47 protein-coding genes and 1 pseudogene (2 of these 48 running past the window's edge) are annotated in these 57,671 nt (G+C 63.0%); 30 read left to right on the top strand and 18 right to left on the bottom strand.

Annotated features, from left to right (window positions below):
- Positions 1-519, bottom strand: the 5' portion of a protein-coding gene (locus CSQ92_RS11300) for a DUF2760 domain-containing protein (protein WP_099394157.1). It extends 51 nt beyond the left edge of the window; the window shows 519 of its 570 coding nt (coding positions 1-519); the start codon lies at positions 517-519; its stop codon lies beyond the left edge, outside the window.
- 307 nt (positions 520-826) lie between these two features.
- Between CSQ92_RS11300 and CSQ92_RS11295 the strand changes: the two genes are divergently transcribed.
- The 7 genes from CSQ92_RS11295 to urtE all read left to right on the top strand — a co-directional run bounded on the left by CSQ92_RS11295 (position 827) and on the right by urtE (position 7,997).
- Positions 827-1,384, top strand: a complete 558-nt coding sequence (locus tag CSQ92_RS11295) for a transglutaminase-like domain-containing protein (RefSeq protein WP_218964046.1) — start codon at positions 827-829, stop codon at positions 1,382-1,384.
- A 16-nt stretch (positions 1,385-1,400) separates the two neighbouring features.
- Positions 1,401-2,189 (top strand): DUF4349 domain-containing protein, encoded by a 789-nt coding sequence (locus CSQ92_RS11290; RefSeq protein WP_070254544.1) that lies wholly within the window; start codon positions 1,401-1,403, stop codon positions 2,187-2,189.
- A gap of 198 nt (positions 2,190-2,387) precedes the next feature.
- Entirely contained in the window at positions 2,388-3,641 is a 1,254-nt protein-coding gene (gene urtA / locus CSQ92_RS11285; RefSeq protein WP_099394156.1) for an urea ABC transporter substrate-binding protein, read from the top strand.
- Between the two features lie 108 nt (positions 3,642-3,749).
- Entirely contained in the window at positions 3,750-5,351 is a 1,602-nt protein-coding gene (gene urtB / locus CSQ92_RS11280) for an urea ABC transporter permease subunit UrtB (RefSeq protein ID WP_099394155.1), read from the top strand.
- Entirely contained in the window at positions 5,348-6,469 is a 1,122-nt protein-coding gene (gene urtC / locus CSQ92_RS11275; RefSeq protein ID WP_099394154.1) for an urea ABC transporter permease subunit UrtC, read from the top strand. The genes urtB and urtC overlap by 4 nt, the downstream gene beginning before the upstream one ends.
- On the top strand, positions 6,466-7,296 hold the full coding sequence (gene urtD, locus CSQ92_RS11270) for an urea ABC transporter ATP-binding protein UrtD (RefSeq protein ID WP_099394153.1): 831 nt from the start codon (positions 6,466-6,468) through the stop codon (positions 7,294-7,296). The genes urtC and urtD overlap by 4 nt, the downstream gene beginning before the upstream one ends.
- A 2-nt stretch (positions 7,297-7,298) precedes the next feature.
- Positions 7,299-7,997: an urea ABC transporter ATP-binding subunit UrtE gene (gene urtE / locus CSQ92_RS11265; RefSeq protein WP_070280244.1), complete on the top strand. Its 699-nt coding sequence runs from the start codon at positions 7,299-7,301 to the stop codon at positions 7,995-7,997.
- A 2-nt stretch (positions 7,998-7,999) separates the two neighbouring features.
- On the opposite strand, the gene CSQ92_RS11260 is transcribed toward urtE, so the two are convergent.
- Together CSQ92_RS11260 and CSQ92_RS11255 are read right to left on the bottom strand one after the other, a co-directional pair.
- Positions 8,000-8,584 carry a chromate transporter gene (locus CSQ92_RS11260; protein ID WP_034779146.1) on the bottom strand — a complete coding sequence of 195 codons (585 nt, stop codon included), beginning with the start codon at positions 8,582-8,584 and terminating at the stop codon, positions 8,000-8,002.
- A complete protein-coding gene (locus CSQ92_RS11255) occupies positions 8,581-9,168 on the bottom strand; it encodes a chromate transporter (RefSeq protein ID WP_052139945.1) in 588 nt (195 codons plus the stop codon). Before CSQ92_RS11255 ends, CSQ92_RS11260 begins: the two co-directional genes overlap by 4 nt.
- A gap of 246 nt (positions 9,169-9,414) precedes the next feature.
- Here CSQ92_RS11255 and CSQ92_RS11250 point away from each other — a divergent pair, with 246 nt between their 5' ends.
- Entirely contained in the window at positions 9,415-9,609 is a 195-nt protein-coding gene (locus CSQ92_RS11250; protein ID WP_231958039.1) for a hypothetical protein, read from the top strand.
- Positions 9,610-10,026: 417 nt separating this feature from the next.
- On the opposite strand, the gene CSQ92_RS11245 is transcribed toward CSQ92_RS11250, so the two are convergent.
- Together CSQ92_RS11245 and CSQ92_RS11240 are read right to left on the bottom strand one after the other, a co-directional pair.
- A complete protein-coding gene (locus tag CSQ92_RS11245) occupies positions 10,027-10,626 on the bottom strand; it encodes a response regulator (RefSeq protein ID WP_083299743.1) in 600 nt (199 codons plus the stop codon).
- Positions 10,627-10,989: 363 nt separating this feature from the next.
- Complete coding sequence (locus CSQ92_RS11240; RefSeq protein WP_052139943.1) at positions 10,990-11,538, bottom strand: phosphohydrolase; 549 nt, start codon at positions 11,536-11,538, stop codon at positions 10,990-10,992.
- Between the two features lie 210 nt (positions 11,539-11,748).
- Between CSQ92_RS11240 and CSQ92_RS11235 the strand changes: the two genes are divergently transcribed.
- On the top strand, positions 11,749-14,886 hold the full coding sequence (locus CSQ92_RS11235; protein ID WP_257219195.1) for an NAD(P)-binding protein: 3,138 nt from the start codon (positions 11,749-11,751) through the stop codon (positions 14,884-14,886).
- Between the two features lie 46 nt (positions 14,887-14,932).
- Entirely contained in the window at positions 14,933-15,844 is a 912-nt protein-coding gene (locus CSQ92_RS11230; RefSeq protein ID WP_257219194.1) for an alpha/beta hydrolase, read from the top strand.
- Here CSQ92_RS11230 and CSQ92_RS11225 read toward each other — a convergent pair.
- The gene (locus CSQ92_RS11225; protein WP_257219193.1) at positions 15,829-18,879 is read right to left on the bottom strand and encodes a hybrid sensor histidine kinase/response regulator; all 3,051 of its coding nucleotides are present in this window, start codon (positions 18,877-18,879) and stop codon (positions 15,829-15,831) included. The two genes, CSQ92_RS11230 and CSQ92_RS11225, sit on opposite strands and share 16 nt — an antisense overlap.
- Between CSQ92_RS11225 and CSQ92_RS11220 the strand changes: the two genes are divergently transcribed.
- Positions 18,878-19,507 carry a LysE family translocator gene (locus tag CSQ92_RS11220; RefSeq protein WP_034779141.1) on the top strand — a complete coding sequence of 210 codons (630 nt, stop codon included), beginning with the start codon at positions 18,878-18,880 and terminating at the stop codon, positions 19,505-19,507. The two genes, CSQ92_RS11225 and CSQ92_RS11220, sit on opposite strands and share 2 nt — an antisense overlap.
- On the opposite strand, the gene CSQ92_RS11215 is transcribed toward CSQ92_RS11220, so the two are convergent.
- Together CSQ92_RS11215 and CSQ92_RS11210 are read right to left on the bottom strand one after the other, a co-directional pair.
- Entirely contained in the window at positions 19,470-20,204 is a 735-nt protein-coding gene (locus CSQ92_RS11215) for a YceI family protein (protein ID WP_257219192.1), read from the bottom strand. The genes CSQ92_RS11220 and CSQ92_RS11215 overlap by 38 nt on opposite strands.
- Positions 20,205-20,752: 548 nt before the next feature.
- Positions 20,753-23,458: a M1 family metallopeptidase gene (locus tag CSQ92_RS11210; RefSeq protein WP_092605887.1), complete on the bottom strand. Its 2,706-nt coding sequence runs from the start codon at positions 23,456-23,458 to the stop codon at positions 20,753-20,755.
- Between the two features lie 262 nt (positions 23,459-23,720).
- Here CSQ92_RS11210 and CSQ92_RS11205 point away from each other — a divergent pair, with 262 nt between their 5' ends.
- Positions 23,721-24,344 (top strand): glutathione S-transferase family protein, encoded by a 624-nt coding sequence (locus CSQ92_RS11205; RefSeq protein ID WP_034779137.1) that lies wholly within the window; start codon positions 23,721-23,723, stop codon positions 24,342-24,344.
- A gap of 66 nt (positions 24,345-24,410) precedes the next feature.
- Here CSQ92_RS11205 and CSQ92_RS11200 read toward each other — a convergent pair whose 3' ends face one another.
- The 4 genes from CSQ92_RS11200 to CSQ92_RS11185 all read right to left on the bottom strand — a co-directional run bounded on the left by CSQ92_RS11200 (position 24,411) and on the right by CSQ92_RS11185 (position 28,564).
- Positions 24,411-26,516: a prolyl oligopeptidase family serine peptidase gene (locus CSQ92_RS11200; RefSeq protein WP_180276992.1), complete on the bottom strand. Its 2,106-nt coding sequence runs from the start codon at positions 26,514-26,516 to the stop codon at positions 24,411-24,413.
- 182 nt (positions 26,517-26,698) lie between these two features.
- On the bottom strand, positions 26,699-27,358 hold the full coding sequence (locus CSQ92_RS11195; RefSeq protein ID WP_143450349.1) for a hypothetical protein: 660 nt from the start codon (positions 27,356-27,358) through the stop codon (positions 26,699-26,701).
- A gap of 3 nt (positions 27,359-27,361) precedes the next feature.
- The gene (locus tag CSQ92_RS11190; RefSeq protein ID WP_099394149.1) at positions 27,362-28,006 is read right to left on the bottom strand and encodes a DUF4304 domain-containing protein; all 645 of its coding nucleotides are present in this window, start codon (positions 28,004-28,006) and stop codon (positions 27,362-27,364) included.
- 129 nt (positions 28,007-28,135) lie between these two features.
- Positions 28,136-28,564, bottom strand: coding sequence for a RidA family protein (locus CSQ92_RS11185; RefSeq protein WP_099394675.1), 429 nt, complete (start codon positions 28,562-28,564; stop codon positions 28,136-28,138).
- A 128-nt stretch (positions 28,565-28,692) separates the two neighbouring features.
- Between CSQ92_RS11185 and CSQ92_RS11180 the strand changes: the two genes are divergently transcribed.
- Positions 28,693-29,631, top strand: a complete 939-nt coding sequence (locus tag CSQ92_RS11180) for a LysR family transcriptional regulator (protein WP_099394148.1) — start codon at positions 28,693-28,695, stop codon at positions 29,629-29,631.
- Here CSQ92_RS11180 and CSQ92_RS11175 read toward each other — a convergent pair.
- The gene (locus tag CSQ92_RS11175) at positions 29,615-30,829 is read right to left on the bottom strand and encodes a CehA/McbA family metallohydrolase (protein WP_257219191.1); all 1,215 of its coding nucleotides are present in this window, start codon (positions 30,827-30,829) and stop codon (positions 29,615-29,617) included. The genes CSQ92_RS11180 and CSQ92_RS11175 overlap by 17 nt on opposite strands.
- Positions 30,830-31,628: 799 nt before the next feature.
- Here CSQ92_RS11175 and CSQ92_RS11170 point away from each other — a divergent pair.
- The 7 genes and pseudogenes from CSQ92_RS11170 to CSQ92_RS11140 all read left to right on the top strand — a co-directional run bounded on the left by CSQ92_RS11170 (position 31,629) and on the right by CSQ92_RS11140 (position 42,382).
- Positions 31,629-32,924, top strand: a complete 1,296-nt coding sequence (locus tag CSQ92_RS11170) for an MFS transporter (RefSeq protein WP_099394147.1) — start codon at positions 31,629-31,631, stop codon at positions 32,922-32,924.
- 10 nt (positions 32,925-32,934) lie between these two features.
- Positions 32,935-35,487: a nitrite reductase large subunit NirB gene (gene nirB, locus CSQ92_RS11165; RefSeq protein ID WP_099394146.1), complete on the top strand. Its 2,553-nt coding sequence runs from the start codon at positions 32,935-32,937 to the stop codon at positions 35,485-35,487.
- A gap of 12 nt (positions 35,488-35,499) precedes the next feature.
- Entirely contained in the window at positions 35,500-35,853 is a 354-nt protein-coding gene (gene nirD, locus CSQ92_RS11160; RefSeq protein ID WP_070256593.1) for a nitrite reductase small subunit NirD, read from the top strand.
- Positions 35,850-37,076 carry an NAD(P)/FAD-dependent oxidoreductase gene (locus CSQ92_RS11155; RefSeq protein ID WP_099394145.1) on the top strand — a complete coding sequence of 409 codons (1,227 nt, stop codon included), beginning with the start codon at positions 35,850-35,852 and terminating at the stop codon, positions 37,074-37,076. Before nirD ends, CSQ92_RS11155 begins: the two co-directional genes overlap by 4 nt.
- Before the next feature lie 22 nt (positions 37,077-37,098).
- Entirely contained in the window at positions 37,099-39,768 is a 2,670-nt protein-coding gene (locus CSQ92_RS11150) for a nitrate reductase (protein WP_099394144.1), read from the top strand.
- Positions 39,769-39,852: 84 nt separating this feature from the next.
- A pseudogene (gene cysC / locus CSQ92_RS11145) lies at positions 39,853-40,362 on the top strand (adenylyl-sulfate kinase); the annotation flags it as partial.
- Between the two features lie 4 nt (positions 40,363-40,366).
- Positions 40,367-42,382: a diguanylate cyclase domain-containing protein gene (locus CSQ92_RS11140; RefSeq protein WP_099394143.1), complete on the top strand. Its 2,016-nt coding sequence runs from the start codon at positions 40,367-40,369 to the stop codon at positions 42,380-42,382.
- A 3-nt stretch (positions 42,383-42,385) separates the two neighbouring features.
- Here the strand turns inward: CSQ92_RS11140 and CSQ92_RS11135 are convergent, their stop codons facing one another.
- Positions 42,386-43,303, bottom strand: coding sequence for a pyridoxal-phosphate dependent enzyme (locus tag CSQ92_RS11135; RefSeq protein WP_099394142.1), 918 nt, complete (start codon positions 43,301-43,303; stop codon positions 42,386-42,388).
- A 159-nt stretch (positions 43,304-43,462) separates the two neighbouring features.
- On the opposite strand from CSQ92_RS11135, the gene CSQ92_RS11130 reads away from it, so the two are divergent.
- Both CSQ92_RS11130 and CSQ92_RS28725 read left to right on the top strand, forming a co-directional pair.
- A complete protein-coding gene (locus tag CSQ92_RS11130) occupies positions 43,463-44,638 on the top strand; it encodes a DUF262 domain-containing protein (protein ID WP_099394141.1) in 1,176 nt (391 codons plus the stop codon).
- 30 nt (positions 44,639-44,668) lie between these two features.
- Complete coding sequence (locus tag CSQ92_RS28725) at positions 44,669-45,406, top strand: HEPN domain-containing protein (RefSeq protein ID WP_143450347.1); 738 nt, start codon at positions 44,669-44,671, stop codon at positions 45,404-45,406.
- Positions 45,407-45,665: 259 nt separating this feature from the next.
- Here the strand turns inward: CSQ92_RS28725 and CSQ92_RS11125 are convergent, their stop codons facing one another.
- Both CSQ92_RS11125 and CSQ92_RS11120 read right to left on the bottom strand, forming a co-directional pair.
- Entirely contained in the window at positions 45,666-46,169 is a 504-nt protein-coding gene (locus CSQ92_RS11125) for a MarR family winged helix-turn-helix transcriptional regulator (protein WP_052139937.1), read from the bottom strand.
- A 356-nt stretch (positions 46,170-46,525) separates the two neighbouring features.
- On the bottom strand, positions 46,526-47,284 hold the full coding sequence (locus CSQ92_RS11120; RefSeq protein WP_170846299.1) for a DeoR/GlpR family DNA-binding transcription regulator: 759 nt from the start codon (positions 47,282-47,284) through the stop codon (positions 46,526-46,528).
- Positions 47,285-47,476: 192 nt separating this feature from the next.
- Here CSQ92_RS11120 and glpD point away from each other — a divergent pair, with 192 nt between their 5' ends.
- From glpD to glpK, 8 genes are all read left to right on the top strand, one after another.
- The gene (gene glpD, locus CSQ92_RS11115; protein ID WP_257219190.1) at positions 47,477-49,048 is read left to right on the top strand and encodes a glycerol-3-phosphate dehydrogenase; all 1,572 of its coding nucleotides are present in this window, start codon (positions 47,477-47,479) and stop codon (positions 49,046-49,048) included.
- 74 nt (positions 49,049-49,122) lie between these two features.
- Positions 49,123-50,211 carry an ABC transporter ATP-binding protein gene (locus tag CSQ92_RS11110; protein ID WP_099394139.1) on the top strand — a complete coding sequence of 363 codons (1,089 nt, stop codon included), beginning with the start codon at positions 49,123-49,125 and terminating at the stop codon, positions 50,209-50,211.
- Position 50,212: 1 nt separating this feature from the next.
- Positions 50,213-51,304, top strand: a complete 1,092-nt coding sequence (locus CSQ92_RS11105) for an ABC transporter ATP-binding protein (protein WP_099394138.1) — start codon at positions 50,213-50,215, stop codon at positions 51,302-51,304.
- A complete protein-coding gene (locus tag CSQ92_RS11100; protein ID WP_034754965.1) occupies positions 51,304-52,188 on the top strand; it encodes a carbohydrate ABC transporter permease in 885 nt (294 codons plus the stop codon). The genes CSQ92_RS11105 and CSQ92_RS11100 overlap by 1 nt, the downstream gene beginning before the upstream one ends.
- Positions 52,185-52,991 carry a carbohydrate ABC transporter permease gene (locus CSQ92_RS11095; protein ID WP_034779108.1) on the top strand — a complete coding sequence of 269 codons (807 nt, stop codon included), beginning with the start codon at positions 52,185-52,187 and terminating at the stop codon, positions 52,989-52,991. Before CSQ92_RS11100 ends, CSQ92_RS11095 begins: the two co-directional genes overlap by 4 nt.
- Before the next feature lie 28 nt (positions 52,992-53,019).
- Positions 53,020-53,295: a DUF2160 domain-containing protein gene (locus tag CSQ92_RS11090; protein ID WP_034779613.1), complete on the top strand. Its 276-nt coding sequence runs from the start codon at positions 53,020-53,022 to the stop codon at positions 53,293-53,295.
- 72 nt (positions 53,296-53,367) lie between these two features.
- A complete protein-coding gene (locus tag CSQ92_RS11085; protein ID WP_034779106.1) occupies positions 53,368-55,095 on the top strand; it encodes an ABC transporter substrate-binding protein in 1,728 nt (575 codons plus the stop codon).
- A gap of 77 nt (positions 55,096-55,172) precedes the next feature.
- Positions 55,173-56,666: a glycerol kinase GlpK gene (glpK, locus tag CSQ92_RS11080; protein WP_099394137.1), complete on the top strand. Its 1,494-nt coding sequence runs from the start codon at positions 55,173-55,175 to the stop codon at positions 56,664-56,666.
- A gap of 10 nt (positions 56,667-56,676) precedes the next feature.
- On the opposite strand, the gene CSQ92_RS11075 is transcribed toward glpK, so the two are convergent.
- The gene (locus tag CSQ92_RS11075) at positions 56,677-57,237 is read right to left on the bottom strand and encodes a YdcF family protein (RefSeq protein WP_099394136.1); all 561 of its coding nucleotides are present in this window, start codon (positions 57,235-57,237) and stop codon (positions 56,677-56,679) included.
- 54 nt (positions 57,238-57,291) lie between these two features.
- A protein-coding gene (locus CSQ92_RS11070; protein WP_099394135.1) for a cysteine hydrolase family protein crosses the window boundary here: on the bottom strand, positions 57,292-57,671 show its 3' portion. 265 nt of this gene lie beyond the right edge of the window; the window shows 380 of its 645 coding nt (coding positions 266-645); its start codon lies off the right edge, out of view — the gene reads right to left on this strand; the stop codon is at positions 57,292-57,294.

The raw sequence follows: 57,671 nt of genomic DNA, 5'->3' as shown, positions 1-57,671 counted from the left end.
CAGTTTCGGCAGGCGCACGCTGGAGGCGCGCCAGCCGCGGTGGCTGAGGGTACCCGTGAACGGCGCGGAGCCGACCACATTGCCCGTCAGGCGTACCTGGGCGGAGTCAAAACCTTCCTGCAGGACGATGCGGCTGCCCTCGGCTTCCTGGCGCACGGCCTCGATGGTGAAATACTCGCGCATGACCTTGGCGCAGCCTTCATGCACCACGCGGGCGGCCGCGCCGATATCGGCATCGGCATGGCTGCCCAGGTTTTCCTGGGTGAAGTCGATCAATCGCGCTTCGCGTTGCAGCAGGGCCAGCAATTGCAGGGCCGCGTCCGGCGTCGCTTCCTTCAAAATGACGGGCGCGGCGGCTGGCGCCGGAGTTGGGGCCACTGGCGCCACCGGGGCGGCTTCGGGCAGGGACAGCTTTTCCACGCGGGCCGCATAGGCGGCGTCCGACAGGGTGCTGAAGAAGGCGCCGAAAGCCAGCGGGACACGGCGCCAGAACGATGGGTGCGACGATGATGTGCTCATAGGGAACTCGTTTCTCTGATCTGTAGGGAGGCGTCGGCGGCGCGCCGGAGGGCAGGTCCGCTTCGCAGGGTAGTGCATGTGCCGCGCCAATATGGCCGGCTGCGTTTGCCCGCATGATACCAGCTACCGGGCCGCCGCCAAAGTCGCCACCCCCCGCGCAGTAAGCCTGAGGCGTGGTTTTTCTTTGTTCCTGCGCAAGGAAACGCTCGATTTCGTGCCGTTTCGACTAGAATCGCGCATTATCTTTTTGCCTGACCTTGACGCCATGTCTACCGACTTTTCCCCGTATCTAGCCAGCAGCACTTACATGGACAGCGACCATCCTGCCGTGCGCACCAAGGCGGCTGCACTGGCGGCAGGCGCGGTGGGCGACGCCGCCATCGCGGCCCGCTGCTTTGCCTTCGTGCGCGACGAGATCGCCCATAGCTGGGACTACCAGCGCAATCCCGTCACCTGCCGTGCTTCCGACGTTTTGCAGCACGGCACGGGCTATTGCTATGCGAAGAGCCATCTGCTGGCGGCGCTGCTGCGCGCCAACGGCATTCCTGCCGGCCTGTGCTACCAGCGCCTGGCCGTGGGCGAGGTGGGGCCGCCGTTCTGCCTGCATGGCTTGAATGCCGTGCATCTGCAGGAGTTCGGCTGGTACCGCATCGATGCGCGCGGCAACAAGCCCGGCGTCGCTGCCGCCTTCACGCCGCCACGGGAACAGCTGGCCTTTCCCGTGCTGGCGACCGAAGAGCGCGACTTGCCGGAAATCTGGCCGGAACCGTTGCCGCAGGTGGTGGCGTCCTTGACCTGCCATGCGACCGTGCAGGATGTGGCGGCGCACTTGCCCGATATCGAATTGTTGCCGCTGCAAAAATAATCCAAAGAAAGAAATCATGAAAAAAATATCCATATGCCTGTTTGGACTGTTGCTGCTGGCCGGCTGCGGCAGCAAGGGCGAGAGCGGCGGGCAGTCGAGCGCCGCGCGTCTCGAAGGCAAGGAAAAGGGCAGCGAGTTCCTTGCCTATGAACATAATGTCAGCGTCGATACGCGCGAGGCGCAAGTGCGGCCCCTGTATGAAAAAGTGGTCGCCGCCTGCAAGGCCGATACGGAAAACGGCTGCCTGCTGCTCGATTCCAGCGTCGACAGCGGCCGCTACGTGCATGCGCGCATCAGCATGCGCGCCAAGCCGGCCGGCATCAAGAAGCTCGTCGCGCTGGTCGCGGCCGAAGGCGACGTCACCAGCCAGGGTACCAAGGTGGAAGACCTGGGCCGTCCCGTGCTCGACAGCAAGAAACGCCTGGAAATGCTCAAGCAATACCAGGCGCAATTGCAAGACCTGGAAAAACGCTCGGGCACCAACGTCGATGCCCTCATCAAGGTGACCAAGGAACTGGCCACCGTGCAAGTGGAACTGGAGCAGGCGACGGCCGCCAATGCGCTATTGATGCAGCGTATCGATACGGACTTGTTGAACGTGGCCATCAGCGCCGAAGGCAGGCAATCGTTCTGGCGGCCCGTCAAGCGCGCGCTGGGCAATTTCACGGAAAACCTGTCGGAAGGCGTGGCCAACGCCATCACTGCCATGGCCTACATTCTGCCGTGGCTGATCGCTTTCGTGCTGCTGTTCCCGCTGGGCCGCAAGGGCTGGCGCCGTCTGCGTGGAGCTCCGCGCAAGGATTGATGCCGGGATTGCTGCGTCCTGCGCACCGTTTTACGGCAATTTGAAACCTGGCTGCACAGTCCTTGTGCAGCCAGGTTTTTTTTCGTGCGGCGAGCGCCGCTTGCACCATGGCGGACGCCTGCCGGTGCTGGCATGCATTCTGCTTTAACAACATAGCAGACCCAGCTCGACCCCCACGAACCCATCACAGGAGTCCCCATGACACGACGCATCATCCTGAAAGCGGCCGCCGCCGGCGCACTGGCCCTGGCCATGTCCACCACCATGCAGGCAGCCTTGGCCGCCGACACCATCAAGGTGGGCATCTTGCACTCTCTGTCGGGCACCATGGCCATTTCCGAAACGTCGCTCAAGGATGTGGCGCTGATGACGATCGCCGAGATCAATGCCGAGGGCGGCGTGCTGGGCAAGAAGCTGGAAGCCGTCGTCGTCGATCCCGCGTCGAACTGGCCCTTGTTCGCGGAAAAAGCGCGCCAGCTGGTGGCGCAGGATAAAGTGGCTGTCGTGTTCGGCTGCTGGACATCCGTGTCCCGCAAATCCGTCTTGCCGGTGTTCAAGGAACTCAACAGCCTGCTGTTTTACCCGGTGCAATACGAGGGCGAGGAGCTGGAAAAGAATGTGTTTTATACGGGCGCCGCGCCGAACCAGCAGGCGATTCCTGCCGTGGAATACCTGATGAGCAAGGATGGAGGCGGCGCCAAACGCTTCGTGCTGCTGGGCACGGATTATGTGTATCCGCGCACCACCAACAAGATCCTGCGCGCTTTCCTGAAAAGCAAAGGCGTCAAGGATAGCGATATCAGCGAGGTCTACACGCCGTTCGGCCATGCCGACTATCAAACCATCGTCGCCAACATCAAGAAATTTTCCACGGGCGGCAAGACGGCCGTCATTTCCACCATCAATGGCGATTCCAACGTGCCGTTCTACAAGGAACTGGGCAATGCGGGCTTGAAAGCCACGGACGTGCCCGTCGTCGCGTTTTCCGTGGGCGAGGAAGAATTGCGCGGCATCGATACCAAGCCCCTGCTGGGGCACTTGGCGGCGTGGAATTACTTTGAATCCGTCAAGAACCCCGTGAATACGGCCTTCATCAAGCAGTGGAAAGCGTATGCCGTGGCGCAAAAGCTGCCGAACGCGGGTTCTGTCGTGACGAACGACCCGATGGAAGCGACCTATGTGGGCATCCACATGTGGGCGCAAGCCGTGGAAAAAGCGAAATCGACGGACACGGACAAGGTGATCGCCGCCATGGCCGGCCAGAGCGTCAAGTCGCCGTCCGGTTTTACCCTGACCATGGACCCGACCAACCACCACTTGCACAAGCCCGTGATGATCGGCGAGATCAAGGCCGACGGGCAATTCAATGTCGTGTGGAAAACCAAGGAACCGATACGCGCCCAGCCGTGGAGCCCGTTTATCAAGGGGAATGAGGGCAAGCAGAAGTTGTAGGCGCTATTACCCACCAGCAAATGCCGGGGTCGGACCCTCAGGGTCCGACCCCAGTCCTCGCCTTTGGGGTAAGCGCACGCCCCGTGCAGTTTTTCCATGGAACTTACAATGAGGTTCATCCCCAAACTGCTGGTCCTCGCCTGCCTGTTGCTATCCTCGTTCGCGCAGGCTGCCATCCCTCCCGATCTGCTCAAAGCGCTATCCGGCGACGATCCCGACACCAGGATCGCGGCCGTCGCCCAGATCGCCACCCTGGCCACGCCCGAGGCCGCCCGTGTACTGCAAGCCTTGCAGGACGATCAGTTATATGCGGCCCCCGACGGCAAGGTGTATATCGTCGACGGTGAACAGGCATATGAGCCGGCAAGCGGCCAGAGCGTGCCGCTGCCCGATGGCATCGATGGCGTGATGGTCAACAACCGCTTGCGCGCGGCCGTGGCGGGCGCCTTGTCGGGGTTGAAACTGCTGGCGCCCGAGCGGGCCACGCGCCTGGCCGCCGCGCAGGCGCTGCAGCAATCCGTCGATCCCGCGCAGGTCCCCCTGATCCGCACTGCGCTGGCGCAGGAAAACGATGCTGACATCAAACAGATATTGCAGGTGCTGATCGCCAGCGCCAACCTGCATGCGCCCGACGCCGCCACGCGCAAGGCCGCCGTGCAGGCGCTGGCGGGCAGCAGCGATGCGCGCCTGTTGCCCGCGCTGCAAGCCATGCTGGAGAAAGGACCAGATGGCAAGGCCGGCGAGCCGGACGAGGCCGTGCAGCTGGCCGCCATCGAGACCATGCGCCAGATCAAGGGACGGGTGGCGCGCATGGACTTCGCCGGCAATGTGTTCTACGGCATTTCGCTGGGCAGCGTGCTGCTGCTGGCCGCGCTGGGGCTGGCCATCACGTTTGGCTTGATGGGCATCATCAACATGGCGCATGGCGAATTGCTGATGATAGGCGCTTACACGACCTACCTGTGCCAGCTGTTCTTCCGCAGCTACCTGCCTGGCTTGCAGGATGCGTATCTGCTGGCCGCCTTGCCGGCCGCCTTTTTTGTCGCGGGACTGGTGGGCGTGATGCTGGAGCGCACGGTGATCCGCTGGCTGTATGGCCGGCCGCTGGAAACCCTGCTGGCCACCTGGGGCATCAGCCTGATCCTCATGCAGGCCGTGCGCACGGTCTTCGGCGCGCAAAACGTGGAAGTGGCCAATCCCGCCTGGATGTCGGGCGGCGTCACCGTGCTGGGCGGCCTCGTGCTGCCGTACAACCGCCTGGCCATCATCGGCTTTGCCATCGTCGTCGTGGCGGCCGTGTGGCTGATCCTGAACAAGACGCGCCTGGGCCTGTTCGTGCGGGCCGTGACGCAAAACCGTCGCATGGCCGATTGCGTGGGCGTGGCCACGGGCAAGGTCGACATGCTGACCTTCGGTCTCGGTTCCGGCATCGCGGGGCTCGGTGGCGTGGCCCTGTCGCAGCTGGGCAATGTGGGGCCGGATCTGGGCCAAAGCTACATCGTCGATTCCTTCATGGTGGTGGTGCTTGGCGGCGTGGGCCAGCTGGCCGGCACCGTGATCGCAGCACTGGGCCTGGGTGAAGTCAATAAATTCCTCGAACCGGTGGCGGGCGCCGTGCTGGCGAAGATCGCCATTCTGGTGTTCATCATCATTTTCATCCAGCGCCGGCCGCAGGGCCTGTTTGCCATGAAGGGACGCAGCGTCGAATGACTACCTCCTATCAAATCAAGCCTGGCCTGTTCACGCGGCCCGTCTGGCTGGCCATCGCCGGATGCACGGTGCTGGCGGCACTGTTGCCGGTTTTTAACCTGGCGTTTGCCGAAGGGCATGCGTTGCACGTGTCCGCCTATACGGTGGCGCTGGTGGGCAAGTTCATGTGCTACGCGCTGGCCGCACTGGCGCTGGACCTCGTCTGGGGCTACACGGGCATTTTGTCCTTGGGTCACGGCGTGTTCTTTGCCCTGGGGGCGTATGCGCACGGCATGTATCTGATGCGCGCCATCGGCGACCAGGGCCAGTACCACAGCAGCCTGCCCGACTTCATGGTCTTTCTCGACTGGAAAACCTACCCCTGGTACTGGGCGTTTACGGAACATTTCTGGTACTGCATGGCGCTCGTCGTGCTGGTGCCGGGCGTGCTCGCCTTTGTGTTTGGCTACTTTGCCTTTCGCTCGCGCATCAAGGGCGTGTATTTTTCCATCATCACGCAGGCGATGACATATGCCTTCATGCTGCTGTTCTTCCGCAATGACACTGGCTTTGGCGGCAACAACGGTTTCACGGATTTCAAGACGATATTGGGCCACAGCATCACGGCGCCCGCCACGCGGGCCGTGCTGTTCCTGCTGACTTTGGCCTTCCTGCTGGCGGCCTTGATAGGTGCGCGTGCCATCGTCCGCTCGAAACTGGGCCGGGTGCTGCAGGGCGTGCGCGACAGCGAGGCGCGCTTGATGTTCCTCGGCTACAACCCGCTGTGGTTCAAGCTGTTTGTGTGGACCTTGTCGGCCGTGCTGTGCGGCATCGCCGGCGCCCTGTACGTGCCGCAGGTGGGCATCATCAACCCGTCCGAAATGTCGCCGGCGAACTCCATCGAGATGGTCGTGTGGGTGGCCGTGGGCGGACGTGGCACGCTGATCGGTCCCATCCTGGGCGCCTTCACCGTCAACGGCTTGAAAAGCTGGTTCACGGCTGCCTTGCCGGAACTGTGGCTGTTCGCGCTGGGCCTGTTGTTCATCGGCGTCACGCTGTTCATGCAGCAGGGCATGCTGGGCGTGCTGAACAAGCTCAAACGTAAAAAACCCGCCGCCATGGCAGAGGAGGCCGCATGAGTATCCGCATGTTGCCCGGCATGGCCAGCGCGGAAGCGGGGCCGACGTACTCGCGCGTGAAAGGCGAGGGCGTCGATACGACGCATGGCGCCATTTTGTACCTGGAAGACATCAGCGTGTCCTTCGACGGCTTCAAGGCCATCAACAAGCTCAGCCTCGATATTTCCGTGGGCGAATTGCGCTGCATCATCGGCCCGAACGGGGCGGGCAAGACGACGATGATGGATGTGATCACGGGCAAGACGCGGCCCACGTCCGGCACGGCCTGGTTTGGCCAGACCATGAACCTGGCCACCATGACGGAAGCGCAGATCGCCCACGCGGGCATCGGCCGCAAGTTCCAGCGCCCCACCGTGTTCGAGCAGCACACGGTGTTCGACAACCTGGAACTGGCGATGAAGATGGACAAGCGCGTGGCGCCCACCCTGTTTGCGCGCCTCACGTCCGAGCAGGAAGGCAAGATCGACGCGATATTGCGCCTGATCCGCCTCAACGGCCAGGAGGCGCGGCCGGCGGGTTTGCTGTCGCACGGGCAAAAGCAGTGGCTGGAAATCGGCATGCTGCTGATGCAGGAGCCGCAGCTGATTTTGCTGGACGAACCCGTGGCCGGCATGTCGGATGCGGAAACGGCGCGCACGGCCGAGTTGCTCAATGAATTGCGCGGCAAGCATTCGATCATGGTGGTCGAACACGACATGGGTTTTGTGACGGAGATTGCCCGGCAAGGCATCGTCACCGTGCTGCATGAAGGCGCCGTGCTGGCGCAGGGCCGCATGGACGAGGTGCAAGCGGACGAGCGGGTCATCGAAGTCTATCTGGGAAGGTAAGCATGCTGGAAGTCGAACAATTGAATCAATACTATGGCTCTTCGCACACCTTGCGCGGCATCAACCTGTCGGCGCGCAAGGGCGAATGCCTGGCCTTGCTGGGCAGGAATGGCGTGGGCAAGACGACCTTGCTGAAATGCCTGATGGGCGTGCTGCCCGTGGCGCAGGGCAAGGTGGTGTTCCATGGACGCGACATCACCAGGCTGGCGCCCCATGCCCGGGCAAAGCTGGGCATCGCTTACGTGCCGCAGGGCCGCGACATCTTTGCGCGCCTGACGGTCGAGGAAAACTTGCTGATGGGTATGGCGAGCAAGGGCGGCCGGCAAGCTGCGCGCATCGATCCCCACGTATATGAACTGTTTCCGGTGCTCAAGGAGATGCTGCAGCGGCGCGGCGGAGATTTATCGGGCGGGCAACAGCAGCAACTGGCCATCGCCCGCGCCCTGCTGGCCGAGCCGCAGCTGATCATCTTCGACGAGCCGACGGAAGGCATCCAGCCCTCCGTCATCAAGGATATCGGCCGCGTGATCAGCCTGTTGAAACAGCGGGGCGACATGGCCATCGTGCTGTGCGAACAGTATTTTGATTTTGCCCGCGAACTGGCCGACGAATTCATCGTCCTGTCGCGCGGCAGTGTCGTCGCCAGCGGCAAGGCGGAACAGATGGATGGCGAGGACGTGAAGCGGCACCTGGCCGTGTAAGGTCAGACGAGCTGGAACCAGCCCAGCACGGCGCCGGCCGCCAGCAGCCACAATAAATGGATCTTCGTGCGCCAGATGATCAGGCCAGCCACGATGGACAGGCTCCACAGGGGCCAGTCCGTGCGGATGTCATGGTTGGCGCCGCCCAGTATCATGCCCGTGGAAATCAGCAGGGCGACGACGATGGGCGCCATGCCTTGCTTGAAGGCGCGCACGGGGCGCAGGTCGCGGTTGCGGTAGCCCCACTGGGCCGCCACGTAGGTGAGGGTGGTGCTGGGCAGCATGATGCCCACCATGGTCACCAGCACGCCGAGGTAGGCCGCCGCGTAGCTGCCCGCGTTCATGCCCACGTTCCAGCCCATCAGGGCGACGAACAGCACGTTGGGGCCGGGCGCGGCCTGGGCGATGGCGATCGATTCGTTGAATTGCGCCTGTGTCAGCCAGCCATGCTGTTCGACGAGGAAGCGGTGCATTTCGGACGTGGTGGAAATGGCGCCGCCGATCGACATCAGCGACAGCATCAGGTAGTGGCCGAACAGGTTCAGCCAGTCGCCCGCGCTCAACACCAGTTGCAAGGGCGGATTCATGCGGACAGCTTTCGGTAGGTCAGCAGGCAGCCGATGCCGCCCAGGCCCAGCAGGATGTACAGCAGGGGCCAGCGGAAGATCGCCACCATCAGCACGCCGAGCACGGTGATGGACAAGGTCAGCCACAAGGGCAGCGGATGCTTGCCCAGCGCGGCAGCCAGTTTCACGCCCGTGGCGGCGATCATGCCGGCCGAGACGGCCGCCATGCCGCGCAAGGCGCCCGCCATCTGCGCATTGTCGCCAAAGCGCGTGTACAGCACGCCCAGCACGAGCACGATGAGGAGGGGCACGGCCAGCATGCCGGCCAGCGCCGTTAGCGCGCCTTTCAAACCGAAATAGCGCCCGCCCACCATCAGCGACAGGTTGACGACATTTGGCCCGGGCATGATTTGCGCCACGGCCCAGTCTTCCAGAAATTCTTCCTGCGTCAGCCAGCGCTTGCGCTCGACCATCTCGCGCTGGATCACGGCCAGCACGCCGCCGAATCCCTGCAGGGCCAGCCAGGTGAACGAGAAGAACAGGTCGGCAAGCGAGGCGGGCTGCGGGCGGGGCAGGTCGGGCTGGATGGAGGAGGGGGAGGGCATGGCTGATTATCGCCGTGGCCGATCGCGCTTGTCCATCGCTTTCGGCTGCGCTTGTGCCTGCAAGAAAAAAACCGTGGCTCATGTTTCCCTGCCATTGACATCGAGAGTTTATCGGCAATACTTTTATCGGCAACATGACCGCTGTCCCTGTCCGGGCTGTCGCGGGTCGCACCGCTACGCCGTCTCCTCCCTCCGTCCCCTTCGCAGGAGTTGTTCATCATGCCTCATTCCACAGAAACGCTGCATATGCCCGTCAAAACCGCGGTGCTGCATGCCCGGGTCGACCAGAAGATGTGCGATATCGTCAATCTGGGCATCGCCGTGCAGGCGGCCTTCAGTACCTTGTGCGCACTGGAATACCTGAAGTCATACAATGTCGCCCCGGAACTGATCGAGCGCGTGCTGCTGCATCCCGAGCAGCGCCGCCAGACCGTGCATTGAGTATCCCCACGGCAACTGTGTTGCCGGAGGCCGCGATCCGCTGTTGTCGGATTGATCATTACGGCTCAGTTATGCACAAATGATGAGTTAACGAAATTGGCGAAATAATTTTCTTGTGATTATGTGTGAGTTTCTAAGTACTTGATTTTAATGTGTTTTATTTTTGCTGTTTGATTGAGCAGTTTATTGAAAGCCGCACGGGCTGTGGCTTTGAGGCCTGTCAATAGGCCCTTATCCACAAAGATATCCACAGTCCGTGTGGATATCTGAAAAAGCGCTTAACAATCCGCCACTTAGGAAATGGGAGCCGCCCAACCCATGCAATCGGCGGGCAAGATGGGCCAAAATGGGGCATTTCACAAGCCTGTATGCCTATCCAGTGTTCTTGTTTTTATGACTGAAAGTAGCGGCCGATGGTCAGGGCGTGCCGCTGGCCGGCGCCGCCGGCGTGTCGCCGCACTGGGCCAGGGCGGCAGCGAGTTCGGTAACCTGCTGCTGCGCTTCGCGCAAGGTGGCATAGGTGCGCAGCGAGGCGATCACGGTGGTAAACAACTTGCGCGTGGTGAGGTCGGTCTTGCACCAGAAATCGTTGATGTCGTAATCGATGATGATGCGGTGTTCCAGGGCCTGGCCTGGCTGGCCCGTGCGCAGGATGATGCGCACGGCGCTGTTGTGCAGTTCTTCGCGGACCTGGCGCGCCACTTGCAGCCCGGCATCCTGGGTTTCCATGATGACATCGAGCAGCACCACGGCGATATCAGGCGTGCTGCGCAGCAAGGCCAGCGCCTCGGCGCCCGAATACGCGTGCAAAAAGCTCAGCCTGCGTCCCTGGAAGCTGGCCTGGCTGAGGGCGAACTTGGTCACCACATGCACGTCGACATCGTCATCGACAATCAGCACGCGCCAAGGCGCCGCGGTGGACGGTTCTGCCGCCGCGTCTGTCCGTCCCAGCGGTTCGTCGACCAGCCAGTCGGGTTCGTCCGCCTCCTTGGCGGCGCTATCGCTATCTATATTCATGCGTTTATCCACCGTTGATCGTACTCGCTACTCCACACTATGCCAGTCTGCGGGGTTTGTCAAAACAATGCTGTTCAAGCAAGACGGCCTCGCGCCACATCGGCTTATGCACAGCAAAAATATATTTTCATGGTGGCAGATTAAGTTTGCGCTAGCGCAAATTCATGATTGCAAGTCATTGATTTCATTGGGGTAAAAAATTGCCTGTGAAATCAGCAAATTATTGAAACCCGCATCAATACTGGCGTTGCGGCTTGTCAAGAGGGGCTTATCAACAACTTTATCCACAGTTGCTGTGGATATCTAAAAGAGCCGTGAAAAAACCGGGGCTTAGCGCCGATTCGTACGGCGGGGTGGAAGCATTCATGCGGCCAGCCCAAGCCCGCCCAGTTGGGCAAAGGCATGCAGGAAGCGCTGCTTGGCTTCGGCCGGACCCATGGCCTCGATTATACCGGGCAAGGGGGCGATGCCGTCAAGGTAAGCCCAGCGTTCGGCCGAGTGCGGCATCAGGTCGCGCTTTTCCGTGGCCAGCGCGATCAGGTCGGCCCGCTTGATGGGCGCGTAATCGGAAAAATCCAGCCCATACGTGGCGGCGATGATGGCGCTGACCTTGTCTTCCAGTACGGCAAATTCCGGCAGCAACACTTTCAAGGGTTTCACCATGTCGCCCAGGTAGGCTTCGGCCGCGTCGTGCAGCAGGGCGGCCAGGCGCAAATGGGGTGGCACCAGTCCGGCGACGATCAGGCTGTGCTGGGCGACCGAGTAAAACACCTGCGTCTGCCCATTGAAGCGGCACTGGTAGGCGAGGCCGTGGGCGATGTCCTCGATGGCTACCTTGTCGATATGCGGGCGCAAGGGATAAAAACGGTTGCCTGAATAGGTGGAAACGTAGTCGGTGGTAATCATTGCCATGGCATGGTGCTCGGAATGCTCAAGATGCTTCATCGTACACCCGATGGCATGGGCTTGCCCCGGCTGCCGTGCGCAAGCGGCTTTCTGCCGGGATCGCCTCCAAGCCTATGCATCTTGGCAAATCCTTTAATTTATTTCATATCATTCATTGATATTTCTCAAATACACTGTAGAAATCTTGTTTGACTGAAACTTAAAGGGGACAGGGCAATGACGGCGACACCTTCGGCAAGACCTTCGTATATCTATCAGGGCGGTTCGGTGATGATGCACTCGCCGCTGCAATTGAAACAGTCGGAAATGTACGGTTATTTCGTCAGGGGCGAGCTGGCGAAACTGCAAGCGACCGTGAATACCACCCTGAACCAGGTGGCGGGCAGCAAGATGACCCTGAAAGCCCTGTCGCCGTATGTCATGCTGACGTTTACGCGCGTCAACCATGCGGACTCCGCCAACCCCGTCGACCAGGCCAAGGGCTGGATCACGGAAGTCGACATCGTCACCTGGATCATGGTGGGCCAGATGGATGTCCAGGGCAAGCTTGCGCATATCTATTGGTATCCGTGCCATATCTTCGTCGATGACGCGATGGCCCTGATCAACGGGCGCGAGCTGTTCGGCTATCCGAAATACCTGTGCGACTACGAGATTCCCGCCGCCGGCAGCGAGCCGCTGCGCTGTTCCGTGGCTGCCAAGGGCTTCCAGCATTTTTCGCCGGAAACGAAACTGGCCCTGCATCCGTTGCTGGAAGTCAACGCCACCGTGCAGACAGGGCAGCACAAGAGCGTCAACAGTTTCCTGGAACTCATCGAGCAGGCGTTCCAGATTTTCCTCTCCATCCCCGATTTCTTCGACATGGACCAGGCCGGCTGGGCCGATATCTTGTCCTTGCTGCGCAACCCCCGCATCGACCAGATTTTCCTCAAGCAATTCCCCGACAGCGCCGGCGTGAAAGCCGTGTACCAGGCCCTGGTGGCCGCGCCCGCCGAGATCAACCGCCTGCACAGCGCGCGCCTGCTCGGCTACGAGTATGAATGCACGCTGCACGCGTTCGACAGCTTCCCGCTGGACCAGACCCTGGGTCTCAAACTGGGGCCGCAGGCGGCGATATTGCCGTTCCAGGTGAATTTCGATTTCACGGCCATGCCGGGCGAGGAGCTGGTCGACAATTCCCGCATCGCGCCGGAAAAGATCGCCATCCTCGGTGGCGGCGTGGCGGCCATGACCACGGCGTATTATCTGACGAACCAGCCGGGCTGGCAAAACCGGCATGCCATCACCGTCTACCAGCTGGGCTGGCGCCTGGGCGGCAAGGGGGCCAGCGGGCGCAATGCACAGGTGGGCCAGCGCATCGAGGAACACGGCCTGCACATCTGGTTCGGCTTCTACGCGAACGCCTTCAAGATGATCAAGGAAGCGTACGCGAGCCTGGAGCGTCCGCCCGGCGCACCGCTGGCCACCTGGCGCGACGCTTTCAAACAGCACGATTACGTGGCCTTGTCGGAAGACGTCAAGGGCAAGTGGCGCAACTGGTCCATCGTCTTTCCCACCTTGCCGGGCGAACCGGGCGAGGGCGGCGAAGACATCACCCTGTGGCAGATGGCCATCGCCATGGTGGGCTGGATCGAGCAGTGGATCCGCCAGATCCGGCAAGTGGCGGACGCCGACGCGCGCATCGTGCGCGCCAGCGCGTCGCAAGGCGAAGGCGTGTGGCCGGGCTGGCTGCGCCGGCTGGCCGACGAAGTGGTGGGGCAGGCCGATGAACTGGGCCTGGACGTGGGCCTGTCCGTGGGCGCGCTGGTGGCGCTGGTAGCCGACCTGGCGCCCGATTCCACGCGCCACGACCAGGGGCGCCACCAACTGCTGGCCAGTACCCTGAACGGCATCCGCGCGTGGCTGCGCCTGCGCTACCGCGCCCTGATCGACGGCGACGATGAATTGCGTCGCCTGTTCATTTGCCTGGACCTGGGCATCACGGTCATGAAGGGCATGTTCGAGGATGGCGTGTTCAAGAACGGCTTCGACGTCATCAACGATATCGACTTCCGCGCCTGGCTGAAAAAACATGGCGGCGACGAGCAGTTCAGCGTCAATTCGGCGCCCGTGCGCGGCTTCTATGACCTGGTGTTCGCCTACGAGGGCGGCGATTTTGCGAAGCCGAACATCGAGGCGGGAACGCTCTTGCGGGCGATGGCGCGCATCGGCCTGGCCTACAAGGGCGGCATCATGTTCAAGATGCAGGCCGGCATGGGCGACACGATTTTCACGCCGCTGTATGAAGTGCTGCGCAAGCGCGGCGTGGAGTTCAAATTCTTCCAGCGCGTGGAAGAGCTGGTGCCGGGCGCGGGCGACATCGACAGCATCCGCATCACGCAGCAGGTGCAATTGAAGGACCCCGCCGCCGGCTACGCGCCGCTGGTGGACGTCAAGGGACTGGCTTGCTGGCCCAGCGCGCCCGATTATGCGCAGCTTGATCCAGCGCAAGCGGCCCTGCTGCAAGCGCAGGAAGTCAACCTGGAGTCGTACTGGAGCGACTGGCCGCAGCAGTACCAGCAAGCGTTCGGCCGGCAACTGCCCGCCACGGTATTGAAGAAGGGCGTCGACTTCGACAAGGTGGTGTTCGGCATTTCCATCGGTTCGCTGCAGGCCCTGTGCCCGCAACTGCTGGCGCAAAGCCCGGCCCTGCAGCTGGCGGCCGACAAGGTGCAAACCGTGGCCACGCAAGCCTACCAGGTGTGGCTCAACAAGGATTTGCGTCAGATGGGCTGGACCACGCAACCGAAAGGCCAGCAGCCGGTGCTGTCGGCCTTCACGGAGCCGTACGACACATGGGCGCCGATGGACCAATTGTTGGCGCACGAAGACTGGCCGGTGGGGCATGAACCGAAAAATGTCTCGTATTTTTGCAGCGCCTTCCCCGTCGACAGCTACCCGCCCGTCACCGACACGGATTTTCCGGCCCGCTGCGCGGCCAGGGCGAAGCAGGGCGCGCTGCATCAGCTGGAGCGCGAGATCGGCGCGCTGTGGCCCGAGGCGGGCGGGCCGGGCGCGTTTCCGTGGCAATGGCTGGTCGATGCGAAGGAGGGGGCGGGGCCGGCGCGCTTCGACAGCCAGTACTGGCGCGCGAATGTCGACCCGTCCGAGCGCTACGTGATGTCGGTGGTGGGCAGCACGCAGTACCGGCTGGCCACCGACCAGTCGGGTTTCAGCAACCTGTTCCTCACGGGCGACTGGATCAAGACGGGCATCAATGCGGGCTGCGTGGAGGCGGCCGTGATGGCCGGCATGCAGACCTCGCGTGCCATGACGGGCTATCCGGCCGTGATCCAGGGGGAGACGGATTTTTAGGTATTTCGCTATGATGGCGTTTCATTGTTCCCTGCGCGAGCGAGCCATGCAACGCCTGATGCTGTTGAGTCTTTTCCTTGTCCACCTGCACGCGGGCGCCGCGCCGGCCGGCGCGATTGTGCTGTGGCCCGGTGCGCCGCCCGATGGCGCGGCGCCTGGGCCGCAGCGCGACAGCGCCAAGGGCTCCATCACGCAGGTCGAACAACCGTATCTGATCGCGCACCGCCCGGCGCAGCCGAACGGCATGGCCATCCTGCTTGCCAGCGGCGGCGGCTATGCGCATATCGAGGCAGGCAAGGAGAGCGGCCCGGCCGCCAACTGGCTGCAGGCGCAGGGCATCACGGCGTTTGAGCTTGTGTACCGCTTGCCACGCGAAGGCGGCGGGGTGGCCGCGCCATTCCAGGATGGCCAGCGCGCCATGCGCGTGATCCGCGCGCGGGCGGCCGAGTGGGGCATCGATCCGGCGCGCATCGGCATGCTCGGTTTTTCCGCCGGCGCGCACCTGGCCGGCATGACGGCCGTGCAGCCTGACGCTTCCCGCTACGCGCCCGTCGACGCCATGGATGGCGTCTCCGCGCGGCCCGACTTTGCCGTGTTGCTGTACCCCGTGCTGACCATGCAAGCGCCATTCGACACGACGCACGCGAAGAAGCAGTTGCTGGGCGCCCATCCCACGCAGGCGGCGCGCGACGCCTTGTCGGTGGAGCTGCATGTCGATGCGCGCACGCCGCCCGCTTTCATCGCGCAGGCGCTGGACGATCCCATTTCCCCGCCCGAGAACAGCCGGCTGATGGCAGCAGCCCTGCGCCGCGCAGGCGTGCCCGTCGAGCTGCATTTGTTCCAGCACGGCGGCCATGGCTGGGGCCTGGGCAAGCCGGGCAGCGAGCCGGCCGCCTGGCCGCAGCTGCTGCTGGCGTGGCTGCGGGCGCATGGCTGGATGGCTCAGCCGGCAGGCTGAGCTTCCAGGTCGCGCCGTGCCGCATCCAGCGCCGCCTGGAGCTGCGGCAGGAACTGCTCCACGTTATCGAGCTGGCCGTTCGATGCCAGGGTTTCCATCTGGTGGCACAGGCCGTGCAGGGTAGGGCGGCTCAGATAGCCGGCGCTGCCCTTCAAGGCGTGGAAGGCGGCAGCGGCAGCGCTGGCGTTGCCGTCGCGCACGGCGTGGCAGGCCAGGTCCAGGCGCCGCGGCGCTTCCGTCAGGAACGCTTGCGCGATGCGCTGCAAGTGCTGCGGCGACAGGCCTGCCAGCGGCAGGATGTGCACGGGCGCCGTCATGGGATCGGCCGGCGCGGGTGGCTCGTCGGCGGCGCCTTCCAGACCGAACTGGCGCGCCAGGGCGTCGTCTTCGGTGGGCGTGGCAGGCGGCAGCGCGTGGCCGCGCGCCAGCAGCAGGTCGATGATGGCGTCGATTTTCTCGAACAGCAGCGCTTCGTCGACCGGCTTGCTGAGGAAGTCGTCCATGCCGGCGGCCAGGTAGCGTTGCCGGTCATGTTCGCTGGCGTTGGCCGTCAGCGCGAGGATGGGGATGTGCGCGTCGGGAATGGGGAATTGGGCGTTGCCGCCGTCGCGGATCAGGCGCGCGGCCTGTTCGCCATCCATCAGCGGCATGCGGCCATCCATCAGCACGCAATCGTAGGCGCCGGATCCCAGCGCGCGCAGCGCCTGTTCGCCGTTTTCCACGATGGTTACGTCATGCCCCATGCCTTCCAGAAGGGTGCCGATGATGATCTGGTTGGTGCGCACGTCTTCGGCGCACAGGATGCGCAGGCGGCAGGCGTGGCGCGCGTGGCGTGCGGGCCGGCGCGCGTCGGCCGCCGGCGCGCTGCCGTCTTGCAGCGGCAAGGTGAAATGGAAGCGCGAGCCGATGCCGACGCGGCTTTCCACGCCGATCGTGCCACCCATCAGTTCGACCAGTTCCTTGCAGATGGCCAGGCCCAGGCCCGTGCCGCCGTAGCGGCGCGTGGTGGAATGGTCGGCCTGCTCGAATTTCTGGAACAAGCGCGGCAAGGTGTCCGCGTCGATGCCGGGGCCCGTATCGCTGATGATGAATTCGATGGCGCTGCGGCCATCGTGGCGCGGCGGCGTGCGGGCGCGTCGCACTTCCAGCAGCACTTCGCCATTGGCCGTGAATTTCAGCGCATTCCCCAGCAGGTTGATGAGGATTTGCCGCAGGCGCGTGGGGTCCGCGCGCACGTAGCGCGGCAGGTCCAGCGCCAGTTCGCGGCGCAGCAGCAGGCTTTTCGCATCGGCCTGGCCCTGCACGATGCCGGCCGCGTCGCCGATCAGCGCCAGCAGGTCGAAGTCCACGGTTTCCAGGGTCAGCTTGCCCGCGTCGATCTTCGAGAAATCGAGGATGTCGTTGAGGATGGTCAAGAGCGACACGCCATTGTGCAGGCCGATGCGCAGGTATTCCTGCGTACGGCCGCGTACAGACTGGTCGCGCAGGGCGAATTTCAGCATGCCGATGACCCCGGCCAGCGGCGTGCGGATGTCGTGGCTCATGGCGGACAGAAAATCGATGCGGTGGCGGCTGACCACTTCCGCGTGCTCCTTGGCCTTCAGCAGCGCGTCGTTGCTGAGGGTGAGCGCCAAAGTCCGTTCTTGCACGCGCTGTTCCAGGTTGTTGCGCAGCAGGCGGATCTGGTCGGCCAGGGCAAACGCCAGCAGCAAGCCGTCGAAGGTGCCGCCGAGCAGTGTCACCAGCTGGGCGTTGGCCACCATGGCGGGCATCAGGCCCAGGTTGGCCGGCAGGATCAGAAAGCCGGGCAGCATCAGGGCGACGAAGGCCAGCACGAAGAAGCGCGCCGGCTGGTAGCCGCGGCACCAGACGACGATGCCGCAGATGAGCGCCAGCAGCATCCAGATGCTGATGGCGATGGTGGCCAGGGTGTGGGCATACGACAGGGCGAAGAAGCAGCTGGGCAGGAACAGCAAGGGCAACACCAGGTTGACCTTGCTGATCCGGTACAGCAGGGGCGAGTAGTCGCGCAGGCGCAGGAAATGCGTGTAGAACAGGGTGCTGAAGACGGGCAGCAGGAAAAACGGCACGTAATGCAGCTGCAGCATGTGCCAGTCGAACAGGTCGGCAAAGACGTGGAAGGTCATGGCCCAGGCCAGGCCATAGGTCAGCACATATAGCGCGTAATAGGCCGAGGCTTTTTCCAGGGTGATGGAAAAGATGAAGAAATTGAACAGGCCCAGCGCCAGCAGGGCGCCGATGGATGCCACCATCAGGAAGTTTTCCTTGCCTACCAGCTTGCGGTAATCCTGCTGCGTCTTCACGCCGAACATGGGCGCGCGTGCATAGTAGGGGCTGGAAAAGCGGATCAGGATGTCATATGTGGCGCCCGGTGCCAGCTGCACGTTCCTGCCGTAGTGCAGTAGATATTCGTGCGGACGCTGGTAGCCCGTCAGCAGGGTCTGCGGCGCCGTCTGTGGCCCGGGGCCATACACGTGCAGATCGACCAGGTCGATCAGGGTATCGTTCGGGTCGATGACCCAGGCCGCTACGCTGCTGTCGTTGCGCACTTGCGCATGCAGCCAGTAGGCGCCGCCGAACAGGTCGACCTGTTCGGCCGGGCGCTGGCGCGCCAGCCAGGCGGGCAGGGCGGCCGCATCGGCAGGTGCGGCCTCACTTCCGGCGAGAAACAGTTGCCCACCGTTGCCCAGGTGCTGGATGCCTTGTTTGTTCAGGGGCAAGGGTGTCGCCTGCGCCGCACCCGCCAGGCCCAGCAGGCTGATCAGCAAGCTGAACAGAAGCGGCCAGCCGCATAGCCAGGCGCTGACGCGGGAGCTGGAAGCGCGGTGGCTGGATGGGGGCGGGTGGGCTGGCATCGATGGGTTTGGTGATGGTCGCGCGGGAAATGGCGGCAACGCCGTTTGCTGTGGAGTAGCCATTTTAATCGACTCTCGGTGGCACACGGGCAATTTCATGTCCTGCCGGCATGGCGAGCGCTCCGGTATCATGGCGCCTTTTGCTTGCGAGATATTCATGCTCAGTCCTGACCAGTTCCTGGCCTTCCTGGCCGCCGCCGTCGTCATTACCGCCAGTCCCGGCCCCGACAACCTGATGGTGCTGGGCGTCGGCATGTCGCGCGGGCGCCGCCAGGGCATGGCGTTCGGCCTCGGTTGCGCCCTCGGCTGCCTTACGCACACCGTGCTGGCGACCATCGGCGTGTCGGCCCTGCTGGCCGCCTCGCCCACCGCATTTACCCTGCTGAAAGTGGCTGGCGGCCTGTACCTCGTGTGGCTGGGCATCGGCGCCTTGCGCAGCCGTGGCGGCGCCAGGGTCGATGGTGCGGCGGCCTTGCCCGACGAGTCCTTGCTGCGCCTGTTCGGCAAGGGCTTGTTTGCCAACAGTATCAATCCGAAAGTCGTGCTGTTTTTCCTCTCGTTCCTGCCGCAGTTCATCGTTGCTGGCCAGGGCAATGCCAGCTGGCAGACGGCGCAGCTGGGCCTGGTCTTCACGGCGCAGGCTTGCGTGCTGTTCGGCCTGCTCGGCTATTTTTCCGGCGCCGTCGGCAAGTGGCTCAACCGCCGCCCGCGCGCCGGCCTGTGGCTGGACCGCGTGGCCGGCACCATCTTCATCGGCCTGGGCTTGCGCCTGATCCTGGCGCGCTGACGTCTTGCCGGGCGGTGATGCGAAACGCCAGTTCCATCTGATCCTGCACGGCCATGGCGCCGCCCAGGACGGCGAAGGGCACGATGCCGAAGTCGCTCTGTTTCAGCAGCAGGCTGCCGCTGGCTTGCAGGCGGCGTCCATCGGCCGCTTGTTCGATCCGCACCGGCAGCTGCACCGTGCGCGTCACGCCATGCAGGGTGATGTCGGCCTCGAGCACTTCCTTGTTGCCCGTGCGCCGGGCGTCGATGCGCACCCACGGATAGCGTTCCGCCTCGAGCACGCGCACCAGCATGTTGTGGCGCGTGCCGGCGATGGCGTCGGCCGACGGCGTCGTCGTCAAGCCGGCCGCCTGGCGCAGGCTTTCTTCATCCACACTCATCTCGTCCAGCCGGAACTGAAAGGCGGCGCGACCCGGCGCAGGCGCCACCACGCCCTGCAGGCTGCGGCTGGCGATCACGTGGTCATGTCCGAGCCGCGCCAGCGCGCCGCCGCGGCGCACGGTGATGGTCAGCAGGGATTCTTGCGGGACGATGTGCAGCACCTGCACGCCCTGCTGTTGCCACGCTGGCGCTTGCATGGCGGCAGGGGCGGCCGGTGCAGGGGCCGGCGGCAAGGGCGTGCAGGACGCCAGCACGGCGCAGGTAAGCAGGAAAGTGGTGCGGATGGTTGACTTCAGGCGGTGGTTCTGGCTGGGCATGGGCGTACGAGGCAAGGGCGATGGGGGAATAGTACGCGATCCGCGCGGCGGCGCGCGTGCATTGTTAGAGCTACGTCATAAGGCGGTCATATGGCGCTGTTATGATGCTTTTGTTGGCACACAGCATGCAATGCGCAAATCACTACGCTCCGGGAGCGATAGGATGCAGGCATGACTCAACAGCTTAGCCGGTGAGCTCAACCATCGGCACCAGATATGTAAAACTTGTTTTATAGTAATGATTGCAGGGTGGGACAGGGGAAATGCGGGGATCGGGCGGGGATTTAATGAAGTCCTAAGCCTGTTTCCGGCAAGGGCTGGCATAGTGGATACATGGCGCACGGAAACCCCGGGCGCAAGGTTGCCGGACACCTCAATGACCGGCACGATTTCCACTTTTTCATGTGTTTTCCTGCTTTATCCCTGCGCTCTGAAACAGCGTTTCAACCGGCTACCGCACTTTGCGAAGCCGGTTTTTTTTGCCCGGATTTTCGTACAGGGCTGGAAAATGCCCGGCGCTGCCGTACTGCGGCGCCGGGCGCGGGAGCTTAGCCCGTTTGCTTGGCCAGCCACGCATCGACGGCCGGCAGGCGCTCGGCACGCACCTTGATGCGGTACTTGATGCCGGCCACGGAACTGTCGGCGTCGCCGCGCGCGCTGGCCGGCAGGTTGGCCTGCGCATACGCTTCCAGCTTGGCGATCATTTCCGGCTGCGCCGAACCGGCCGCCAGGCGCGGGAAGTAGCGGCTGCGCGAACTGGCGTCGATGCGCGCATTGACTTGCTCCAGGTGCGCCAGCGCGAAGTCGAAGGCCAGTTCAGGATGCCTGCGCGAAACGCGCGAGATCATGGCCGGGCTGTTGGTCACGCCAGGTTCATCCGTCAGCGCCAGCGCCAGCGCCCGCTGCGCCAGGGCCGCATCGTCGGTCGAGGCCAGCAAGTCGTACAGCTGGTTCTTGACCAGCGGCGTCTTTTCCTGCTGCGCCTTGGCGTGCAGCTGCTCCCAGGTGGCGGCGTCCGCATGCTGCGCCACCACGCCCAGGATGGTGCGGCGCAGCGGCGCAGGCATGGCGGCCGGATCCTGTTCGCTGGCCGCGTAGCGGCGGCGCGCTTCGGCGATCACCCCCGGCTCGCCCATGTCGCCGAGGATGGAAATCAGGCGTCCGCGCAGGGTCGCCACGCTCGACGCTTCGCCCGCGCGCGCTTCCCAGCCCGTCTGCGCCATCATCGGCGCCAGGCGCGCCATGGCGAAGCGGCCGAAAGCCTGCTGGCGCGCCTTGCTTTCCGCGCTATCGCCCGCATACTGCTCATACAGGCCGTTCAGCGAGCCGGCCACGCGGCCCAGCACTTGCGGATCGGCCGACAGCGGCGTGGCCTTCACCAGTTCCAGGAAAGCCGCCGGGTCTTGCAAGCCCGCCATGCCCAGCGACTGGCTGTCCGCCAGCAAGCCCAATTGATCGATCGGCGCCAGGCGTGCGAAGCTGCCCGCCAGCGCGTGCGTGCCGGCTGGCGCGTACAGGGTGCGGTAGTAGCCGCTCTGGCCCGCGTTTACCAGCAAGGCGCCGCAACCGGGCACGTTCAGGGTCGCCTTGCCATTCTTGATCACTACCTTGGCCAGCTTGCCGTTGCCGACCGTCGAAGCGATCACCGGCACTTTCCACGACAGCGGCTTCTTGTCCGGCTGATCCTTGGAAAATTCCGTCTGCGTCAGGGTCACGCGCGTACTGCCCTTCCTGCACACGGCTGCGCCGACGGTGATCATCGGCACGCCCGGTTGCAGGGTGAAGTCATGGGCGATGGCGCTGACGGGCTTGCCCGCGGCCGCATCGACTTCGCGCCACAGGTCGTCCGACACCGTATTGCCATACGCATGCTTGCGCATGTAGCTGCGCACGGCCGTGCGCCACGTGTCGGCGCCCACGTACGCTTCGAGCATGCGGATCACCGCTTCGCCCTTCTGGTAGGTGATGCCGTCGAAGGCCTGGCTGGCCTGTTCCACGGTGGCGATGCGCTGCACCACCGGGTGCGTGGTGCGCAGCGCATCCTGGCTCATCGCCGATTCGCGTCCGCCCACGTTGGACAGGGCCGTGTTCCATTCCGGGTGCAGACGCTCCGTGGTGCGGCTTTCCATCCACGACGCAAAACCTTCGTTGAGCCACAGGTCGTCCCACCAGCGCATGGTGACTAGGTCGCCGAACCACTGGTGCGCCATTTCATGCGACAGGGTGGTGTAGATGTTTTCCTTGTCGGTCTGCGTCGAGATGGTCGGGTCGAGCAGCAGGCCGTATTCGAAGGTGAAGACGGCGCCCCAGTTTTCCATGGCGCCGAAGAACTGGCTGCGGCCCGGCGCGGCGATGTTGTCGAGCTTGGGCAGCGGATAGCGCACGCCGAAATAATCGTTGTATTCGCGCAGCAGGGCGGCCGATTCGTCGAGCGCGAAGCGGCTTTGCGCCAGCGCGCCCTTCTTCGTGATGACGCCTATCTCCGTGCCGTCGCTCATGGCCGTGGCGCGCTCGAAGTCGCCCAGGCCGAAGAACAGCAGATAGGTCGACATGCGCGGCGTGGTGGCGAAATACACGTGCTTCTTGCCATTGCCCAGCTCTTCGCTGCGGGCGATCGGCATGTTGCCGACGGCCATCTGGTTGCTCGGCACGACCACGTCCAGCGCGAAGGTGGCCTTGTAGTCCGGTTCATCCCACGATGGCAGCATGCTGCGCGCATCCGAATTCTCGAACTGCGTGTACAGGGCGCGCTGGCGTCCTTGCGGCGTATCGTAGTCGAGCGAGAACAGGCCCGTCGCCTGCGTGCCGATCTTGCCGGTGTAGTCGATGCGCAACAGGTACTCGCCCTTGGCCAGCGGCTCGGCAAAATGCACGGTGGCCGTCTGCTTGTCCGCATCGATATCGATCTTGCGCGTCACCTGCTTGCTGCCGCCCGCGCCTTCGATGGCGGCGGCGGCAAACGCCAGGTTCAAGGCATTGAAGGTGATGCTGGCCGTTGGCGTGTCGACGGCCACCTTGATGGCGGCTTCGCCCTTGAAGGTCGAGGCGGCGGCATCCGGCGTGATCGACAGGATGTAGTGCAAAGGCGTGACGCCGCGCGGCAGCTGCGTGGTGGTGCCAAGGGCGTGGCTGGCCGACGCGTATTTGGCGGCGGGCGCAGCGTGGCCCGGGGTGAAGCCGGTGACGGCGGTCAGCGCCAGGACGGCGGCGGCCAGATGGCTGCGGCGGAAACGCGGAGTCGGTGTGCGATGCATGGTATGCCCTTCGTTCATGGGTAAAACGCCCGCCGGCCGGGTAGGCTGCGAGCGTTGATGGCGGTTGGGGGACATCGCTGGAACTGGAAGCCAGCGTTCCCGTACAGCAATCTAAGTGGAAATGGGGGCAAAGTCAACGCGCCAGGAGCGCCGCACCACGACGGTGCGCTGGTATGATGGGCGCCTGACTGCATTGCCACAGGCTGGTGCCGCACCTGATTGTCAACCACCATCCACCACGACAACGAGACGAGACCTGCACATGAAACTGACTATCAGCCCCCGCACGCCCAATCCACGCCGCGTCACCATGTTCATCGCCGAGAAGGGCATCACCGGCATCGAGGAAGTGGCGCTCGATCTGATGGCGGGGCAGCACCGTGATCCCGCCTTCCTGGCGAAAAACCCGCTGGGCCGCGTGCCCGTGCTGGAATTGGCGGACGGGCGCGTGCTGACCGAGACGCGCGCCATCTGCACCTACCTTGAAGGCTTGCAGCCGCAGCCGAACCTGATGGGCGAAGGCTTCGAGGAACGCGCCTTCATCGAAATGGCCGACCGCCGCGTGGAACTGCATTTGTTCAGCGCCACCGCCAACTGGGTGCGCCACGGCCATCCGGCCCTGGTGGCGCTGGAAAACCCGCAGTTTCCCGATTTCGCCGCGGCGCAGGCGGGCAAGCTGCGCGAAACGGCGCAATGGCTGGACCAGGTGCTGGGCAGCCAGCCGTACATCGCCGGCGAACGGTTCACGATTGCCGACATCACGGCGTTTTGTGCGCTGGAATTTGCGCGCGGCCTGATGAAGTACCGTCCCGGTGCGGAAGGCTTGTCCAACCTGCAGGCTTACCGCGACCGCATCGCCGAACGCCCCAGCGCGCAGGCGAAGTAGGCAATCCTGCAGCCTGGCAGGCCGGGTAGGTCGGATTGGCGGGAGACGTAATCCGACACCACCCCATTACTTCAGCTGCTCCAGCAGGAAGGTGTAGGTCAGAGCCCACATCAGCGCCTGCTGGTCGTTGTTGGCGGCGCCCGCGTGGCCGCCTTCCGTATTTTCCCAGTACAGCACGTCGTGGCCTTGCTCTTCCATCTTCGCCACCATCTTGCGCGCATGGCCAGGGTGGACCCGGTCGTCGCGCGTCGAAGTGGTAAACAGCACGCGCGGATATTTCTTGTCCTTGAAGACGTTCTGGTAAGGCGAGTACTTGCTGATGTAAGCCCATTGTTCCGGCACGTCCGGGTCGCCGTACTCTCCCATCCACGAGGCGCCCGCCAGCATCTTGTTATAGCGGCGCATGTCGAGCAGCGGCACCTGGCTGACGACGGCGTTGAACAGGTCGGGACGCTGCACCAGTACGGCGCCCGTCAGCAGGCCGCCATTGCTGCCGCCCATGATGCCCAGGTGGCGCGGGCTGGTGACCTTGCGCTTGATCAGATCTTGCGCCACCGAGATGAAGTCGTCATACGCGCGCTGGCGGTTTTCCTTCAATGCCGCCTGATGCCAGCGGGGGCCGAATTCGCCGCCGCCGCGGATATTCGCCAGCACGTACACGCCGCCTTTTTCCAGCCACGCCACGCCCGTGGTGCCGCTGTAGCTGGGTTTCAGCGACACTTCGAAGCCGCCATAGCCATACAGCACGGTGGGGTTGCTGCCGTCGAACTTCGTCTTCTTGGACATGATGGCGAAATACGGCACCCTGGTGCCATCCTTCGATGTCGATTCGAACTGCTCCACCTTGTATGGCGCCGCGTCGTAGTAGGCGGGCAGCGACTTGATTTTCGTGCGCTTGTCGCTCTGCGCCGTGGCCAGGTACAGGGTGGTCGGATTGAGGAAGTCGGTCACCGTCAGGAAGTATTGGTCCGAATCGACGGGATCGAGCGCGCTGACGGCCAGGGTGCCCAGTTTCGGCGCATCGACGGCGCGGCGCTGCCACTTGCCGTTCACGTGGCGCAGTTCCGTCAGGCGGTTCTTGACCTTGTCCAGGGTCGTCACGAGGATGGCCGATTTCGTCGCCGTGACATTGTCCAGCGAAGACGTGGCCGTGGTCGCGTACAGCACTTCCAGTTCCTGCTTGCCCTGCATGAAGGCCTTGAAATCCGTCGCCAGCAGCGAACCTTGCGCATAGGTCTTGCCGTTCACTTTCCAGTCCGAGCGCAGGGTGATGACCAGCTGGTCGCGCACGGTGAATGCCGTCGCGTCGTCCGGTTTCGGCACTTTCTTCAACTCGGCGCCGTCGCGCAGGAACATTTCACCGCTGTAGAAATCGATTTGCCGCTCGATGAACTGGTGTTCGTGGCCGGGCGTGAAATCCTTGTAGGCGCCCGCACTCAGGTCGTCGGGCTTGGCTTCGTACAGCGTTTGCGCCTGCGCCAGCGGCGTGCCGCGCTGCCACTGCTTGATGATGCGCGGGTAGCCGGAGCTGGTCATTGAACCGGGGCCGAAATCCGTGGAGACGAACAGGGTATCCTGGTCGATCCAGCTGGCGCTGCCCTTTGCTTCGGGCAGGGTAAAGCCGCCGTCGACAAAGGCGCGCTTGGCCACGTCGTATTCGCGCACCACCTTGGCGTCGCCGCCGCCGCGCGACAGGGAAATGAGGCAGCGTTCGCCCTTCGGATACAGGCAGGTGGCGCCGCCCCAGACCCAGTTTTCACTCTCGCCGGCGGCCAGCTGGTCGAGGTCGATCACGGTTTCCCAATTTGGCTCGGCCAGCTGGTATTGCGCCAGGGTGGTGCGGCGCCAGATGCCGCGCACGTGCTGGGCGTCGCGCCAGAAGTTGTAGTAGTACTCGCCTTCCTTGCTGACGTAGGGAATGCGTTCCTTGGAATTGAGGATGGTTTTCAGGCGCGCCTGCAGGGCGGCGAAACCGGGCTGGCTTTCCAGTTCCTTGGTGCTCACGGCATTGTGCTGCTTGACCCAGGCCAGCGGCTTGTCGCCGAGGACTTCTTCCAGCCAAAGGTGGGGATCGGTAGGGGTGGAGGCGGGCGCCGGGGCTTGGGCATGGGCGACGCCCGCTGTGGCCAGGCCCAGCAGCATGCTGCCGGCAAACTTGCGATAAAAAGACATGGACAGGGTTCCTTGACGATGGTCGGTTGTGCCGTGTTGCTGTCAAAACGGCGCACCCATGGTGCCATGGATTGCTGCGGGGAACCAGTGTCTATAAACGACTATTTAAGAATTAACATGCTTTTCCAATATTGTTTGCTGGAACGGAAGCAGGCCGCAGAATCTGCGGCGTGATGCGCCCTTCAGGGGGCGCCAGGCCGAATCAGGGAGGTCACGGTGAGCCGTGTCTTGTCGACATCGCCGCCGTCGGGGTGATAAATCCACAATGCCTCGTTGTCGCGGCTGTCGATGAACAGGATGCGCGTATTTTCCTCGCCGATGGCCAGGCAAGCCGCCAGCTCGGCAGGGCTGAACGGTGCTGCCTGCTTCGAGCCTGTTCCCGCCGCTTGCGCCAGGGCCTGGGCAAAGCCTGCCAGTTGCCTGACTGCCAGATAGCTTGTTCCATCCACATCGACCTCTTTGCACAGCTCGTCCAGGCTGTACAGCGTGAACGGATCTTCATCGCTGCAAATCGCCACCTCGCGACGCGACTTTCCGCTGCGGAGGTGATCGAGATAGGCCGGGGGCAGGGCCACTTTTTCCCTGGCCAGCAATTTGTCCAGCTGCTTGCCGCTTTTCTTCGCTACCCTGGCAGCCTTGGGCGCGGCGGCTTCGCAAGCCTGCGCTGTCCAGGCGACCGGATTGAACTGGAACATCCTTGTACATGCGGGGCAGTGCAGGAACATGAACGTCATCTTTTTGGCGCTGGCCGTCGTTAAGAACGCGCCATCCGACGCTGCCATTGCGCTGGGGGCGAATGAGTGCCCGCAGTCGCCATCGTAGGGGCAAGTGATCTCTGTCATGGTTCAGATTGGTGTCGCATTGAAGTAGTGTTCCATACGCAAAGCGATCTCCTCTTTTTCTTGCGGATAAGATGCCTTGGGGTTTCTTTCCCAGTAGGCAATGCCTTCGTGCAAGGCCCACAAGGCTTTTTCCTGCTTGCCGGCCATCAGATAAAAATCGCAGGCTCTGGCATGCGAGCCTTGCGCTTCGACCAGGGCCAGGGCCGCATTTTCCCAGTTGGACCGTTGGTCGAGCCAGGGAATGGCCAACTCCAGCAGATTGTCCCGCAGGCAGGCCATGACTGTTGTCCGATGGGACGGATCGACGAGCTGGTGTTCCTTGTCCTCCTTGCCATCGATGACAGGAAATTGCCAGTTTCTGATATTCCAGTCGGCCACATCGCCAACGATATTGTTGGCAGGTTCGTGGCCGTAACGCGCCTTGTGCCACGATGTATAGGATCTGGACGAAATCTGATAGTGGCTCCAGAATGCCACGCAGACATGCTCTTCGTTATGGCGGTTGGCCTGGAAATGGATGGCCTGGACGAATTCGTTCTGCGTGCGCTTGAAGGTCAGCTGGCTTGGCGAGAACTTGAAGCCTGCTGCGCTCAGCGGCTCCAGCAAGAACGCTTCAATATGGGCGACGATCAGCGCTTTTGGTTTCATTGGGTTTCCTGGCATGGGTTGCTTGCGCCGCCTTGCTGTCAACATGCTGTCCAAACGGCGCTGCCATGTTGCCACAGATCAGTGCCAGCGCACCTAGCGGCGGGCAATCGTGCGAGGGACAGCCTGCCGCTATTTTTCCTGCACGCTTCCAGGGTCTGCGTGGTGGCCAGGCAGCCTGGCCACCACCTTGATCTCGAACTGGAAACCATACAGCCACGTCACGCCCACGGCCGTCACCGTCGGGTGCGGCGCCTGGCCCCAGTACCCGGCCTGCACGATATCCCAGATGCGCTGGAAGTTGGCCTGCGGGTCGACGATAAAGATGGTCACATCCTGCACATCGTCGAAGGTACAGCCGGCCGCTTGCAAGATGGCGTTCAGGTTGTCGAACGCACGCCGGACCTGGGCGTCGAGCCCGGGTTCGGGCGTGCCGTCTTCGCGGCTGCCGACCTGGCCGGAGACGAACAGCAGGCCGTTGGCGCGCACGGCCGGGGAATAGCGGTTCTGTTCATACAGGGCTTGGCGGCCCGGAGGGAATACCACGTCGCGTTTCATCAGCTTTCCTTTGTTGATGCAGCGAAGTTGCTGCCTGGAGAACACTTTATCTGTTGCCAGCCAGCTGATAAAGCGTCCAGAATCGCCTGCACTGTTTGTATAATCCAAACAATCGAATGGCGGAGGTGTAGATGGACAGGTTTGATGCGATGAAGGCTTTCGTGCGGGTGGTCGAGACGGGCAGTTTTACGCGGGCGGCCGCGACCTTGCACATGAGCCGCACCACGGTGACGCAGCTGGTGCAGCAGCTCGAGGCGCGGCTGCGCCTGAAGCTGCTGAACCGCACCACGCGCAAGGTCAATGTAACGGCCGATGGCGCCGCCTACTACGAGCGCATCGTGCAGGTGCTCGACACCCTGGAAGAAATCGAAACGAGCTTGCCGCACGCCGCCGCCTTGCCGCGGGGCCAGTTGCGCGTGGACGTGCCCAGTCCGCTCGCCGCTTTGCTGCTGGTGCCGGCGCTGCCCGGGTTCCATGCGCGGTATCCCGATATCGTGCTCGACATGGGCGCCAGCGACCGCATGGTCGACGTGATCGGCGAGAATGTCGATTGCGTGATACGCGGCGGTGACATTACCGACCAGTCGCTGATGGCGCGCAAGCTCGCCGACTTGCCGCTGGGCGTGTATGCGGCGCCGGCCTATCTGCAGCGGGTGGGCACGCCCTTGCATCCGCTGGACTTGCAGGACAGCGCGCACCGCATCGTGCGCTTTCGCTGGGCTAGCAGCGGCAACGGCTTTCCGTACGTGATGCACCGCGAGGGCCAGAGCGTGAAGATCCATGGCCAGTACGTGCTGTCGATCGACGATGGCAACGCCTACCTGGCGGCCGGGGTGGCGGGGCTGGGCGTGCTGTGGCTGCCCGACTACATGGCGCGGCCGCACGTGGCCAGGGGCGAGCTGCTGCCGCTGTTCCCCGCATGGACGGTCGATGCCATGCCGCTCTATCTTGCCTATCCACCGAACCGCCATGTCAGCAAGAAACTGCGCGTCTTCATCGACTGGGTGGTCGAACTGATGGCCCGGTATTCCGTCCCCGCTGTCACTGTCGCCGTCACGGCAGCTGATTGACCCACACGGGCGCCGACCAGACGATATTGCCATCGCCCTGCACCAGCCGCGCGTAATAGAAATGGGGGCCGGGCGCGGGCGTGACGGTGAGCTCGGCCTGGTCCGATACCTGTGTGACGGAGCCATTGCTTCCCGGCACGCCGTGGAAGATGGCAATGGCGGCCGCTTGCCGCCCCGCGCTGTTGCTGAAATGGGTGGCCAGGTGCAAGGGGCCATGGTTGTCGAAACGCTCGCCCATCAGCTTGCCGTTGGCCGTGAACAGCAGCTGCGCATGCTTGTCCATGGTGGCAAACACGCGGCGCGCGCGCAGCGCGTCGAGGAAGCTGTCGCGTGAGACGGGCATGCCGGCGGCCGGGCTGGCCACCAGCACGGCCGTGCGGTTGCCGTACGACGCGCCCCAGTTGGCGCAGTGGTTGTCCTGGTTGCTGCTGAAGGCCAGGTGGTAGCCGGCCGACAGGGCGCGGTTGCAGGCTGCCTCGTAATTGCTGCGCCGCGTCTCCGTTTCCTGGTCGTTGGTGGAAAACGCGGACGTGTTCATGACTTCGCACAGCACCATGGCCGCGTCGCCATCCGGCGTGTAGCCCAGCGGCTGGCCATTGACGAGAAACTGGCCCGTTTGGGCCGGGTGGTTGAACTGGCCGACCCAGCCCCGTTCGCGCATCAGCGCGTACAGGCCCGCGTAATCGCCCTTCGGCGTTTCCACGTCGGCCAGCAGCTCGCCCAGGGCATTCCGTTCCCAGCCCAGCAGCTGCTCGCTATTGAGGATATTCACATGGCCGCCCTTGTTGATGACGCCCCATTCCATGCCGTACAGGGCCAGGAAACCGGGGTGGGCGGCCGAATACGCGGCCGCTTCGGCCAGCCCCGTCTGGTACAGGGCTGTCGCTTCGGCAGCGGTGGCGGCTGGGTTGGTGCCGTCGGAACCGTCATACATATGGTTGTGCTCGGATGTCAGCAGGGCGTCGAGCCCATGTTGCTGCGCATACTTGTAGGCATCGATGGGGCCGAAGGGCGCCGTTTGCGGATCCTGCGCGCCGTGGCAGGCGTCGAGCGCCGCGCCGCCGTCGCTGTGGCGCGTCTGGCTGTGCAGGTTGGCGTAGACGATGCGGTAGCCGGGCTGGCCTTCCAGGCTGGGCAGTTGTTGCAAGCCGGCCTGGAAGGCGGGCACCGTGGGGGCCGTGCCGCTGCGCCGCCGCACCTGGATTGGCCATTGCTGCTCCCACCTGCGTTTCCTGTGGCGTGCCCGCATCGGCCACGGCCAGCAGGCGCAGTTCATATAAACCGTCCGGGACCGGTATGCGCCGTTCGCGCGCTTCGGCGTCGGCGCGGCCATCCCAGGGCAAGGTGACACTCTTGCCGCCGGCCCCTACCTGTTGCGTGCCCGACCAGCGCCGCAGCACGGCGCCTTGCGGCCCCGGGCCGGACAAGGTCAATGTCCAGCGCACCGCATGGGTGCGGCCTTCGCCCGGATAGGCGAGGCGCACGACAAATGCACGCGCCTGCGTTGCCCGCTCGCCGCGCGCGGCGTGGAAGGGCGCGGCGACGGTGGCATCGAGTTCGCTGTGTTCCTTCGGCTCTTGCGCGGCGGCAGTGTTACTCCACGTAATGAGCAGCAGCCCCGCACACACGCCAGCCAGCCATGGCGGCCGTAGCCAACGCAATGTCTTGACCATTGTGGCCTCCCGTACTGCTTCAGATGGCAGTTAGACAAGATATGCCACGTGCTGGTTCCCGCATGCACCAGCAAGTGGCATGCTTGCACCGTGATTGGCCATGATCTGGCGCAAAGCCGTTGTGAATGATGCCGCGTGCCCGTCAGGCAAGCTGGCACGGCACTTGCTAAACAGAAGGTACGGATCAACGGCGATCCCCTGAATAAACGCACAACGGTCCAACGACGGACCACATGGACAACGGCGTCCGCCCAGGCTGATTTTTCTCATCGGCGGGGGCGGGCGCCGTTTTGTTTTATCAACGGGATATTTCGGGAACCTATCATGGCCAGCCAAAAAGCAACGAGCATCGCGCTCTTCTCCCTCGCCACGCCACCCATGCGCGCATTCCACCTGACGTGGATGGCATTTTTCGTGTGTTTCTTCGCCTGGTTCGCCTGCGCCCCCTTGATGCCGGTCATCAAGGGCGAGTTCGGCCTTTCCTTGGCGCAAGTGGCAAATATCAATATCGCGGCCGTCGCCATCACCATCCTCGTGCGCCTGATCGTGGGGCCATTGTGCGACCGCTACGGCCCGCGCAAGACGTACACGGGCTTGCTGCTGCTGGGCGCCATTCCCGTGCTGGGCGTGGCCGCTTCGCAAAGCTATGAAAGCTTTCTGTTCTTCCGCCTGGGCATCGGTGCCGTCGGCGCCAGCTTTGTCATCACGCAATATCACACCTCGGTGATGTTCGCGCCCCGCGTGGTCGGCACGGCGAATGCGGCCGCCGCCGGCTGGGGCAATGCGGGCGGCGGCGCGGCGCAGGCGCTGATGCCGCTGCTGCTCGGTGCCGTGCTGATGCTGGGCGTGTCCGAATCGCTGGGCTGGCGCGTGGCCCTGCTGGTGCCGGGCGTGCTGATGCTGGTGATGGCGGCCCTGTACTGGCGCTATACGCAGGATTGCCCGGAAGGCAATTACTCGGACTTGCGCGCGGCCGGCGTGCCTATCGAGGGTGGCAAGAAGGGGGGTTGGGACAGCTTCAAGGCCGCCAGCAGCAATTATCGCGTGTGGCTGCTGTTCGTCACCTATGGCGCCTGCTTCGGCATCGAAATCTTCATCCACAACATCGCCGCCGTGTACTACGTCGACCATTTCGGCCTGTCCTTGAAATCGGCCGGCCTGGCCGCCGGCAGCTTCGGCTTGCTGGCCCTGTTTGCCCGCGCCCTCGGTGGCTGGATGTCGGATAAATTGGCCCTGCGCGGCAACCTGAACAGCCGCGTGACCCTGCTGTTCATGCTGATGATCGGCGAAGGCGTGGGCTTGCTGTGGTTTGCCAAGGTCGACAGCGTCACGTACGCCGTCATCGCCATGCTGGTCTTCGGCCTGTTCACCCACATGGCGTGCGGCGCGACCTACGCGCTGGTGCCTTTCATCGACAGCCGTGCTCTGGGTGGTGTGGCCGGCATCATCGGCGCCGGCGGCAACGTGGGCGCCGTGGCGGCCGGCTTCCTGATGAAAGGCACGGGCGACATCCGCCAGACCCTGATCATCCTCAGCGCGCTGGTGGTGATCTCGGCCCTGTGCGCCATCGCCGTGCGCTTTACCCGCGAAGCGGCAGAACCAAACATGGCCGCGGCCTGAGGAGAAAACAATGAACCACCCCCTGAGCATCGTCGTCCTTGGCCATGGCATGGTCGGACACAAATTCCTCGAACGCCTGGCGCTGGAGAACAACACGCGCCTGTCCGTGACGGTCTTGTGCGAAGAGCCGCGCCCCGCCTACGACAGGGTGCACCTGTCCGAATTTTTCAGCGGCAAATCGGCCGAGGACCTGTCGCTGGTGGCGCCCGGCTTCTTCGACAAGGGCAACGTCGTCCTGAAGCTCAATGCGCGCGCCGTGTCCATCGACCGCGCGGCGAAAACCGTCACCGCCAGCACGGGTGAAGTGCTGGGCTACGACAAGCTGGTGTTCGCCACCGGCTCCACGCCGTTCGTGCCGCCGCTGCCGGGCAAGGAGCGCGATGGCTGCTTCGTCTACCGCACCATCGAAGACCTGGAAGCCATGCTGGCCTGGGGCGGAAAGTCAAAAACGGGCGTGGTGATCGGCGGCGGATTGCTGGGTCTCGAATGCGCGAAGGCCTTGAGGGATTTGAAGCTGGACACCCACGTGGTGGAATTCGCGCCGCGCCTGATGGCCGTGCAGGTCGATGAAGGCGGCGCGCGCGTTCTGCGCCGCAAGATCGAGGAACTGGGCGTGACCGTGCACACGCAAAAGAACACCCTGGCCATCGTCGACGGCGAAGCGGCCACGCACCGCATGCAGTTCGCCGACGGCAGCCACCTGGAAGCGGACATGATCGTCTTCTCGGCCGGCATCCGCCCGCGCGACGAACTGGCGCGCGCCTGCGGCCTGGACGTGGGACCACGCGGCGGCATCGCCATCGACGACAGCTGCGTCACATCCGACCCGGACATCTACGCGATCGGCGAATGCGCGCTGTGGGGCGGCCTGGTGTTTGGCCTGGTGGCGCCCGGCTATGAAATGGCGCGCATCGCGGCGCGCCACGTGCTGCAGGAAGAGGGCGAAGCATCGTTCAAGGGCGCCGACATGAGCACCAAGCTCAAACTGATGGGCGTGGACGTGGCCAGCCTGGGCGACCCGCACGGCAATGCGCCGGGCAGCCGCTCCTACCAGTTCATGGATGAACGCAAGCAGATCTACAAGAAGATCGTCGTTTCCGATTGCGGCAAATACCTGCTGGGCGGCGTGATGGTGGGCGACGCCAGCGAGTACGGCACCTTGCTGCAGATGATGCTCAATAAAATCGAGCTGCCGGCATCGCCCGAATTCCTGATCCTGCCCCAGGCCGACGGCCAGCAAAAGGCGGGCCTGGGCGTGGATGCCTTGCCCGAGTCGGCGCAAATCTGCTCGTGCAATGACGTGTCCAAAGGCGCGCTGTGCGCGGCCGTCGCCGATGGCGCCACCACCATCGGCGCATTAAAATCCTGCACGAAAGCGGGCACCGCGTGCGGCGGCTGCGTGCCGCTGGTGACGCAGATCATGAAGGCGGAAATGCAGAAGCAGGGCCTGGCCGTCAACAACCACGTGTGCGAACACTTTGCGTACTCGCGCCAGGAATTGCACCACCTGGTCCGCGTGGGAAAAATCCGCAGCTTCGGCGCGCTGCTGTCCGCGCATGGCCAGGGTTTGGGTTGCGACGTGTGCAAGCCCGTGGCGGCGAATATCCTGGCATCGTGCTGGAACGATTTCGTCCTGTCTCCCGTGCACGCCAGCCTGCAGGACAGCAACGATTATTTTCTCGGCAATATCCAGAAGGATGGCACGTATTCCGTCGTGCCGCGCATGCCGGGCGGCGAAGTGACGGCCGACGGCCTGATCGCCGTGGGCATGGTGGCGAAAAAATACGGTCTCTACACGAAAATCACGGGCGGCCAGCGGGTCGACCTGTTCGGCGCGCGCGTCGACCAGTTGCCGGCCATCTGGGAAGAACTGATCGCGGCCGGCTTCGAGTCGGGCCACGCCTACGGCAAGTCGCTGCGCACGGTGAAATCGTGCGTCGGCTCCACCTGGTGCCGCTATGGCGTGGCCGACAGCGTGGGGTTTGCGATCCAGCTGGAAAACCGCTACAAGGGCTTGCGCACGCCGCACAAGATCAAGTTCGGCGTCTCCGGCTGCACGCGCGAATGCGCCGAGGCGCAGGGCAAGGACATCGGCCTGATCGCCACGGAAAAGGGCTGGAACCTGTACGTGTGCGGCAATGGCGGCATGAAGCCGCGCCATGCGGAGTTGCTGGCGTCCGACCTCGATGAAGCCACCCTGGTGCGCTATGTCGACCGCTTCCTGATGTTCTACGTGCGCACGGCCGACCGCCTGCAGCGCACCAGCGTCTGGCGCGACAACCTCGAAGGGGGGCTCGATTACCTGAAAGCCGTCGTCGTGGCCGACCGCCTGGGCATCGCCCACGAGCTGGAAGCGGACATGCAGCACGTGGTCGACACGTATGCCTGCGAGTGGAAGGAAGCCGTTTCCAACCCCGCCGTGCGCCAGCGCTTCCGCCATTTTGTCAACAGCGACAAAGGCGATGAAAACGTGGTGTTCGTCGAAGAGCGGGGCCAGATCCGGCCCGCCACCGAGATGGAACGCCGCAGCACCGTGATCCCCATCCTTGCCGTGGAGGCTTGAGCCATGAACGCGATGAATGAACTTTCCGGCGCCACCGCCGACAACTGGGTAGCCATCTGCCCCTTGACCGACATCGTGCCCGACACGGGCGTGTGCGCGCTGCTCGGTGGCCGCCACGTGGCCGTGTTCCGCGTCGGCGATGCCGCGCCGCGCGTGTACGCCATCGACAATGTCGACCCGAATGCGGGCGCTTCCGTGCTGTCGCGGGGCCTGGTGGGCAGCATCGGCGAGCGCGTCGTGGTGGCGTCGCCCATCTACAAGCAGCACTTCGACCTGGCCAGCGGCGAGTGCATCGAAGCGCCCGAGCATTCGGTGGCCACCTGGCCGGCGCGTGTGTTCGCGGACATGGTGTGGGTGGCCCTGTGAACCCGCCCCGGCGTCCCGCGCTCGTGGTGGTCGGCAACGGCATGGCCGGCATGCGCACGGTAGAGGAACTGTTGAAACTCGCGCCGGACCTGTACGACATCACCGTGTTCGGCGCCGAGCCGCACGGCAATTACAACCGCATCCTGCTGTCTCCCGTGCTGGCCGGCGAAAAGTCGGTGGACGACATCATGCTGCACACGCGCGACTGGTATGCGCACAACGGCATCACCCTGCACGCGGGCGACCCCGTCGTGCGCATCGACCGCAAGGCGCGCACCGTGCAGTCGCTGTCCGGCATCACGGTTGCCTATGACCGCCTGCTGCTGGCCACCGGTTCCACTCCCTTCATCGTGCCCGTGCCGGGCCATGCGCTGCCGGGCGTGATCGGCTTTCGCGACATCAGCGACGTCGACACCATGCTGCAGGCGGCGCGCACGCACCGCCACGCGGTGGTCATCGGCGGCGGCTTGCTGGGGCTGGAGGCGGCCAACGGCTTGCAGCGCCAGGGGATGGACGTCACGGTGGTGCACATGAGCGGCAGCCTGATGAACCAGCAGCTCGATGCGCCCGCATCGATGCTGCTGAAATCGGCGCTGGAAGCGCGCGGCCTGCGTTTTCTGATGCACGCGCAAACGTCCGCCATCATGGGCAGCGCCCGCGTGGAAGGCGTGCAGTTTGCGGACGGCAGCAGCATCCCCGCCGACCTGGTGGTGATGACGGCCGGCGTGCGCCCCAACATCGCCCTGGCGCAGGCGGCCGGCCTGCACTGCGAACGGGCCATCGTCGTCGACGACTGCCTGCAAAGCTACGACCCGCGCGTGTATGCTGTGGGCGAATGCGTGCAGCACCGGCGCGCCACCTTCGGCCTGGTCGCGCCCATCTGGGAACAGGCGCGCGTGTGCGGCGCGCACCTGGCCGGCGCGGGACACCGCCGCTACGTGCAGCAGGCCAGTGCCACCAAACTGAAAGTGACGGGCATCGACCTGTACTCGGCCGGCGACATCATCGGCGGCGAGGGCAGCGAAGACCTGGTGCTGCGCGACCCGCGCCGCGGCGTCTACAAGCGGCTGGTGGTGCAGGGCAGCCGCCTGGCCGGCGCCGTGCTGTATGGCGACGTGCAGGACGGTCCCTGGTATTTCGACCTGATCCAGCAGCGCCGCGACATCAGCAAACTGCGCACCCATTTATTGTTTGGCCAGGCGCTGTGCGCCCAGGCCGCCTGACAGCGATCAACAGGATACTTTCATGACTAGCTGCATGCCCGTGAAAACCACTTGCCCGTACTGCGGCGTCGGCTGCGGCGTGGAAGCGACACGCCTTCCCGACGGCGCCATCCGCATCGCCGGCGATAGCGGCCACCCGGCCAATCTGGGCAAGCTGTGCGTGAAAGGCTCGGCCCTGGGCGACACCCTGGACCTCGACAAGCGCCTGCTGTATCCGCAGGTGCGTGTCGATGGCGTGCTGCAGCGCGCTTCCTGGGATGCCGCGCTGGACCAGGTGGCCGGCGGCTTGCGCGCCATCATCGCCGAGCACGGCCCGGACGCCGTCGCCCTGTATGTCTCGGGCCAGTTGCTGACGGAAGACTATTACATCGCCAACAAATTCATGAAGGGCTATGTGGGCAGCGCGAATATCGACACCAATTCGCGCCTGTGCATGTCGTCGGCCGTGGCGGGCCACAAGCGCGCGTTCGGCGAGGATATCGTGCCGGGCTGCTATGAAGACCTGGAACTGGCCGACATGGTGGTGCTGGTGGGCTCGAACACGGCCTGGTGCCACCCGATCCTGTTCCAGCGCATCACACGTATCAAGGAAAGCCGGCCGCACATGAAACTGGTGGTGATCGACCCGCGCCGCACGGCCACCTGCGAGCTGGCCGACCTGCATCTGCCCGTGAAACCGGGCACCGACGTGTGGCTGTTCAACGGCTTGCTGTGTTATCTGGCGAAGGAAGGCGCGATCGATGACGCTTTCGTCACGCGGCACAGTGCGGGACTGGACGAAGCGCTGGCGGCCGCCCACGTGGATTGCGGCGACCCCTTGCAGGTGGCGGCCATCTGCAAGGTCGACCCGCACGCCTTGCTGGCGTTTTACCAGGCGTTTGCCGCCACGCGCAAGGTCGTCACGGCGTTTTCGCAGGGCGTGAACCAGTCGTCCTCCGGCACGGACAAGGTCAACAGCATCATCAACTGCCATCTGGCGACGGGGCGCATCGGCCAGCCCGGCATGGGGCCGTTCTCCCTTACGGGCCAGCCAAACGCCATGGGCGGGCGCGAAGTGGGCGGCCTGGCCAACATGCTGGCGGCGCACCTGGAGCTGGACAAGCCGCTGCACCGCGAAGCCGTGCAAACCTTCTGGGGCTCTCCGCGCATGGCAAGCAAGCCTGGCCTGAAGGCGGTGGACCTGTTCCAGGCCATCGAGGCGGGCAAGGTGAAAGCCGTGTGGGTCATCGCCACCAATCCGCTGGTCAGCATGCCGGACGCCGACCAGGTGCGCCGCGCGCTGGCCAAGTGCGAACTGGTGGTGGTGTCGGACATCAGCGCCGGGTCGGACACGAATGCCCATGCCGACGTGCTGCTGCCGGCCCTGGGCTGGGGAGAGAAGGATGGCACGGTGACCAATTCCGAGCGCCGCATCTCGCGCCAGCGGGCGTTTTTGCCGGCGCCCGGCGAGGCGCGCGCCGACTGGGACGTGCTGTGCGACGTGGCACGGCGCATGGGCCATGCCGGCTTCGATTTCACGTCGCCGCAGGCCATCTTCGACGAACATGCGCGCCTGTCCGCCTTCCGCAACGCGGGAGACACGGCGCGCCTGTTCAACCTGGGCCACCTGGCCGGCCTGGATGCGGCGCGCTATGACGCCCTGGCGCCGCAGCAGTGGCCGCAGGGCCAGGCGAGGTTGTTCGGCGACGGCCGTTTCGCGCATGCGGACGGGCGCGCGCGCTTCATTCCCACGGCGCCGTGCGCGCCGCGCAACATGCCCGACGAGGACTATCCGCTGATCCTCAACACGGGCCGGGTGCGCGACCAGTGGCACACGATGACGCGCACGGGCAAGGCGGCGAAACTGTCGGGCCACATCGCCGAAGCCTTCATCGACATCCACCCGCAGGATGCGCTGCTGTACAGCGTGCGCGAAGGCGAGCTGGCGCGCATTTCCAGCGCCTGGGGCGCGATGGTGGCGCGCGTCGTGCATGGCGGCGGCATCGCGCGCGGCCAGGTCTTCGTGCCGATACACTGGAGCGACGCCAATGCATCCGATGCGCGCGTGGGCGCCGTCGTCAATCCCGTCGTCGATCCTGTCTCGGGCGAGCCGGAATTCAAGCACACGCCCGTGCGCATCGAGCAGTTCCGCGTGCACTGGCATGCGTTTGTCCTGAGCCGCACGCCCTTGAAACTCGACGGCGTGGCGCACTGGACGCGCATCCAGGGCGAGCAGTTCCTGCGCTACGAACTGGCCGGCCGCCAGCGCATCGAGGACCTGGGCGCCTGGGCGCGCGCGCTGCTGGGCGTCACGGACGACAATGCCGACTGGCTCGATTATGCGGACGCCAGTGCCGGCGTGTACCGCGCCGTGCACCTGGACGAGGGGCGCATCGCGCAATGCGTGTATGTCTCGCCGCGTCCCGACCTGCCGTCGCGCAGCTGGCTGGCGGGCCTGTTTGTGCACGCGCAAATGGATGCGGCCGACCGCGCCGGCGTGCTGCTGGGGCAGCCCATCGGCAAGGGCGTGGACGCGGGGCCCACCGTGTGTTCGTGCTTTGGCGTGGGACGCAACACCATTTGCGCGGCCATCGTGGAACAGCAGTTGACGACGACGGCGCAGGTGACGGCCTGCGTCAAGGCGGGCGGCAATTGCGGCTCCTGCGTGCCGGAGATACGACAATTGCTGCTTGAGGCGCGCAGCGCTGCCTGATAATCTGTCCTTTCCTGCGCGGCTTTGTTATATTGCCAGCTCTACAAGAGGAGAGGCAGTGTGATGACAGCAGGACAACACGACACGGTCTGGCTGACGGGCTTGAGCGGCGCCGGCAAGTCCAGCATCGCCGATGCGCTGGCGCGCCGGCTCAAGGCGCAGGGCCGCGCCGTGGCGCTGCTCGACGGCGACCAGCTGCGCCATGGCTTGAACCGCGACCTGGGTTTTACGCCCGAAGACCGGCATGAAAACATCCGCCGCACGGCCGAAGTGGCGCGCCTGATGAACGGAGGGGGGCTGACCGTCATCGCCGCCCTCATTTCGCCGTATCGCGCCGACCGGGCCATGGCCGCCGCCATCATCGGCACGGCGCATTTCATCGAAGTCCACGTCAGCACGCCGCTGGCCGTGTGCGAGGCGCGCGATCCGAAAGGCCTGTATGAAAAGGCGCGCGCGGGGCAGTTGGTGCAATTCACGGGCATTTCCGCCCCTTACGAAGCGCCGCTGGCGGCCGCGCTGACCCTGGATACGGGCACCCTGGCGCTGGACGAGTCGGTCGAGCGCCTGTACCGGTATTTGCAGCGGCGGACGTGACGGCATGACGGCGACAAGAGGGACATTGCGCAAATGGCTGCGCCGGCGCCTGCCCGCCAGCCTGAAGGCGCGCATGAGCGTGGTCGTCTTCCTGCTCGTGCTGGGCGCGGTGGCTTCGCTGGCGCTGGCCACCCTGGCCGTGGCCGAACGCGGCATGCGCGACGTGATGGGGCGCCAGCAGTACGTATCGCTGGCCAGCGCCGCCGTCTTCATCGACGAGGAGCTCGACGCGAAGCGCAATGTGCTGCGCGCGATGGCAGACAGCCTGGCGGCCAGCGGCGCGCAAGACGGCGCCAGCCTGCAGCGTTTCCTGGCCGCGCAAACGGTGCTGGGGATGGAGTTCTATTCGGCCGGCGTGGTCGGCATCGACGGCGACGTCCTGGCCAGCGTGAGTCCCTTCAAGCCGCAGGCGGGGCTGAACGTGAAGGGCCGTCCGTACTTTGAACAGACGCTGGCGACCCGGCGCTCGGTGATTTCCGCGCCGCTCAACGGCAGTATTTCCGGCATGCCCATCGTGGTGGTGACGCAGCCCGTGTTCGACGCGCAGGGCGGCGTGCGCTATGTGCTGGCGGCCAGCGTCAACCTGCGCCAGCCCGATTTCCTGGGCCGTCTGGGCGCCCTCAAGCCGGGGCCGGGCGGCTATCTGTACATCATGACCAGCGAAGGCGTCATCGTCGAGCATCCCGACAAGTCGCGCATCATGCAGCATATCGAAGCCCATGGCCCCGTCAGCGTGCCCACGCGGCGCGCCATGCAGGGTTACGAGGGCTGGTTGACCGGCACCACCACGCAAGGCGTCGATGCCCTGTTCGCCTACCACCGCATCGCCTCGACGGGCTGGATACTGGCGTCCGTGTATCCCATGAGCGAGGCCTTCGCGCCGCTGCACGCCATCCGCAGCAAGATCCTGCTGGCCGCCGTGCTGCTGGCGGCGCTGGCGGGCCTGGCCGGCTGGCGCGTGGTGCTGCGCCTGCTGCTGCCGCTTGAGCGCTTGCGCCGCCAGGTGCACCAGATCCGCCGCCAGCGCCTGGGCATCGAGGCGCTGCAAATCGAGCGGCGCGACGAGATCGGCGACTTGAGCCGCGACTTTTACTCGCTGGTGGCCGAGCGCGAAATCGCCGAGGCGCAGACGCGCGACAGCGAGCGGCGCCTGAAGCTGCTGACGGACCACGTGCCCGTGGTGATCGTCTATATCGACCGCGAGCACCGCTACCAGTTCATCAACGCGACGTTTGAAAAATGGTTCGGCAGGTCGCAGCAGGAAAGCCTGATGCAGTCGATCCGCGACGTGCTGGGCGAGGAAGCGTACCAGCTGCGCGAGCAATACCTGCGGCGCGCCTTCGCGGGCGAGGAGGTCGAATATGAATTCACCATCGGCGGCGAGGGGGATGCCGGCCGGCGCGCCTTCCAGACCAGCTACGTGCCCGACGTGGGCGAGAGCGGCACGGTGGAAGGCGTGTATGGCCTGATCCATGAAATCACCAAGACCAAGGCGATGCACACGGCATTGCAGTTTGCCGCCGCCACCGACACCCTGACGGGCATCGCCAACCGCCGCCGCTTCGACGAGCAGCTGGCGCAAAGCATGCAGCGCACGCGGGCTGCGCGCGCGCCGATGGCGCTGGCCTATCTCGATATCGACCGTTTCAAGGCCATCAACGACAGCCTGGGACACAAGGCGGGCGACGAGGTGCTGAAGGAATTCGCTTCGCGCCTGGTGCGCAGCGTGCGCGCCAGCGACCTGGTGGCGCGCCTGGCCGGCGATGAATTCGTGATCATTCTCGAAGGCGTGAACGGCGCGGCCGAAGTGCGCCACGTGGGCGCCAAGATCATCGACGCCATCCGCCAGCCCTTCGAACTGGCCAGCGGCCCGCTGCCGGTGACGACCAGCATCGGCATCGCCATCTTCCGCGAAGGCGCGCTGACGGCGGCGCAGTTGCTGGACCTGGCCGACCAGGCCCTGTATGCCGCCAAGGGGCAGGGCCGCGATGGCGTGGCGCTGCTCGAGGCGGCGCCCTGAGTATTACAGGGTGGCAGTCCAGTGGTCGAGCTGCTGCGTGGTGGCCGTCACGCCGCCGCACACGATGACCAGCACATTGCGGTAGGGCGCCAGTTCCTGCACCTTGCCGTAGACGGCCGCCAGCGCCGCGCCGCAGGCCGGCTCCACCACCAGGCGCTGGTCGGTGATGAAGCGCTGGCAGGCATCGACGGCGGCCTGGTCCGACACCACCACGCTGTGCAGCAGGCGCGTCTGGCTGATGGCGAATGCCTGCGCGCAGACCTGGCGCGCGGCCAGCGACGTGGCGATGCTCGTCACGGCCGGCAGGGTCACGTGTTCGCGCGCGGCCACGGCCGTCGCCAGCGAGGCCGCGCCTTGCGTTTCCACGGCCACCAGGGCCACGTCATCCCAGCCGTTGCGCTGCAAGCCTTCGGCCACGCCGGCCAGCAGGCCGCCGCCGCCCACCGACAGCACCACCGCGTCCGGCTTCAGGCCCGCGCGCGCCACTTCATCGATCATGCCGGCGTGGCCCTGCCACAGCAGCGGGTCGTCGAACGGATGCAAGAAGGCGTCCTGCGGCGTGAGCATCGACTGCGCCAGCGCGTTCGCTTCCTGCCACGCGGCGCCGTGCACGATGACTTCGGCGCCTTCCTGCGCGATCAGGGCCCTGGCCCGTTGGCTGGTCGTTTCCGGCACGACGACGATGACGGGAATGCCCAGCTGGCGTCCCGCATAGGCGACGGCGATGCCGGCATTGCCGCCGGAAGAGGAGATGAAACGGCTGGCGCCGCGCCGCGCGTATTCTTCGCAGGCGAGGCCGATGCCGCGGATCTTGAAGGAGCCTGGCGGCTGCAGGGCTTCGAGCTTGAGCCAGATGGCGCGTTCGCTGTGCAGGCTCAGGGCGCGTGAATTGAGCAAGGGAGTTTCGATGTGCAGGGCCATGCGTGTTCCTAGAGGATGGTCAGGCATGTATCTTATATCAATCGCTATCTAAACTCATGCATGGCAATCTACTATGTAATGGCGTACACTCTTTGCAAATATGCATAAATTATTTTTTTGAAATTTACGGTTGCTACGTTTTTATAGGATTTAATAGATATGACAAATATTCATTCGAAGAAAGATCAAGATCTTGTTGATGAGTTAATTGAGGATCTTGATGAAGAGATTTTGGCAGATGTCAGAATTCAAGAGAGTTTGGCCCCATTGGTAGTGGCATCACGGGATTGGACTGTTGAAACTATTATTCGACAAATATCACAAAAAAATATCGATTTGAATCCAAAATTTCAACGCCGAAATGCTTGGGATGATGGGAAAAGAAGTGCGTTAATTGAGTCTTTGATTTGGGGGGTGCCTGTGCCTCAGATTGTTTTAGCAGAAGACCCGAATCGACCAAGAGCTTATATTGTTATTGATGGAAAGCAAAGACTTCTTACAATTGCCGGTTTTATGGATCCAACAATTAATTATTGGGATAAGGCGGTTGTGAAAGGATTAACTGTTTTTGACGATCTGAATGGATGTTCTGCGCAAGATTTGGCATCGAACGATGATCTTTCTGATTATTATCGTAGATTGATGAATGCTGATATTCGTTGTACTGTTCTATCTAATTACTCAAATCCTGATGTCCTGTATGACATATTTTATAGAATAAATACGGGATCTGTAAGGCTTGGGTCTCAAGAATTAAGACAGGTTTTTCATCGAGGATGGTTTGCAGATTATTTGGTTGAGATTACAAATACACCTCAGCCAATTCATAAGGTTTTAGGTTTGGATGAGCCGGATGTCCGACTCGCAGATGTTGAAATTGTTCTTCGAAGTTTGGCGATGGACCTATTTGGAGTAAGATACAAAGGAAATCTGAAACAATTTCTTGCGTTTGCAATGCAGTCGATTACTAATGACTTGGATCGACAAAGTATTGAGCAGGAATATATGAAATTCAATTTCGGAATTTCAAATTGCGCACATTTGTTTGATTATAATGAAATAGGTAGGAAGATAACAAATGGGAAGTTTGAAACTAGATTTAATAGAGTTCTTTTTGAAGTTGAAATTTTCTTCTTGAAAGGATTGACTGAAGCAAATATTAAGCGAAATAAAGCAAAATTCCTTAAGGCATTTGACGGGCTTATGAATGATAAGGAGTTTAGGTCAAGTATTGAAAGCACAACAAAAAGCGTTGAAAATACACGTATACGGTTCAGTAAATTTCAAGATTTAGTAAGAAGAGTCTTTTCAAAAACAATCGATTTGCCTTTTTAATTCTCTGAGAGAAAGTCTATGAAGGAGAACTTGGCCGAACTTGTAAGTTTTGTCGCTGCATTGAGGGAAAAATATCTTTCGCATCATTTAGCTATTGCAAATGATTTTGAAAAAATAGATGGAAATTCTTCTAGCTCATATGATTTAGATGTGCGTGCATATTGCGTATTTGTTCATGCCGCTATTGAGCAATATTTTGAGGAACTTGCCGATTTTTCCCTTAATTGTGTTCTTGAACAATGGAGGTCCGGTCTTCCCATGTCAAGAGAAAGTGTTGTTTCTATAATTTCTATAATTTCATTTGATGGAATGGCGAAATTAAAAATTGAAGATAATGAAAAAAATGTTCAAAAAAAACCACTTCACTATGTTAGTGAAGTATTGAATGACTCCAAAAAAAAATTAACCACGAGATTTAAAGATAATCATGGAGCTTCTTTGAAGTACTTGAGAGCACTATTTACACCTTTGGGAATGGTTGTGGATCCGACAGCAAACGCTGAGAGCGCACTGAGTTTGTTGGCTTCAAGTCGAGGAGCATTTGCCCATCGCAGAACTATGCTTACTGCAGGGTTTTATGTTTATAAGCCCATATCGCCATTGGACGCCGTTCAAATGGCAAATGATTGTTTGCTTTTCTGTAATGATCTTTCTGCTCAGATTCCTTATTCCAATAATGTAAACTCGTACACCGAAGAAGGGCTGCATATTTCCTATCAACGAGCACGATTGGCCAGGTTAATTAAAGATTTTGCGTTGAGGAAATAAAATATTTTTTCAAAATTTTAAATATTTTAATTTATATGGAAATTTTTTCTTATATATGTTTTTATTTCCTCATCCGAGCGTCTATCGTTACTGCGGGCCGCTAGCTTGCGAAGTTGAAAGCGTTGAGCAAGTGAGAATATAGTCGGCTGGGGAGTGCCTACATTAGATCAGGCGAACGAATGCTTAGATCATGCTGTTTTTAGTAGGCAAGCTAGGTCAATCATTCGGCCCAGCTTGCCTGCATCTGACTACGGCGAACTCAATTCAGCGGGGCGCTCTTGAGCTGATGCGTGCGCGCCACTTCCTTCATCGCTTCGAGCAGGTCGTCGCGCAGCTGGCGCGGCAGCTTGCCAAAGAATTCCTCGTCGTTCTGGTCGGCCATCTCGGCCAGCACGGGCACCAGCGCCTCGCCTTCCGTGGTCAGTTCGATCGAGTGCTGGCGGCGGTCGGCCAGCAGGATGGACTTGCTGACCATGCCCTTGCTTTCCAGGCGGTCGATCAGTTTCGATACGGCGCCCTTGCTCATGCCGGACACTTGCGCCAGCACCGTGGGCGAGGTGCAGCCCAGGCGGAACATTTCGCGCAGCACCACCCATTCGGAGACCGTCACGCCATTGGCTTCGGCTTTTTTCTGGAAGCTGTGGGAAACGTGGTTGGAAACGAAACGCAGCCAGTAACCGAGGTGGGCTTCCAGCTCGCTGACGGGGACGCTGTTGGGATGGGCGGATTGCGGCATGGCGGCCGCTTCAAAATTATGGCTCATTTCTTTTCCTTCACTGGGCGGCGTTGCCGGCATGGTTAAGGCCTTCACGCTTGCTGTCGAGTGGTTTGTTTGGGAACAATCATCGTGCTTGAGATAGTTTTAACACTGTTTTCACAGGAAATCACTTACCGGCAAAGAGTTTTTCCTTTTTTCTTGCTCTGGAGAGATAAAAAAACAATATCAAGCAAATAATCGTATTGCCAGAGAGGAAGATTAAAAAAATAACTCATGTTGCATCAATGGTAACAGCATTTTTGCCGAATTGATAAATATTTCATATCATTCGGTGCGCTTGCCCACACACGGCGTATTGCCCACGCGACAGTGCGGGGTTTTCTTGCAGAAATGCGGCCCGCTCAGGCCAGCACCACCTTCACGCCCGCGTCGCGCAATACTTCGGCAAAGCGGGGCGGTGGCGGCGCATCTGTAAATAAGATGTCGATTTGCGCCAGGTCGGCCAGGCGCACCAGCGCCTTGCGGCCGAATTTATGCTGGTCGGCCACCAGCCACACTTCGCGCGACTGCTCGATGATGGCTTGCGCCACCTTCACCTCGCGCGCGTCGAAGTCGCGCAGGCTGCCGTCTTCGTCGATGCTGGAAATGCCGATGATGCCGATGTCGACCTTGAACTGGCGGATGAAGTCGATGGTGGCTTCGCCGACGATGCCGCGGTCGCGCCCGCGCACCACGCCGCCGGCCACGATGACTTCGCAGGCGGCGTTGTCGGCCAGGATGGCGGCCACGTTCAGGTTGTTCGTCACCACGTGCAAGCCCGTGTGCCGGCCCAGCGCGCGCGCCACTTCCTCGGTGGTCGTGCCGATATTGATCAGCAGCGAACAGCCGTGCGGCACCTGCGTGGCGACGGCGGCGGCGATGCGCCGCTTGGCGTCGCTGTTGAACACCTGCCGCTGGCTGTAATCGATATTTTCCACGGACGAGGGCAAGCCGACGCCGCCGTGGTAGCGGGCCAGCAGGCGCGCTTCTTCCATCTGCTTGACGTCGCGGCGCACGGTTTGCGGCGTCACGCCCAGCTGCTGGGCCAGTTCTTCGACGGACATGGTGACCTTCTGGCGCACCACTTCGAGCAGGCGGCGCTGGCGGGGATTCAAAATCATGGATTTGTCTCTTTAAAAATCATAAACGAACAGAAGCGAACAAATAGTGATGAAAATATGTTGCTATGAGTTCGCATTCTGGCGTATCTTATTCATATTGCATGCGTATTACCAGATGGTGATCTTAACGACAGTCGCCGGCGATGCCTAGTCTTTCCTCGCCAGCGTGTCCCCGACATACACGGAGTCCCGATGACCGCAGCACAGCAAGGTGTGGAGACAGCGATGGCATGCGACGTGCTGGTGGTGGGCGGCGGCATCAATGGCGCCGGCATCGCGCGCGATGCGGCCGGGCGGGGCTTGTCCGTGGTGCTGTGCGAAAAGGATGACCTGGCCGCGCACACCTCATCCGCATCGACCAAGCTGATACACGGCGGCCTGCGCTACCTCGAATACTATGAATTCGGCCTCGTGCGCAAGGCGCTGATCGAGCGTGAAGTGCTGCTGCGCTCGGCGCCGCACATCATGTGGCCGCTGCGCTTCGTCATGCCGCATGCGCAGGGCCAGCGTCCCGCCTGGCTGATACGCGCCGGCCTGTTCCTCTACGACATGCTGGCGAAGCGGGAAATCCTGCCGGGTTCCAGCGGCATCGACCTGACGCGCCACGCGGCCGGCAAACCGTTAAAACCCGAGTTCAAGCGCGGCTTCGTGTATTCCGACGGCTGGGTTGACGATGCGCGCCTGGTAGTGCTGAACGCCATCGATGCGGCGGACAAGGGCGCACACGTGCTGACGCAGACGCGCTGCACGGCCCTGTGGCGCGACGGCGCGGGTGCGGACGCTTCTTGGCAGGCGACTCTGCTGCGGGGCGACGGGCGTGAGCTGTCCGTGCGTGCGCGCAGCGTCGTCAATGCGGCGGGGCCGTGGACGGCCGAATTCCTGCAGCAGGCGGCGCCCGGCGGACAGGGCCGGCATTTGCGCCTGATCAAGGGCAGCCATATCGTCGTCAAGCGCCTGTTCGAGCATGATCACGCGTATATCTTCCAGCATCCGGACGGACGCATCGTGTTTGCCATTCCGTATGAGCACGATTTCACCCTGATCGGCACCACCGACCTCGACTATCACGGCGACAGCGGCAAGGTAGAAATCGACGACGAGGAAATTCGTTACTTGTGCGAGCTTTCCAGTTACTATTTCAGCAAGCCCATTGTGCCTGCCGATGTGGTGTGGACGTATGCGGGCGTGCGCCCGCTGGTGGAAGACGCGGCGGCCGACGCCAAGGCCGTCACGCGCGATTACCGCTTCGAACTGGACCAGGAAGGTGCGCCGCTGCTCAGTGTTTTCGGCGGCAAGATCACCACCTTCCGCAAGCTGGCCGAGGAAGCGCTCGATGTGCTGGAGCCGTTGCTGGTGTCCGAGCCGGGCAAGCGGCGGCGGGCCTGGACGGAGCAGGCTTGCCTGCCCGGCGGCGATGTGTATGGCGCCGTGCCGCAGAACCGCTCCGTGCGCGAGTTCGGTCAGTTCGTGCAAGGCTTGCAGCGCGAGTATGCGTGGCTGCCGGCGGCGCTGGTGGCGCGCTATGCGCGCGCCTACGGCACGCGCATCCACGTGCTGCTCGAGGGCAGGGCGGACGTGGCGGCCATGGGCGAGGAAATCGCCGCAGGCCTGTACGCGGCGGAAGTCGACTATTTGCGGCGCCATGAATGGGCCGTCAGCGCGGCCGACATCCTGTGGCGGCGCTCCAAGCTGGGTCTGCACCTGCCGCGCGAGACGGCGGACAGGCTCGATGCCTGGCTGTTGCAGCATCCGCTTTTGCCGTAAGCACAACACGTTGGCGACCGCGCTCCGCAGAGGGTGCGGCGAAGAATAAGAAACCATCACTGGAGGAGAAGCGCGTGCAACTGGTACTGGACAAGATCAGCAGGAAGCAGGGGGCTGACGACTTTTTATATCCGATGTCGCTGGCCTTGGTGCCGGGCGCCATCAACGTCTTGCTGGGCACCACGCGTGCCGGCAAGACGACCCTGATGCGCGTGATGGCGGGCCTGGACAAGCCCAGCGGGGGCACCGTGACGGCCGATGGCGTCGACGTGACGGGCGTGCCCGTCAGCCGCCGCAACCTGGCCATGGTGTACCAGCAATTCATCAACTATCCGGCCTTCACCGTCTACGACAATATCGCCTCGCCCTTGCGCCTGCGCAAGGTGCCCGAGGAACAGATACGGACGAAAGTGCTGGCGCTGGCCGAGCGCCTGCATATCACGCCGTACCTGCAGCGCACGCCCGGGGAACTGTCGGGCGGGCAGCAGCAGCGCACGGCGCTGGGGCGCGCGCTGATCAAGGATGCATCGTTGCTGCTGCTCGACGAGCCATTGGTGAACCTCGACTATAAGCTGCGCGAGGAATTGCGCCGCGAATTGACGGAACTGTTTTCCAGCGGCAGCACGACGGTCGTGTACGCGACCACGGAGCCGCTGGAAGCGCTGCAGCTGGGCGGCCACGTGGCCGTGCTGCACGAGGGACGCCTGCTGCAGCAGGGGCCGACCCTGGACGTTTTCAATGCCCCCAATTCCATCGATGTGGCGCGCACCTTCAGCGACCCGCCCATCAACCTGATCCCCGCGCGCGTGGATGCGAATGGCGTGGCGCAGGCGGCGGACGGCCTGTCGATACACCTGAGCGGCGAACAGCGCGCCCGCCTGGGCGACAGTACGGAGGTGATCCTCGGCGTGCGCGCGCACAGCCTGCATCTGTCTCCCCAGTCCGATGGCGACGTGCCCATCGCGGCGCAGGTGGACCTGGCGGAAATCAGCGGCTCGGAAACCTATGTGCATGCGCGCCGCGGCGAGCTGGCCCTGGTGGCGCAGCTGGGCGGCGTGCACAACCTGGAGATCGGCAGCGCCTGCACCGTGTATTGCCAGCCGCACGCCTTGCTGATCTTCGCGCAAGACGGCGGGCTGCTGTTTGCACCGGGAGGAGCTTGACATGGCGCGCATCGAACTGGTCGACCTGGCCCACGCCTACAAACCGAACCCGACGGCGCCAAGCGACTATGCGCTGCGGCCCATGAGCATGGAGTGGCATGACGGCGGCGCGTATGCCTTGCTGGGACCGTCCGGCTGCGGCAAGACGACCTTGCTCAATATCATTTCCGGCCTGGTGAAACCGTCGCATGGCAAGGTGCTGTTCGACGGCAAGGATGTGACGCAGCTGCCGACAGAGGCAAGGAATATCGCGCAAGTGTTCCAGTTTCCCGTCATCTACGACACCATGACCGTGCACGACAATCTGGCGTTTCCGTTGCGCAATCGCGGCTGGAAAGAGATCGAAGTCAAAAAGCGCGTGCAGCAAGTGGCGCAGATGCTGGAATTGACGGGCGACCTGAAATTGCGCGCCAGCGGCTTGTCCGTGGATGCCAAGCAAAAGATTTCGCTGGGACGCGGCCTCGTGCGTCCCGACGTGGCGGCCGTGCTGTTCGACGAACCGCTGACGGTGATCGACCCGCACCTGAAATGGCTGCTGCGCCGGAAACTCAAGGAAATCCACCACGAACTGAAATTGTCGTTGATCTACGTCACGCACGACCAGGTGGAAGCACTGACCTTTGCCGACCAGGTGGTCGTCATGACGCAGGGCGAAGTGGTGCAGACGGGCAGCGCGCAAGCCCTGTTCGAGGAACCCGAGCACACCTTTGTCGGCTATTTCATCGGCAATCCGGGCATGAACTTGCTCGATTGCACCTTGGACGATGGCGGCGTGCGCGTGGCGGGGCAGCTACTGGCCGTGTCCGCCGCCGCGCGCGCGGCGCTGTCCGGTGCGCAAGGGAAAATCACGGTGGGCGTGCGGCCCGAATTCGTCGAGTGCATCGGGGCTGGAGAGGGCGGGGAAGATACCCTTGCCGCCACCGTTACCGCCGTGCGCAACATGGGTACGCATTACCTGGCGGAATTCCAGCTGGGTGGCGCGACGGTGGCGGCCAAGGTGCGCGCCATCGATGCCGTCGCGGGAGATGCCGTGCGGCTGCGCTTTCCGCCGCAACGCACCTTGTTCTATGTCAACGATAAGCGGGTGGCCTGATGATACATAACGGTAAAACCGATAACAACCGCCGCGCCTGGCTATTGATCCTGCCCGTGCTGCTGTGCGTGGCCTTTTCCGCCATCCTGCCGCTGATGACGGTGGTGAACTATTCCGTGCAGGATATTCTGAGCCCCACGCAAAAGGTCTTCGTGGGTACGGAGTGGTTCCGCATGGTCATGCTGGACGGCGACCTGCACAGCGCCTTGCTGCGCCAGCTGCTGTTTTCCGGCTCCGTGCTGGCGATCCAGATTCCGCTGGGCATTCTGATCGCCCTGTGCATGCCGGCCGACGGCTGGAAGGCGTCGCTGGCGCTGGTGCTGATCGCGCTGCCCCTGCTGATTCCTTGGAACGTGGTGGGCACCATCTGGCAAATCTTTGGCCGCGGTGATATCGGCCTGATGGGCTATACCCTGAACCAGCTGGGCTTTGACTACAATTACAACGGCAATTCGCTCGACGCCTGGCTGACGGTGATGGTGATGGATATCTGGCACTGGACGCCCCTGGTCGTGCTGCTGTGCTATGCGGGCTTGCGCGCCATACCCGACGCGTATTACCAGGCGGCCCGCATCGACGGCGCTTCGCGCCTGGCCGTGTTCCGCTACATCCAGCTGCCGAAACTGCGCAATGTGCTGATGATCGCCGTGTTGCTGCGCTTCATGGACAGTTTCATGATCTATACGGAACCGTTCGTGCTGACGGGCGGCGGACCGGGCAATGCCACCACGTTCCTGTCGCAGTACCTGACGCAAAAGGCCGTGGGCCAGTTCGACCTGGGGCCGGCGTCCGCGTTTTCCCTGATCTATTTCCTCATCATCCTGCTGTTCTGCTTTGTGCTGTACACGTGGATGCAGCGCGTCGGCACGGGAGACCAGAAATGATGCACAAGAAAATGAGTAGTGCCATCCTCGCCGTCTTTTTGCTGGCGTCATTGTTGCCCATCTACTGGATGCTCAACATGTCGCTCAAGACCAACGAGGAAATCGTCGGCGTGCTGAGCCTGTGGCCCCAGCAACTGACGTTCGCCAACTACCACACGATCTTCACCGACCGGTCCTGGTACAGCGGCTACATCAATTCCATGATTTACGTGGCCTTGAACATGGTGATGTCGGTCACGGTCGCCTTGCCGGCCGCGTATGCGTTTTCGCGTTATAACTTCGTGGGCGACAAGCATTTGTTCTTCTGGCTGCTGACCAACCGCATGACGCCGCCCGCCGTCTTCCTCGTGCCTTTCTTCCAGCTGTATTCGACGGTGGGCCTGATGGATACGCACCTGGCCGTGGCCTTGGCGCACATGGTCTTCAACGTGCCGCTGGCCGTGTGGATACTGGAAGGCTTCATGTCCGGCGTGCCGAAGGAAATCGACGAGACGGCGTATATCGACGGCTACAGCTTCCCCCGCTTCTTCATCCGCATTTTCTTGCCAATGATCAAGTCGGGCGTGGGCGTGACGGCCTTCTTCTGCTTCATGTTCAGCTGGGTGGAACTGTTATTGGCGCGTACCTTGACGTCCGTTAATGCCAAGCCGATTGCCGCCACCATGACGCGCACCGTGTCGGCGGCCGGCATGGACTGGGGCGTGCTGGCGGCGGCCGGCGTGCTGACCATCGTGCCCGGCGCGCTGGTGATCTGGTTCGTGCGGCATTACATTGCCAAGGGTTTCGCGATGGGGAGGGTGTGACATGGAAAATACAGATAGCACAGCCAGCCTGTTCGGCTGGATGGCGTGGACGCCGGAAGTGGCCATCTTCTTCATTTGCATCGGCTTGATGCTGGCCGGCATGACGGTGTGGCAGATCCGTTCGCCCAGCATCGAACGAAAAGGTTTCCTGCCCATGCCGACCACGCGCGGCGACCGTTTGTTCATCGGGCTGTTGACGGCCGCGTATGTCAATCTGGCGTGGGCGGGGTTCACGGAAATGCAGCAAGCCATTGGGGCTGCGATCAGTTTTGTCTTGTTGTTGGTTGTAATGCGTTGGGGATGACCGGCTTGCCGGTGTTGATGGATGCCGTACCGCCAGCAGGCGGCCGGTAAAAACTATAAAAGGAGATTCACGATGAAATTGAAGTTCACGGTCTTCGCGGCTGCGGCCATGCTCGTGTCGAATGCGGCCCTGGCGGACGCCAAGCAGGCGCAAACCTGGATCGACAAGGAATTCCAGCCATCCAGCCTGAGCAAGCAACAACAGCTTGCTGAAATGAAATGGTTCATCGATGCGGCGGCCAAGCTGAAAGCCAAGGGCATCAAGGAAATTTCCGTGGTCTCGGAAACCATCGACACCCACGTCTACGAATCGAAGACCCTGGCCAAGGCCTTCGAGGAAATCACGGGCATCAAGGTGCGCCACGACATCATCCAGGAAGGCGACGTGGTGGAAAAGCTGCAGACCTCCATGCAGTCCGGCAAGAGCATCTATGACGGCTGGATTTCCGATTCCGACCTGATCGGCACGCATTACCGCTATGGCGCCGTCGAGCCGCTGTCCGACTACATGGCCGCCAAGGGCAAGGAATTCACGAATCCGGGCCTGGACCTGAAGGATTTCATCGGCATCAGCTTTACGACGGCGCCCGATGGCAAGGTGTACCAGTTGCCCGACCAGCAATTCGCCAACCTGTACTGGTTCCGCGCCGACTGGTTCGCGCGCAAGGATTTGCAAGCCAAGTTCAAGGCCAAGTATGGCTACGAGCTGGGCGTGCCGCAGAACTGGTCCGCGTATGAAGACATCGCCGACTTCTTCACGAATGACGTGAAGGAACTGGACGGCAAAAAAGTCTATGGCCACATGGATTACGGCAAGAAAGACCCATCCCTGGGCTGGCGCTTCACGGATGCGTGGCTGTCGATGGCTGGCGCGGCTGACAAGGGCATTCCGAACGGCATGCCTGTCGACGAATGGGGTATCAAGGTGGCGGCCGACAAGTGCACGCCCGTGGGTGCATCGATGTCGCGCGGCGGCGCCACCAATTCGCCGGCGGCCGTCTTTGCGCTGACGAAATACATCGACTGGATGAAGAAATACGCGCCGCCGCAGGCGAACGGCATGAATTTCTCGGAATCGGGTCCCGTGCCGGCACAGGGCGAAATCGCCCAGCAAATCTTCTGGTACACGGCATTTACGGCTGGCATGACGAAACCGGGCTTGCCGGTGGTGAACAAGGACGGCACGCCGAAATGGCGCATGGCGCCGTCGCCGCACGGTCCGTACTGGAAAGAGGGCATGCAGAACGGCTACCAGGACGTCGGTTCCTGGTTCCTGTTCAAGTCCACGCCGGATGACCGCAAGGCCGCCGCCTGGCTGTATGCGCAATTCGTCACGTCGAAAACCGTGTCGCTGAAGAAATCCATCGTCGGCCTGACCTTCATCCGCGATTCCGACATCCGCCACGATTATTTTACGAAACACGCGAACGAGTACGGCGGCTTGATCGAGTTCTACCGCAGCCCCGCCCGCGTGGCGTGGACGCCGACGGGCAACAACGTGCCCGACTATCCGAAGCTGGCGCAGCTGTGGTGGAAGAACGTGGCCACGGCCATCACGGCGGAAAAAACGCCGCAAGCCGCCATGGATAACCTGGCCGAGGAAATGGACCAGGTCATGGCGCGATTGCAACGTGCCGGCATGAAGGCGTGCGCGCCCAAGCTCAATCCCAAGGTCGATCCGAACCAGTATCTGTCGGACCAGCACGCCCCATGGAAAAAGCTGGCGAATGAAAAGCCGAAGGGTGAAACGATTGCCTACGACAAGCTGCTGCAAGCCTGGAAAGAAGGCAAGGTAAGGTAAACTGCCTGCGCTGTCCTGAGGGCACGGAGTGAGCACCCTCCGTGCCTGTTTTTACCCGCTTTTCGCACCACCAGACAATGACCAAATACATACTTGCTTTAGATCAGGGCACCACCAGTTCGCGCGCCATCCTGTTCGACCATGCGGGCCGGCCGCACGCCAGCGCGCAGCGCGAGTTTCGCCAGATTTTCCCCCAGCCGGGCTGGGTCGAGCATGATGCGAACGAAATCTGGGCGTCGCAAGAGGGCGTGCTGCAGCAGGTCTTGCGCGACAGCGGCGTGGCCGCTTCCGACGTGGCCGCCATCGGCGTGACCAACCAGCGCGAAACGACGGTGCTGTGGGAGCGCGCCACGGGCGAGCCCGTCGCCAATGCCATCGTCTGGCAAGACCGCAGAAATGCGGCTTACTGCGAGCAACTGGTGGAGCAGGGCAAGGCGGAATTGATCCAGCAAAAAACGGGTCTCGTGCTGGACGCCTATTTTTCCGCCACCAAACTCAAATGGCTGCTTGACAACGTTCCCGGCGCCCGCGCGCGCGCCGAGCGGGGAGAGCTGGCGTTCGGCACCGTCGACAGCTGGCTGATCTACAAGATGAGCGGCGCCCACTTGACGGACACGAGCAACGCGGCGCGCACCATGCTGTTCAATATCCACACCCTGCAGTGGGACACGGATCTGCTGGCGCTGCTGGACATTCCCGCCTCCTTGCTGCCCGATGTCGTGCCCTCGAGCGGCGTGGCGGCGCACACCTATACCGACTTGCTGGGTATCTCCGTGCCGATCGCCGGCATCGCGGGCGACCAGCAGGCGGCCACCTTTGGCCAGGCCTGTCTGAAACCGGGCATGGCGAAGAATACCTACGGCACGGGCTGCTTCATGCTGATGAACGTGGGCAAGCGCCCCTTGCCATCGAAAAACCGGCTGTTGACGACGGTGGGCTGGAGCCTGGGCACGGACAGCGACCAGACCGATTATTTACTGGAAGGCAGCGCCTTTATCGCCGGCGCGGCCGTGCAATGGATGCGCGACGGCATCGGCATCATCCGCGACTCGTCCGAAGTGGAGGCGCTGGCCACCAGCGTGCCCGATTCGGGCGGCCTCGTCTTCGTGCCCGCGTTCGCGGGCCTGGGCGCGCCGTACTGGGACCCATATGCGCGCGGCACCCTGATCGGCATCACGCGCGGCACGGGCAAGGCGCATATCGCGCGCGCGGCGCTCGAGGGCGTGGCTTACCAGAACGTGGACGTGCTGTCGGCCATGCAGGATGACGCGGGCATCGCCTTGAGCGAGCTGCGCGTTGATGGCGGCGCGGCCCGCAACGACATGCTGATGCAGTTTCAGGCCGACATCCTGAATGTGCCCGTGGTGCGTCCCGTGGTGACGGAAACGACGGCCCTGGGCGCCGCCTACCTGGCGGGCCTGGCCGTGGGCTTCTGGGACTCGCAGGAAGAAATCGCCGCCCAGTGGCAGGTGGGACGCCGTTTCGAACCGGCCATGGCGGCCGACGAACGCCTGACGCGGCTACACAAATGGCAGCGGGCCGTGGAGCGCTCGCGCGACTGGAGCGAGTGAAAACTCGTGCTCAGTGGCGCATGAAATACACGGCATAGCCCACCGTTTCGCGCGGCACGGAATACAGGTCGCGCAGCTCGAAATAGGGCGCGTGCACGTTGCCGCTGACGGCGATGCCGCTGCGCTCCAGCGCCAGCCGTAAGCGGGGCACGTGAAAATATTGCGTGGCAACCATGGCCGTGCGCCAGCCATGCTGGCGCATCAGGGCCGCCGCATTGCGGGCCGTGGCGTCCGTGGTCCAGCCTTGATTATCCTCAAGGATGGCGCTGGCGGGCACCCCGCGCGATTGCAGGTAGCGGGCCATGGAAGCGGCCTCGTCAAAACCTTCCTTGCCCGTCGCCCCGCTGACGAGGATGCGCGGCGCCCGATGTTCCTGGAATTGCTTGAGCGCCACGTCGAGGCGCGCCTGCAGGCGGGGGCTGGGCGTGCCGTCGGGCGCAATCGTATTGCCCGGCACGACGATCACGTCGGCGGGGGCCAGCTTGTCGTTGAATCCCGCCAGCACCAGGGCGGCGGTGGCCAGCAGGAACAGACCGGCAACGCTTGAACCGAGCAGTATTATTTTTCGCATTGCGCATCATCAAGTAAGGAATGGACGCATGATACCCGTCCATTCCCGCAGGCGTCAGTTCGCCTGCGCCTTGCGCGCGCGCTGGTTCGACAAGTAGATATTGTCCTTTTCCAGCGGCTTGCCCTCGCGCACGGCAGCGAGCCAGTCCTGGGTGCTGGCGACGGCGGCGAAATTCGAGTGGAACACGGCGCTGAAGACGCGGTGGATTTCTTCGGCGCTGGCCGTGCCGCCCGCGTTGGCGTAGGGCAGGGTGCCGGTGGCGTCCTGCAGGAATTCGACTTGCAAGCCGTCGTGCGCGGCGTGGTAGATGGTGGCGGCGTCGCAATTGTGCGTCATGTAGCCGACCACCGTCAGGGTGTCGATGCCGTGGCTGCCCAGCCAGGCCTGCAAGTCCGTACCCGCAAAGGCGCTGCCCATGACCTTGTTGATGCGGT

Source organism: Janthinobacterium sp. BJB446 (genome assembly GCF_002735655.1).
Taxonomy (GTDB): Bacteria; Pseudomonadota; Gammaproteobacteria; order Burkholderiales; family Burkholderiaceae_D; genus Janthinobacterium; species Janthinobacterium lividum.
Note: the sequence above shows the minus strand (reverse complement) of the source record. Positions and strands in the feature narration are given on the sequence as shown.

What these genes read in the sequence shown, in the direction of transcription:
- glpD (WP_257219190.1), top strand. Translation starts at nt 47,477, where the DNA reads ATGACCGCAGCACAGCAAGGTGTGGAGACAGCGATGGCATGCGACGTG.
- CSQ92_RS11295 (WP_218964046.1), top strand. Translation starts at nt 827, where the DNA reads ATGGACAGCGACCATCCTGCCGTGCGCACCAAGGCGGCTGCACTGGCG.
- nirB (WP_099394146.1), top strand. Translation starts at nt 32,935, where the DNA reads ATGAACCACCCCCTGAGCATCGTCGTCCTTGGCCATGGCATGGTCGGA.
- CSQ92_RS11125 (WP_052139937.1), bottom strand. Translation starts at nt 46,169, where the DNA reads ATGAGCCATAATTTTGAAGCGGCCGCCATGCCGCAATCCGCCCATCCC.
- CSQ92_RS11240 (WP_052139943.1), bottom strand. Translation starts at nt 11,538, where the DNA reads ATGGCAATGATTACCACCGACTACGTTTCCACCTATTCAGGCAACCGT.
- urtE (WP_070280244.1), top strand. Translation starts at nt 7,299, where the DNA reads ATGCTGGAAGTCGAACAATTGAATCAATACTATGGCTCTTCGCACACC.
- CSQ92_RS11200 (WP_180276992.1), bottom strand. Translation starts at nt 26,516, where the DNA reads ATGTCTTTTTATCGCAAGTTTGCCGGCAGCATGCTGCTGGGCCTGGCC.
- nirD (WP_070256593.1), top strand. Translation starts at nt 35,500, where the DNA reads ATGAATGAACTTTCCGGCGCCACCGCCGACAACTGGGTAGCCATCTGC.
- CSQ92_RS11195 (WP_143450349.1), bottom strand. Translation starts at nt 27,358, where the DNA reads ATGACAGAGATCACTTGCCCCTACGATGGCGACTGCGGGCACTCATTC.
- CSQ92_RS11230 (WP_257219194.1), top strand. Translation starts at nt 14,933, where the DNA reads ATGCAACGCCTGATGCTGTTGAGTCTTTTCCTTGTCCACCTGCACGCG.
- CSQ92_RS11250 (WP_231958039.1), top strand. Translation starts at nt 9,415, where the DNA reads ATGCCCGTCAAAACCGCGGTGCTGCATGCCCGGGTCGACCAGAAGATG.
- CSQ92_RS11150 (WP_099394144.1), top strand. Translation starts at nt 37,099, where the DNA reads ATGACTAGCTGCATGCCCGTGAAAACCACTTGCCCGTACTGCGGCGTC.
- CSQ92_RS11120 (WP_170846299.1), bottom strand. Translation starts at nt 47,284, where the DNA reads ATGATTTTGAATCCCCGCCAGCGCCGCCTGCTCGAAGTGGTGCGCCAG.
- CSQ92_RS11105 (WP_099394138.1), top strand. Translation starts at nt 50,213, where the DNA reads ATGGCGCGCATCGAACTGGTCGACCTGGCCCACGCCTACAAACCGAAC.
- CSQ92_RS11135 (WP_099394142.1), bottom strand. Translation starts at nt 43,303, where the DNA reads ATGGCCCTGCACATCGAAACTCCCTTGCTCAATTCACGCGCCCTGAGC.
- CSQ92_RS11190 (WP_099394149.1), bottom strand. Translation starts at nt 28,006, where the DNA reads ATGAAACCAAAAGCGCTGATCGTCGCCCATATTGAAGCGTTCTTGCTG.
- CSQ92_RS11140 (WP_099394143.1), top strand. Translation starts at nt 40,367, where the DNA reads ATGACGGCGACAAGAGGGACATTGCGCAAATGGCTGCGCCGGCGCCTG.
- CSQ92_RS11210 (WP_092605887.1), bottom strand. Translation starts at nt 23,458, where the DNA reads ATGCATCGCACACCGACTCCGCGTTTCCGCCGCAGCCATCTGGCCGCC.
- CSQ92_RS11205 (WP_034779137.1), top strand. Translation starts at nt 23,721, where the DNA reads ATGAAACTGACTATCAGCCCCCGCACGCCCAATCCACGCCGCGTCACC.
- CSQ92_RS11180 (WP_099394148.1), top strand. Translation starts at nt 28,693, where the DNA reads ATGGACAGGTTTGATGCGATGAAGGCTTTCGTGCGGGTGGTCGAGACG.
- CSQ92_RS11100 (WP_034754965.1), top strand. Translation starts at nt 51,304, where the DNA reads ATGATACATAACGGTAAAACCGATAACAACCGCCGCGCCTGGCTATTG.
- CSQ92_RS11255 (WP_052139945.1), bottom strand. Translation starts at nt 9,168, where the DNA reads ATGCCCTCCCCCTCCTCCATCCAGCCCGACCTGCCCCGCCCGCAGCCC.
- CSQ92_RS11170 (WP_099394147.1), top strand. Translation starts at nt 31,629, where the DNA reads ATGGCCAGCCAAAAAGCAACGAGCATCGCGCTCTTCTCCCTCGCCACG.
- urtA (WP_099394156.1), top strand. Translation starts at nt 2,388, where the DNA reads ATGACACGACGCATCATCCTGAAAGCGGCCGCCGCCGGCGCACTGGCC.
- CSQ92_RS11290 (WP_070254544.1), top strand. Translation starts at nt 1,401, where the DNA reads ATGAAAAAAATATCCATATGCCTGTTTGGACTGTTGCTGCTGGCCGGC.
- CSQ92_RS11085 (WP_034779106.1), top strand. Translation starts at nt 53,368, where the DNA reads ATGAAATTGAAGTTCACGGTCTTCGCGGCTGCGGCCATGCTCGTGTCG.
- CSQ92_RS11075 (WP_099394136.1), bottom strand. Translation starts at nt 57,237, where the DNA reads ATGCGAAAAATAATACTGCTCGGTTCAAGCGTTGCCGGTCTGTTCCTG.
- urtC (WP_099394154.1), top strand. Translation starts at nt 5,348, where the DNA reads ATGACTACCTCCTATCAAATCAAGCCTGGCCTGTTCACGCGGCCCGTC.
- urtD (WP_099394153.1), top strand. Translation starts at nt 6,466, where the DNA reads ATGAGTATCCGCATGTTGCCCGGCATGGCCAGCGCGGAAGCGGGGCCG.
- CSQ92_RS11245 (WP_083299743.1), bottom strand. Translation starts at nt 10,626, where the DNA reads ATGAATATAGATAGCGATAGCGCCGCCAAGGAGGCGGACGAACCCGAC.
- CSQ92_RS11130 (WP_099394141.1), top strand. Translation starts at nt 43,463, where the DNA reads ATGACAAATATTCATTCGAAGAAAGATCAAGATCTTGTTGATGAGTTA.
- CSQ92_RS11215 (WP_257219192.1), bottom strand. Translation starts at nt 20,204, where the DNA reads ATGCCCAGCCAGAACCACCGCCTGAAGTCAACCATCCGCACCACTTTC.
- CSQ92_RS11225 (WP_257219193.1), bottom strand. Translation starts at nt 18,879, where the DNA reads ATGAATATCTCGCAAGCAAAAGGCGCCATGATACCGGAGCGCTCGCCA.
- CSQ92_RS11095 (WP_034779108.1), top strand. Translation starts at nt 52,185, where the DNA reads ATGATGCACAAGAAAATGAGTAGTGCCATCCTCGCCGTCTTTTTGCTG.
- urtB (WP_099394155.1), top strand. Translation starts at nt 3,750, where the DNA reads ATGAGGTTCATCCCCAAACTGCTGGTCCTCGCCTGCCTGTTGCTATCC.
- CSQ92_RS11260 (WP_034779146.1), bottom strand. Translation starts at nt 8,584, where the DNA reads ATGAATCCGCCCTTGCAACTGGTGTTGAGCGCGGGCGACTGGCTGAAC.
- glpK (WP_099394137.1), top strand. Translation starts at nt 55,173, where the DNA reads ATGACCAAATACATACTTGCTTTAGATCAGGGCACCACCAGTTCGCGC.
- CSQ92_RS11220 (WP_034779141.1), top strand. Translation starts at nt 18,878, where the DNA reads ATGCTCAGTCCTGACCAGTTCCTGGCCTTCCTGGCCGCCGCCGTCGTC.
- CSQ92_RS11235 (WP_257219195.1), top strand. Translation starts at nt 11,749, where the DNA reads ATGACGGCGACACCTTCGGCAAGACCTTCGTATATCTATCAGGGCGGT.